56 protein-coding genes, 4 tRNA genes and 1 pseudogene (2 of these 61 running past the window's edge) are annotated in these 55,661 nt (G+C 69.8%); 31 read left to right on the top strand and 30 right to left on the bottom strand.

The window, feature by feature from the left end; all coding sequences use genetic code 11:
• A protein-coding gene (locus AB0M16_RS01635; protein ID WP_365337563.1) for a hypothetical protein crosses the window boundary here: on the bottom strand, positions 1-72 show its beginning. 888 nt of this gene lie to the left of the window's left edge; 72 of the gene's 960 nt are visible here — the first part of the coding sequence; it begins with the start codon at positions 70-72; its stop codon lies off the left edge, out of view.
• A gap of 75 nt (positions 73-147) precedes the next feature.
• Complete coding sequence (locus tag AB0M16_RS01630) at positions 148-1,317, bottom strand: hypothetical protein (RefSeq protein ID WP_365337561.1); 1,170 nt, start codon at positions 1,315-1,317, stop codon at positions 148-150.
• A gap of 122 nt (positions 1,318-1,439) precedes the next feature.
• Here AB0M16_RS01630 and AB0M16_RS01625 point away from each other — a divergent pair.
• A pseudogene (locus AB0M16_RS01625) lies at positions 1,440-2,216 on the top strand (RNA repair domain-containing protein); the annotation flags it as partial.
• A gap of 105 nt (positions 2,217-2,321) precedes the next feature.
• Positions 2,322-4,292 (top strand): PIG-L family deacetylase, encoded by a 1,971-nt coding sequence (locus AB0M16_RS01620; RefSeq protein ID WP_365337944.1) that lies wholly within the window; start codon positions 2,322-2,324, stop codon positions 4,290-4,292.
• Positions 4,293-4,351: 59 nt separating this feature from the next.
• On the opposite strand, the gene AB0M16_RS01615 is transcribed toward AB0M16_RS01620, so the two are convergent.
• The 6 genes from AB0M16_RS01615 to AB0M16_RS01590 all read right to left on the bottom strand — a co-directional run bounded on the left by AB0M16_RS01615 (position 4,352) and on the right by AB0M16_RS01590 (position 12,653).
• Positions 4,352-6,859 (bottom strand): N-acetylmuramoyl-L-alanine amidase, encoded by a 2,508-nt coding sequence (locus AB0M16_RS01615; RefSeq protein ID WP_365337559.1) that lies wholly within the window; start codon positions 6,857-6,859, stop codon positions 4,352-4,354.
• Positions 6,860-7,190: 331 nt separating this feature from the next.
• Positions 7,191-8,384, bottom strand: coding sequence for an elongation factor Tu (tuf, locus tag AB0M16_RS01610; RefSeq protein ID WP_365337558.1), 1,194 nt, complete (start codon positions 8,382-8,384; stop codon positions 7,191-7,193).
• Positions 8,385-8,534: 150 nt separating this feature from the next.
• Positions 8,535-10,661, bottom strand: coding sequence for an elongation factor G (gene fusA / locus AB0M16_RS01605; protein ID WP_365337556.1), 2,127 nt, complete (start codon positions 10,659-10,661; stop codon positions 8,535-8,537).
• Positions 10,662-10,700: 39 nt separating this feature from the next.
• Positions 10,701-11,171, bottom strand: coding sequence for a 30S ribosomal protein S7 (gene rpsG / locus AB0M16_RS01600; protein WP_345486254.1), 471 nt, complete (start codon positions 11,169-11,171; stop codon positions 10,701-10,703).
• 2 nt (positions 11,172-11,173) lie between these two features.
• Positions 11,174-11,545, bottom strand: a complete 372-nt coding sequence (rpsL, locus tag AB0M16_RS01595; protein ID WP_003948652.1) for a 30S ribosomal protein S12 — start codon at positions 11,543-11,545, stop codon at positions 11,174-11,176.
• Between the two features lie 655 nt (positions 11,546-12,200).
• Positions 12,201-12,653 (bottom strand): helix-turn-helix transcriptional regulator, encoded by a 453-nt coding sequence (locus AB0M16_RS01590; RefSeq protein ID WP_365337553.1) that lies wholly within the window; start codon positions 12,651-12,653, stop codon positions 12,201-12,203.
• Between the two features lie 247 nt (positions 12,654-12,900).
• Here AB0M16_RS01590 and AB0M16_RS01585 point away from each other — a divergent pair, with 247 nt between their 5' ends.
• From AB0M16_RS01585 to AB0M16_RS01575, 3 genes are read left to right on the top strand one after another with little or no spacing between them, the layout of a single operon-like run.
• Complete coding sequence (locus tag AB0M16_RS01585) at positions 12,901-13,305, top strand: WhiB family transcriptional regulator (protein ID WP_365337551.1); 405 nt, start codon at positions 12,901-12,903, stop codon at positions 13,303-13,305.
• The gene (locus AB0M16_RS01580) at positions 13,298-14,047 is read left to right on the top strand and encodes a hypothetical protein (RefSeq protein WP_365337549.1); all 750 of its coding nucleotides are present in this window, start codon (positions 13,298-13,300) and stop codon (positions 14,045-14,047) included. Before AB0M16_RS01585 ends, AB0M16_RS01580 begins: the two co-directional genes overlap by 8 nt.
• Positions 14,041-14,250, top strand: a complete 210-nt coding sequence (locus tag AB0M16_RS01575; RefSeq protein WP_365337547.1) for a hypothetical protein — start codon at positions 14,041-14,043, stop codon at positions 14,248-14,250. Before AB0M16_RS01580 ends, AB0M16_RS01575 begins: the two co-directional genes overlap by 7 nt.
• Before the next feature lie 57 nt (positions 14,251-14,307).
• Here the strand turns inward: AB0M16_RS01575 and AB0M16_RS01570 are convergent, their stop codons facing one another.
• Both AB0M16_RS01570 and AB0M16_RS01565 read right to left on the bottom strand, forming a co-directional pair.
• The gene (locus AB0M16_RS01570) at positions 14,308-15,144 is read right to left on the bottom strand and encodes a hypothetical protein (protein WP_365337545.1); all 837 of its coding nucleotides are present in this window, start codon (positions 15,142-15,144) and stop codon (positions 14,308-14,310) included.
• A gap of 103 nt (positions 15,145-15,247) precedes the next feature.
• Positions 15,248-15,592, bottom strand: a complete 345-nt coding sequence (locus AB0M16_RS01565) for a hypothetical protein (protein ID WP_365337543.1) — start codon at positions 15,590-15,592, stop codon at positions 15,248-15,250.
• Between the two features lie 287 nt (positions 15,593-15,879).
• Between AB0M16_RS01565 and AB0M16_RS01560 the strand changes: the two genes are divergently transcribed.
• From AB0M16_RS01560 to AB0M16_RS01545, 4 genes are all read left to right on the top strand, one after another.
• Entirely contained in the window at positions 15,880-16,287 is a 408-nt protein-coding gene (locus AB0M16_RS01560) for a hypothetical protein (protein WP_365337541.1), read from the top strand.
• A gap of 146 nt (positions 16,288-16,433) precedes the next feature.
• Positions 16,434-17,045: a phage tail protein gene (locus AB0M16_RS01555; protein ID WP_365337539.1), complete on the top strand. Its 612-nt coding sequence runs from the start codon at positions 16,434-16,436 to the stop codon at positions 17,043-17,045.
• A gap of 94 nt (positions 17,046-17,139) precedes the next feature.
• Positions 17,140-17,430 (top strand): hypothetical protein, encoded by a 291-nt coding sequence (locus AB0M16_RS01550; RefSeq protein ID WP_365337537.1) that lies wholly within the window; start codon positions 17,140-17,142, stop codon positions 17,428-17,430.
• Between the two features lie 116 nt (positions 17,431-17,546).
• Positions 17,547-17,849 carry a hypothetical protein gene (locus tag AB0M16_RS01545; protein WP_365337535.1) on the top strand — a complete coding sequence of 101 codons (303 nt, stop codon included), beginning with the start codon at positions 17,547-17,549 and terminating at the stop codon, positions 17,847-17,849.
• 52 nt (positions 17,850-17,901) lie between these two features.
• On the opposite strand, the gene AB0M16_RS01540 is transcribed toward AB0M16_RS01545, so the two are convergent.
• Positions 17,902-18,714 (bottom strand): hypothetical protein, encoded by an 813-nt coding sequence (locus tag AB0M16_RS01540; protein WP_365337533.1) that lies wholly within the window; start codon positions 18,712-18,714, stop codon positions 17,902-17,904.
• Positions 18,715-19,014: 300 nt separating this feature from the next.
• Here AB0M16_RS01540 and AB0M16_RS01535 point away from each other — a divergent pair, with 300 nt between their 5' ends.
• The 14 genes from AB0M16_RS01535 (at position 19,015) to AB0M16_RS01470 (ending at position 30,989) form a co-directional block, all read left to right on the top strand.
• Entirely contained in the window at positions 19,015-19,212 is a 198-nt protein-coding gene (locus AB0M16_RS01535; RefSeq protein ID WP_365337531.1) for a hypothetical protein, read from the top strand.
• A gap of 141 nt (positions 19,213-19,353) precedes the next feature.
• Positions 19,354-20,091, top strand: a complete 738-nt coding sequence (locus AB0M16_RS01530; protein ID WP_365337530.1) for a hypothetical protein — start codon at positions 19,354-19,356, stop codon at positions 20,089-20,091.
• Positions 20,092-20,156: 65 nt separating this feature from the next.
• Complete coding sequence (locus AB0M16_RS01525) at positions 20,157-21,359, top strand: phage tail protein (RefSeq protein ID WP_365337528.1); 1,203 nt, start codon at positions 20,157-20,159, stop codon at positions 21,357-21,359.
• Positions 21,356-22,615, top strand: a complete 1,260-nt coding sequence (locus AB0M16_RS01520; RefSeq protein WP_365337526.1) for a tape-measure protein — start codon at positions 21,356-21,358, stop codon at positions 22,613-22,615. The genes AB0M16_RS01525 and AB0M16_RS01520 overlap by 4 nt, the downstream gene beginning before the upstream one ends.
• Positions 22,616-22,660: 45 nt before the next feature.
• A complete protein-coding gene (locus tag AB0M16_RS01515) occupies positions 22,661-23,587 on the top strand; it encodes a phage tail protein (RefSeq protein WP_365337524.1) in 927 nt (308 codons plus the stop codon).
• A gap of 53 nt (positions 23,588-23,640) precedes the next feature.
• Positions 23,641-24,840, top strand: a complete 1,200-nt coding sequence (locus tag AB0M16_RS01510) for a hypothetical protein (protein WP_365337522.1) — start codon at positions 23,641-23,643, stop codon at positions 24,838-24,840.
• Positions 24,841-24,874: 34 nt separating this feature from the next.
• Positions 24,875-26,062: a hypothetical protein gene (locus AB0M16_RS01505; protein WP_365337520.1), complete on the top strand. Its 1,188-nt coding sequence runs from the start codon at positions 24,875-24,877 to the stop codon at positions 26,060-26,062.
• Positions 26,063-26,112: 50 nt separating this feature from the next.
• Positions 26,113-27,261: a hypothetical protein gene (locus AB0M16_RS01500; protein ID WP_365337518.1), complete on the top strand. Its 1,149-nt coding sequence runs from the start codon at positions 26,113-26,115 to the stop codon at positions 27,259-27,261.
• A gap of 10 nt (positions 27,262-27,271) precedes the next feature.
• Positions 27,272-28,402: a hypothetical protein gene (locus AB0M16_RS01495; RefSeq protein WP_365337516.1), complete on the top strand. Its 1,131-nt coding sequence runs from the start codon at positions 27,272-27,274 to the stop codon at positions 28,400-28,402.
• Positions 28,402-28,974: a hypothetical protein gene (locus AB0M16_RS01490; protein ID WP_365337514.1), complete on the top strand. Its 573-nt coding sequence runs from the start codon at positions 28,402-28,404 to the stop codon at positions 28,972-28,974. The genes AB0M16_RS01495 and AB0M16_RS01490 overlap by 1 nt, the downstream gene beginning before the upstream one ends.
• A 45-nt stretch (positions 28,975-29,019) precedes the next feature.
• Positions 29,020-29,406 carry an ATP-binding protein gene (locus AB0M16_RS01485; protein WP_365337512.1) on the top strand — a complete coding sequence of 129 codons (387 nt, stop codon included), beginning with the start codon at positions 29,020-29,022 and terminating at the stop codon, positions 29,404-29,406.
• A gap of 87 nt (positions 29,407-29,493) precedes the next feature.
• Positions 29,494-30,402, top strand: a complete 909-nt coding sequence (locus tag AB0M16_RS01480) for a peptidoglycan-binding protein (RefSeq protein ID WP_365337510.1) — start codon at positions 29,494-29,496, stop codon at positions 30,400-30,402.
• 43 nt (positions 30,403-30,445) lie between these two features.
• On the top strand, positions 30,446-30,739 hold the full coding sequence (locus AB0M16_RS01475) for a hypothetical protein (RefSeq protein ID WP_365337508.1): 294 nt from the start codon (positions 30,446-30,448) through the stop codon (positions 30,737-30,739).
• Positions 30,726-30,989 carry a hypothetical protein gene (locus AB0M16_RS01470; RefSeq protein WP_365337506.1) on the top strand — a complete coding sequence of 88 codons (264 nt, stop codon included), beginning with the start codon at positions 30,726-30,728 and terminating at the stop codon, positions 30,987-30,989. The genes AB0M16_RS01475 and AB0M16_RS01470 overlap by 14 nt, the downstream gene beginning before the upstream one ends.
• 72 nt (positions 30,990-31,061) lie before the next feature.
• Here the strand turns inward: AB0M16_RS01470 and AB0M16_RS01465 are convergent, their stop codons facing one another.
• The 10 genes from AB0M16_RS01465 to AB0M16_RS01420 form a co-directional block, all read right to left on the bottom strand.
• Entirely contained in the window at positions 31,062-34,961 is a 3,900-nt protein-coding gene (locus AB0M16_RS01465; RefSeq protein ID WP_365337504.1) for a DNA-directed RNA polymerase subunit beta', read from the bottom strand.
• 105 nt (positions 34,962-35,066) lie between these two features.
• The gene (gene rpoB / locus AB0M16_RS01460) at positions 35,067-38,549 is read right to left on the bottom strand and encodes a DNA-directed RNA polymerase subunit beta (RefSeq protein ID WP_365337502.1); all 3,483 of its coding nucleotides are present in this window, start codon (positions 38,547-38,549) and stop codon (positions 35,067-35,069) included.
• A 545-nt stretch (positions 38,550-39,094) separates the two neighbouring features.
• Positions 39,095-39,478, bottom strand: a complete 384-nt coding sequence (gene rplL / locus AB0M16_RS01455; RefSeq protein ID WP_365337500.1) for a 50S ribosomal protein L7/L12 — start codon at positions 39,476-39,478, stop codon at positions 39,095-39,097.
• A gap of 120 nt (positions 39,479-39,598) precedes the next feature.
• Positions 39,599-40,129: a 50S ribosomal protein L10 gene (rplJ, locus tag AB0M16_RS01450; protein ID WP_365337498.1), complete on the bottom strand. Its 531-nt coding sequence runs from the start codon at positions 40,127-40,129 to the stop codon at positions 39,599-39,601.
• A gap of 252 nt (positions 40,130-40,381) precedes the next feature.
• Positions 40,382-41,308: a hypothetical protein gene (locus AB0M16_RS01445; protein ID WP_365337497.1), complete on the bottom strand. Its 927-nt coding sequence runs from the start codon at positions 41,306-41,308 to the stop codon at positions 40,382-40,384.
• 164 nt (positions 41,309-41,472) lie between these two features.
• Positions 41,473-42,201, bottom strand: coding sequence for a 50S ribosomal protein L1 (gene rplA / locus AB0M16_RS01440; RefSeq protein ID WP_365337495.1), 729 nt, complete (start codon positions 42,199-42,201; stop codon positions 41,473-41,475).
• Positions 42,202-42,305: 104 nt separating this feature from the next.
• Positions 42,306-42,740 (bottom strand): 50S ribosomal protein L11, encoded by a 435-nt coding sequence (gene rplK, locus AB0M16_RS01435; RefSeq protein WP_030494213.1) that lies wholly within the window; start codon positions 42,738-42,740, stop codon positions 42,306-42,308.
• Positions 42,741-42,900: 160 nt separating this feature from the next.
• The gene (nusG, locus tag AB0M16_RS01430; RefSeq protein ID WP_365337494.1) at positions 42,901-43,815 is read right to left on the bottom strand and encodes a transcription termination/antitermination protein NusG; all 915 of its coding nucleotides are present in this window, start codon (positions 43,813-43,815) and stop codon (positions 42,901-42,903) included.
• A 44-nt stretch (positions 43,816-43,859) separates the two neighbouring features.
• Complete coding sequence (gene secE / locus AB0M16_RS01425; RefSeq protein ID WP_365337492.1) at positions 43,860-44,147, bottom strand: preprotein translocase subunit SecE; 288 nt, start codon at positions 44,145-44,147, stop codon at positions 43,860-43,862.
• 110 nt (positions 44,148-44,257) lie between these two features.
• Positions 44,258-44,330 (bottom strand) — tRNA-Trp (locus AB0M16_RS01420).
• A 225-nt stretch (positions 44,331-44,555) separates the two neighbouring features.
• Between AB0M16_RS01420 and AB0M16_RS01415 the strand changes: the two genes are divergently transcribed.
• Positions 44,556-45,782, top strand: coding sequence for a pyridoxal phosphate-dependent aminotransferase (locus tag AB0M16_RS01415; protein WP_365337490.1), 1,227 nt, complete (start codon positions 44,556-44,558; stop codon positions 45,780-45,782).
• A gap of 131 nt (positions 45,783-45,913) precedes the next feature.
• Positions 45,914-46,945, top strand: a complete 1,032-nt coding sequence (locus AB0M16_RS01410; protein WP_365337488.1) for an adenosine deaminase — start codon at positions 45,914-45,916, stop codon at positions 46,943-46,945.
• A gap of 3 nt (positions 46,946-46,948) precedes the next feature.
• Here AB0M16_RS01410 and AB0M16_RS01405 read toward each other — a convergent pair whose 3' ends face one another.
• Complete coding sequence (locus tag AB0M16_RS01405) at positions 46,949-47,545, bottom strand: helix-turn-helix domain-containing protein (protein ID WP_365337486.1); 597 nt, start codon at positions 47,543-47,545, stop codon at positions 46,949-46,951.
• Positions 47,546-47,659: 114 nt separating this feature from the next.
• Here AB0M16_RS01405 and AB0M16_RS01400 point away from each other — a divergent pair, with 114 nt between their 5' ends.
• On the top strand, positions 47,660-48,292 hold the full coding sequence (locus AB0M16_RS01400) for an NAD(P)H-binding protein (RefSeq protein ID WP_365337484.1): 633 nt from the start codon (positions 47,660-47,662) through the stop codon (positions 48,290-48,292).
• Positions 48,293-48,304: 12 nt separating this feature from the next.
• Here the strand turns inward: AB0M16_RS01400 and AB0M16_RS01395 are convergent, their stop codons facing one another.
• The 6 genes from AB0M16_RS01395 to AB0M16_RS01370 all read right to left on the bottom strand — a co-directional run bounded on the left by AB0M16_RS01395 (position 48,305) and on the right by AB0M16_RS01370 (position 50,918).
• Positions 48,305-49,384, bottom strand: coding sequence for a UDP-N-acetylmuramate dehydrogenase (locus AB0M16_RS01395; protein WP_365337482.1), 1,080 nt, complete (start codon positions 49,382-49,384; stop codon positions 48,305-48,307).
• 124 nt (positions 49,385-49,508) lie between these two features.
• Positions 49,509-49,937, bottom strand: coding sequence for a MaoC family dehydratase (locus AB0M16_RS01390; RefSeq protein ID WP_365337480.1), 429 nt, complete (start codon positions 49,935-49,937; stop codon positions 49,509-49,511).
• A gap of 2 nt (positions 49,938-49,939) precedes the next feature.
• Positions 49,940-50,392 (bottom strand): MaoC family dehydratase N-terminal domain-containing protein, encoded by a 453-nt coding sequence (locus AB0M16_RS01385; protein ID WP_365337478.1) that lies wholly within the window; start codon positions 50,390-50,392, stop codon positions 49,940-49,942.
• 82 nt (positions 50,393-50,474) lie between these two features.
• Entirely contained in the window at positions 50,475-50,639 is a 165-nt protein-coding gene (gene rpmG, locus AB0M16_RS01380; RefSeq protein ID WP_003956487.1) for a 50S ribosomal protein L33, read from the bottom strand.
• 89 nt (positions 50,640-50,728) lie between these two features.
• Positions 50,729-50,801: transfer RNA gene (locus AB0M16_RS01375), tRNA-Met, on the bottom strand.
• Between the two features lie 44 nt (positions 50,802-50,845).
• Positions 50,846-50,918, bottom strand: a tRNA-Thr gene (locus AB0M16_RS01370).
• Positions 50,919-51,114: 196 nt separating this feature from the next.
• Here AB0M16_RS01370 and AB0M16_RS01365 point away from each other — a divergent pair.
• Together AB0M16_RS01365 and AB0M16_RS01360 are read left to right on the top strand one after the other, a co-directional pair.
• Positions 51,115-52,386 carry an amidohydrolase family protein gene (locus AB0M16_RS01365; RefSeq protein ID WP_365337476.1) on the top strand — a complete coding sequence of 424 codons (1,272 nt, stop codon included), beginning with the start codon at positions 51,115-51,117 and terminating at the stop codon, positions 52,384-52,386.
• A 2-nt stretch (positions 52,387-52,388) separates the two neighbouring features.
• Positions 52,389-53,045, top strand: a complete 657-nt coding sequence (locus AB0M16_RS01360) for an SDR family oxidoreductase (RefSeq protein ID WP_365337474.1) — start codon at positions 52,389-52,391, stop codon at positions 53,043-53,045.
• Between the two features lie 8 nt (positions 53,046-53,053).
• Here the strand turns inward: AB0M16_RS01360 and AB0M16_RS01355 are convergent, their stop codons facing one another.
• Together AB0M16_RS01355 and AB0M16_RS01350 are read right to left on the bottom strand one after the other, a co-directional pair.
• Complete coding sequence (locus AB0M16_RS01355) at positions 53,054-53,761, bottom strand: hypothetical protein (RefSeq protein ID WP_365337472.1); 708 nt, start codon at positions 53,759-53,761, stop codon at positions 53,054-53,056.
• A gap of 147 nt (positions 53,762-53,908) precedes the next feature.
• Positions 53,909-53,990: transfer RNA gene (locus AB0M16_RS01350), tRNA-Tyr, on the bottom strand.
• Between the two features lie 170 nt (positions 53,991-54,160).
• Between AB0M16_RS01350 and AB0M16_RS01345 the strand changes: the two genes are divergently transcribed.
• The 3 genes from AB0M16_RS01345 to AB0M16_RS01335 form a co-directional block, all read left to right on the top strand.
• A complete protein-coding gene (locus AB0M16_RS01345; RefSeq protein WP_365337470.1) occupies positions 54,161-54,652 on the top strand; it encodes a YajQ family cyclic di-GMP-binding protein in 492 nt (163 codons plus the stop codon).
• 66 nt (positions 54,653-54,718) lie between these two features.
• On the top strand, positions 54,719-55,231 hold the full coding sequence (locus AB0M16_RS01340; protein WP_365337468.1) for a methylated-DNA--[protein]-cysteine S-methyltransferase: 513 nt from the start codon (positions 54,719-54,721) through the stop codon (positions 55,229-55,231).
• Positions 55,228-55,661, top strand: the 5' portion of a protein-coding gene (locus AB0M16_RS01335) for an alpha-ketoglutarate-dependent dioxygenase AlkB (RefSeq protein ID WP_365337466.1). It continues 196 nt past the right edge of the window; 434 of the gene's 630 nt are visible here — the first part of the coding sequence; the start codon lies at positions 55,228-55,230; its stop codon lies beyond the right edge, outside the window. Before AB0M16_RS01340 ends, AB0M16_RS01335 begins: the two co-directional genes overlap by 4 nt.

The following is a 55,661-nucleotide window of genomic DNA, read 5'->3' as shown; positions in this document are numbered from 1 at the left end:
CACCGCTCCCGAGGCGATCCGGGCCGCGGGGCTCTGCCCCCCGCCGTCGTGGCCGCCGTAGTCCCACCCCATGTGTCCCACCCCTGTGTCGTGTCGTGCCGGGTCGTGTCGTGTCGTGTCGTGTCGTGACGGTCGTGCCGGGTCGCGTCAGCTGCGTGTGACGGTCCCGCACCCCCGCGGGAGGTCGTCGAGGGTCTTGCTGCGGTCGTACGGGTCGACCGGCGGGCCCGTGACAGTAGGCACGGGTGCCGCCTGCAGGTCCTCGCGGAAGGCCGGGTGGTAGAAGCCGTCGGGGGTGCGGTCGCAGAAGCTGTTGCCCGCGTTGGCATTCCAGTCGTGCAGGACGAGCCGGCCCTTGGTGACGGCGTAGCCGCCGGGGTAGAAGGCGAAGACCACCTCGCGCCGCACGATCGTGCGGGCGACCTCGTCGGCTCCCGGACGGCTCCGGACCAGCGGGTAGACGAAGGTGTAGTCGGTGCGGACGAGGACCGCGTCCGCCGCCCGGCCCTTGCCCTTCTCCACCGTCATCCGGCCGCGGGTCTTCACCACGGTGCCGACGAGGTGGACCTCGGACGGCTCGAAGCGGCTGAAAAGGGTGGTGGGGTCGTTCTTCTCCGTCGGCTCGGCCAGACCGCGCTCCAGTTCTTCGCGGACGTCCGGCTGCTTCGGGTCGATCAGCTCCAGGGCCGCGACCGGCTTGCCTCCTCCGAGCACCGCCGGGTCCAGGTTCGCCGCGACGAGGAAGTCCCTGGACCTCTTCAGCGCGGTGGCGACCTGGTCCTTCGACATCCAGCCCGTCGCCTTCGCCTCGGGCAGCGCGATTCCGGCCGCGCCGTCGGCCCAGCGGAGTGCCGGGGAGCCGCGGAAGGGCTCCTCCAGGGTGGGGCGGTTCGGGTCGACCGGGTCCGGCGCGGCGGTCGGACGCGCCGTCTCGGCGGCGAGCGGGGTGGTGTCCTCGGGTCGGTCCGTCCAGCTGGACGGCAGGGCGGAGGTCACGCTCCCAGGGAGCAGGCCGGTGACCAGCTGCGGCCGTACGGCGACCAGCGCGAGCCCGATGGCGAGGGCGACGCCGACGACGGCCTTGGCCCTGCGCCTGCGGGCGGCGGCGCCGTTCATCTCCTGCCAGGCCGGGCCCGTGCGCCAGCCCGCGGGCTCCTCGCGCTTCGGCCGCCCGGTCCGCTTCGGGGCCCTCGGCGGCTTCGCGGGCCTGACCTTGCGCAGGGCCCGGTCCTGCTCCGCGGTACCGAGGCCCTGCTCACGCGCCGCCTCGACGAACGCGGCCCACTCCTCGTCGGAGACCGACGGCTTCTCGCTCATGTTCCCCACCCCTGTGCTGCGTGCTGCGCTCCGGACGTTCTCATGCCGCCACACGGGCGGAAAAGCCAGGTCAGAGGCTCTTCATCAGTTCGTGACCGGGCGCCGCCGGGCAGAGGTGGTACATGCGCACGAGCGACGAGGTCTACCACCGGGTGGTGTGGGACCCGCGCCTCGACGCCGAGCGCTTCGTCATGGGGATCGCCGAGCGCGGCGCCGCGCCGAAGCGGATGGATCTGGTCGACTTCGTCCCCGGCGGGGAGATCCCCTGGCACCGCGTGCTGTTCTTCGAGGCGGACGGGGAGCGCGTCTGGGACCGGGCCACCGGCGTGGACCGGCTCGACGAGTCCCCCGCGGGCCACGCGCACGCCGCCGTGCTGGCCGTCGCGCCCACGTACCGCACGGCCGTCGCCTGGCTCCCGCCCGACGCTCTGCGGGAGCCGATCCAGGAGATCCGGCGCGTCCACGACCGACAGATCCGCCGCTGGCCGCCGCACGTGAACGTCGTCTACGGTTTCGTACCCGAGTCCGACTTCCTCCGGGCGATCCCCCTGGTCGCGGCCGCCCTGCGGACCGTCCCGGCGTTCCAGGCCCGGCTGCAGGGCGTGCGCTGGTTCCGGCACCGTACGGACGCCACGGTCTGGCTCGACCCGGCCGCGGCGGGCGAGGAGCCGTGGCTGCGCCTGCGGGAGGCCCTGGAGGACCGCTTCCCGCTGTGCGTCGACCCCCGCGGCTTCACCCCGCACCTGTCCCTCGGCCGCAGTCACGACCCCGCCGCGCTCGCCGCGAGCTGCGAGGAGCGGCTCGGGACCATGAGCGTCCGGGTCACCGAGCTGGTGCTGCTCTCGCGGCGCGGCGACGGGCCCATGCGGGTGCGGGCCACCGTGCCGCTCGGAACGGGCACCCCCTCCGGTTGAACCCCGGGCCCCGGAAATCCGTCTAGCCAGACGCCCACGCATGACCAGTACAGACGCACGAGGGACGCACAAGCGGTGGACAACAGAAGAGTGGCGCGGCGCAGTGTGCTCGCGGGAGCGTCGGCGCTCGCCGCGGCGGCCGTCGCCGGATGCTCCGTACCCGCGCCGCCCGGCAGCGCGGTCTCCGCCGACCCGGCTCCGGGCCGGCCCGTCGCGACGGGCGGGCGGGCCCTGCTCATGCAGTTCGCCGCGCACCCGGACGACGACCTGTACTTCATGAACCCCGACACGCAGCGGCTGCTCGACGCCGGAGTGCCGGTCGTCTCCGTGTACGTGACCGCCGGCGAGCACACCGGCAAGAACCGCGTCAAGGGCATGCCGGAGACCCCGCCCGACAAGGCCGCGTACTCCGCCGCCCGCCACCAGGGCCTGCGCCAGGCGTACGCGGACGCGCTCGGCGCCGACAGGTTCACGGCCTGGGAGCGGCGGGTGACCGCCCTGGCCGGCGGGCGCAGCGCCGAGGTCGACACGCTCGTGCACGGCGGACGCCGGGTCGAGCTGATCTTCGTCAACCTGCCCATGCACGCGCTCCGCCGCTACATGGCGCTCCCCGCGCTGTGGGAGGACCGCGCCGTCGAACTGCGCACCCACCTGTCCACCGGCTCCCCCGTCACCCGCGCCGACAGCTACGACCACGACCAGCTCATCGCGGTCCTCGCCGGGCTCCTGACGGCGTATCGGCCGACCGTCGTGCACACGCTCGACCCCGACCCCGACATCCAGATCAGCGACGAGGCCACCCGGAAGCGGGACAGCGAGCAGCCCGGCTACTCCGACCACGGCGACCACACCGCCGTCGCCTGCTTCACCTGGGCGGCGCTGCTGCGCTGGGTCGCCGACGCGACCGAGGGCGGCGGACCGGTCCCGGCGTTCACCGTGAACGCCTTCCGCGGCTACTACAACCGGCACTGGCCGAAGAACCTCCCGCCCGGCGTCCTCGCCGAGAAGGCCGCCCACCTCGTGCCGTACGGCGGCGACCCGGCGTGGGACTGCGGAAACCCCTCCGGCTGCGGCGACTACGGCGTCGGCGGCGACCGCCCGCTGACCAACGGGAAGGGCTGGGTGCGCGCCACCCACCACCGGTGGCCCGCCCCCGGGCCGGCCGTCGCCGAAGAGCGGGACGGCCGGCTCGCCGCCTACGGCGTGCTGGGCCTGCGCGCGGTCCGCTGGCGCGAGACGGCCCGGGCGTCCGGCCTGTGGGGCGAGCCGGAGGACCTGGGGGGCGGCCCCCTGGCCCCCGCCCTGACCTCCACCGCCCTCCCCGACGGCCGCCTGCTCCTCTTCGGCGTCCGCTTCGCGGCCCTCGCCGGCCGCGGCGGCGCCAACCGGCGCGAGCTCGTCCTCCTGGAGCAGCGCTCCCCCGGCGGCCCGTTCCTCGCCTGGCGGGGCCTCGGCAACCCGGAGCGCGATGACGACCGCGGCCGCCGCATCGGCGCCCCGGTGGCCGTCACCGCTCCCGACGGGCGGGTCCACCTCTTCGTGCGCGACGCGGACAAGGGCGTCTCGACGCGGGTGCGGGCGACCGACGGCAGCTGGGGCCCGTGGCGGCCGCTGCCGGCCCAGGAGGAGCTGCAGGACGGCCTGACGGCGCTGATCGACGCCACGGGACGGGTGAACCTGCTGGCCGCGGGCCGCACGGCCGTACGGCGCTGGGTCGACGGCGCCCCCGCCGCCCCGCTCCCCCTGGCCGGCGACCCGGTCGCCGCGCTCCCGGCCCCCGGCACGGACGCGGTCCAGGTCTTCTACCGTTCCCCCGCCGACGGCCACCTGCGCGCGACGACCGGCCGGGCCCCCGCCTTCGAGGGCTACGGTCCCCTCGCCGCCGCGCCCGGCCCTGTCCTCCTCGGCCGCGACCCCCGCGGCCGCGTCCAGCTCCACCGCGCCGGCCGCCTGTCCGTCCGCACCCGGGGCGCGGCCCCGGTGGGCGCGCCGGTGCTGCACGGCGCGGGGGCGGTGATCGGCATGGGCGCGGACGCGCGGCCGTGGGTCTGGCGTCCGTAGAAACACCGAGGGCCTGCCTCCCCGGGGGGAGGCAGGCCCGAACTCGCGGTGAGATCAGGTCACTTCACGAAGTAACCGGTGATGTCCGCGAGCAGGTCGACGCTGCCGGCGTGGTTGTAGAAGCTGACCTTGCCGTCGGCGCTGACCGGGACGACCACGAGGTTCGGGATCGACAGGCCGGCGGTGAAGTTCAGGTTCGACACGGGCGGCCGGACCTGGTCGCTCGGGTAGACGGACACCCAGCCCGAGGTGGTCGGGTTGGTCGCCGTCACGTTGATCACGACCGCGGTGACGCCGCTCGCCGGGATCCCGTTGGCGCCGGTCACCTGGAGGGTGACGGCCTCCTTGGCTCCGACCTTGCCCTGCCGCACGCCCTGGCCCGCGATGGTGTTCATCAGGCGCTTCGGGCCGATGTTGATGTGCTTCGCCTGGGTGGTGTCGGTGGTGAAGTAACCGGTGACGTCACCGAGCAGGTCGACCGAGCCGGCGTGGTTGTAGAAGTTCACCTTGCCGTCGGCGCCGACCGGGACGATCACCAGGTTGGGGATCGACTGGCCCGCCTTGAAGTTCAGGTTCGACGTGCTCGGGCGCGTGGTCCCGCTCGGGTAGACGGACACCCAGCCCGAGGTGGTCGGGTTGGTCGCCGTCACGTTCATCACGACCGCGGAGACACCGGTGGACGGGATGCCCGCGACGCCCGTGACCTGGAGGGAGGCCGTCGAGGCCGGGCCGAGCTTGGCCGCGACTCCCTGGCCCGCGATGGTGTTCATGATGCGCGTGGGCCCGGTGGTGGCGAAGGTCGAGCCGGTGTCGTCCTTCGTGTAGTAGCCGGTGATGTCGGCGAGGAGGTCGACGGAACCGGCGTGGTTGTAGAACCGCACCTTGCCGTCGATCACCGGGACGGTGACCAGGTTCGGGATCGAGACCCCGGCCTTGAAGTTCAGGTTCGACGTGCTCGGACGGTCCGTGCCGTTCGGGTACACCGACACGAAGCTGGACGTCGTCGGGTTCGTGGCGGTCACGTTGAGCACGACCGCGCCGACACCGGTGGCCGGGATGCCCTCGACGCCGGCGACCTGGAGAACGACCTCCTGGCCGGGTCCGACCTTCGCCTTCGGGACGCCGACGCCCGCGAGGGTGTTCATCAGGCGCTTCGGGGAGACCGGGTGGAAGGTCTTGGGGCCGGGTACCGTGACGGTGACGGCCGGGGAGGTCGTGACCTTGCCGGAGATGTGCGTGGCGCGGACGGCGACGGTGTGGTTGCCGTACCCGCTGACGGACACGGCGGCGCTGCGGATGTGCCCCCAGGGCGACACGACGACCTGACCGTCGACGAGCACCTCGAACTTGTTGATGAGGCTGTTCGGGGAGGTGGTCGTGGACCAGTTCACGGTCAGCGGACCGGGGGTCTCATAGCCGGTGCCGGCCCTGGTCGCCCCGCCGGTCAGCGAGTCGATCTTGAGACCGGCGACGGAGCCGGTGGCGAAGGAACGAATCTGCGGCAGCTGCGGGTAGAGGCTGTTGCCGGGGCACTGCGTGTTGAAGCCGTTGCGGTGCCCGGAGACGGCGGCGAACGAGTAGACCTTGGTGGCCTCGAAGGAGTCACCGAAGTAGTTCTTCTGCGTGACACCGGCCGTCAGCTGGGCCGTGCCGTTCGGGTCCACCCCGTACTGGCCGAGCTTGTACGCGACGACTCGCGAAGCGGAGATCAGCGCGGCCTGCGGCGCGGTCTGGCTGGTGTAGTCACCGATGAAGGACACGCTGGTCGACTCGGAGTTCCAGCCGTAGGTGTGGGCGCCCATCACCGGCTGGTCGACGCCGCCCTGGCGTCCCTCGAAGATCGTGCCGCACTTGTCGACGAGGAAGTTGTAGCCGAGGTCGCGCCAACCATTGGACTTCACGTGGTAGACGTGGATGGCCCGGACGACCGCCGCGGAGTCGGCGCAGTTGTAGTCGGCGTCCGTGGTGTGGTGCACGAACACGGCCTTGATCTTCCCGCCGGGCAGGTAGGTCGGGCCCTCGTTGTTGAGCGACTCGTCGGCCCCCCACTCGGCACGCGAGACGATCGTCGGCTTGGGGGCGGTCGACGCCGGGCCGGGCGTGGACGGCGGCGACTCGATGGAGAAGGCCGCGGGCTCCGCGTTCAGCTCGCCCGAAGACTTGTCAGCAGTGGTGCTGGCACCGGGGTCGACGAGGTCCAGACGCAGGCCCGCGGGCAGCTTGCCGTCAGCGGCACCGTCGGAGACCCGCACCTCGGCACCGTCGGAGGCGCCGACCCAGACCGGCTCGGTGGAACCGCGGGCGCCGGCCCGCTTGCCGTCGAGCAGTGCCGGGTAGGGCACCAGGTCCATCCACTCGGTCCACTCGCCGGTCTCGATGCTCCTGGTCCGCGCCTGCACCGTCCCCTTGATCTTGGCCTCGGGGTCCGTCCAGGACACGCCCAGGAGGCCGAAGCGGGCGGTGTCGCGCTGCGACAGAACCGCTTCTCCGTGGCCCTTGTCGGCGAGGGCGAGCTTGTGGACCTCGCTCTTGACGGGGCCGTTCTCCTCCCCGTTCGCGCTGTACACGTCGGCCGGAGCCGGCGTCTCCGCGTCGTTCCCGAAGACCGCCCCGTTCGCCGCCGCCTGGAAGGCGAGGACCGTGACACCTGCGAGTGCGGCGCCTATCGCCGTACGACGTATTCGCGTGGCCGTTCTACGTCGCGCTCGACGTCCCGATTTCAAGTTGTCTCCACCCCTGATTGGTCATGACACGCCTGACCGGCCGCATGCTACGGGACGTCAGGTTTGCGTCTGCCACCGGGGGGTAAAGCGGAGGACCCCGCACCGCCGAAGCGGTGCGGGGTCCTCGCGGAGCTCTGTCGAGCTACCAGGTCAAACCACCGAAGTTCGTGAGAACTTACTTGGTGATCTTGACGACCTGGCCGGCGCCGACGGTCCGGCCACCCTCACGGATGGCGAACTTGAGGCCCTCCTCCATGGCGATGGGCTGGATCAGCTCAACGCTCATGGCGGTGTTGTCGCCCGGCATGACCATCTCGGTGCCCTCGGGGAGGGTCACGACGCCGGTCACGTCCGTGGTACGGAAGTAGAACTGCGGGCGGTAGTTGTTGAAGAACGGGGTGTGACGGCCACCCTCGTCCTTCGACAGGATGTAGGCCTGGGCCTCGAAGTTCGTGTGAGGCGTGACCGAACCCGGCTTGATGATGACCTGGCCGCGCTCGACGTCCTCGCGCTTGATGCCACGGAGGAGCAGACCGACGTTCTCACCGGCCTGGCCCTCGTCGAGCAGCTTGCGGAACATCTCGATGCCGGTGACCGTGGTGGTGGTCTTCTCGGTCTTGATGCCGATGATGTCGACGGTCTCGTTGACCTTGAGGACACCACGCTCGATACGACCGGTGACGACGGTGCCACGACCGGTGATCGTGAAGACGTCCTCGATCGGCATCAGGAACGGCTTGTCGACGTCACGCTCGGGCTGCGGGATGGACTCGTCCACGGCGTGCATGAGGCCGAGGAGCTTCTCGCCCCACTCCTTGTCGCCCTCGAGCGCCTTGAGCGCCGAGACGCGGACGACCGGCAGGTCGTCGCCCGGGAACTCGTACTCGGAGAGGAGCTCACGGACCTCGAGCTCGACGAGCTCCAGGATCTCCTCGTCGTCCACCATGTCGGCCTTGTTCAGGGCGACGACGATGTACGGAACGCCGACCTGGCGGGCCAGGAGCACGTGCTCCTTGGTCTGCGGCATCGGGCCGTCGGTGGCGGCGACCACGAGGATGGCGCCGTCCATCTGCGCGGCACCCGTGATCATGTTCTTGATGTAGTCCGCGTGACCGGGGCAGTCGACGTGGGCGTAGTGACGCGACTCGGTCTGGTACTCGACGTGCGCGATCGAGATCGTGATACCGCGCTGGCGCTCCTCGGGAGCCTTGTCGATCTGGTCGAAGGCCGAGGCCTCGTTCAGGTCCGGGTACGCGTCGTGCAGCACCTTGGTAATGGCGGCCGTGAGGGTCGTCTTACCGTGGTCAATGTGACCGATGGTGCCGATGTTGACGTGCGGCTTAGTCCGCTCGAACTTCGCCTTCGCCACTGGGGTCCTCCTGTGGAGTGGTTCTGTACGCCTTACTCATCGGCGCCAGGTGATCTTTGCTGGGATGCCGTCCGCCGGGGGCTCTCGCCTCGGGTTCGAAGATCGAGCCCCGGCGGACGGTGTCAAGCCTAAAGCGTGTACTCGGGAGAGTTACTCGCCCTTGGCCTTCGCGATGATCTCCTCGGCGACGTTCCGCGGAACCTCGGCGTAGGAGTCGAACTGCATCGAGTAGCTTGCGCGACCCGAGGTCTTGCTGCGGAGGTCTCCGACGTAGCCGAACATCTCCGAGAGGGGCACGAGGCCCTTCACGACGCGAGCGCCGCTGCGCTCCTCCATGGCCTGGATCTGACCACGGCGGGAGTTGATGTCACCGATGACCTCGCCCATGTAGTCCTCGGGCGTGACGACCTCGACGGCCATCATCGGCTCAAGGATGACGGGGGAAGCCTTGCGCGCGGCCTCCTTGAAGGCCTGCGAACCGGCGATCTTGAACGCGAGCTCGGAGGAGTCGACCTCGTGGTAGGCACCGTCGAGAAGGATGACGCGGACGCCAGTCATCTCGTAGCCGGCCAGGATGCCGAACTGCATGGCCTCCTGCGCACCGGCGTCGACCGAAGGGATGTACTCCTTCGGGATGCGGCCACCGGTGACCTTGTTCACGAACTCGTACGAGGCGTCGCCGCCCTCGATGGGCTCGATCGCGATCTGCACCTTGGCGAACTGACCGGTACCACCGGTCTGCTTCTTGTGGGTGTAGTCCACGCGCTCGACGGCCTTGCGGATCGTCTCGCGGTACGCGACCTGCGGCTTGCCGACGTTCGCCTCGACCTTGAACTCGCGACGCATACGGTCGACGAGGATGTCGAGGTGGAGCTCGCCCATACCACCGATGATGGTCTGGCCGGTCTCCTCGTCCGAGTGCACCTGGAAGGAGGGGTCCTCCTCCGCGAGACGCTGGATGGCGACACCCAGCTTCTCCTGGTCACCCTTGGACTTGGGCTCGATCGCGACCTGGATGACCGGCGCCGGGAAGTCCATGGACTCCAGGATCACCTGGTTCTTCTCGTCGCACAGCGTCTCACCGGTGGTGGTCTGCTTCAGGCCCATGACGGCGACGATGTCGCCGGCGCCCACCGAGTCGATCTCCTCACGCTTGTTCGCGTGCATGCGGTAGATCTTGCCGATGCGCTCCTTCTTGCCCTTGACGGAGTTCAGCACCGAGGTGCCGGAGTCCAGGCGACCGGAGTAGATCCGGACGAAGGTGAGCTTACCGAGGTGCGGGTCGCTCGCGATCTTGAACGCGAGGGCGGCCAGCGGCTCGTCGTCGGACGGCTTGCGCTTGACGACCTCCTCCGGGTCGTTGACGGCGTGGCCCTCGATGGCCTCGACGTCAAGCGGGGAGGGGAGGTAGCGCACGACCGCGTCGAGCAGGGGCTGAACGCCCTTGTTCTTGAACGCGGTGCCACAGAACACCGGGGTGACCGTGGTCTCGCCGCCCTTGCCGGAGGCGATGGTGATACGACGGATCGCGGCGTACAGCTGCTCCTCGGTGGGCTCCTGGCCCTCGAGGAAGAGCTCCATGATCTCTTCGTCGTTCTCCGCGACGGCCTCGACGAGCTTGCCGCGCCACTCCTCGGCGAGCTCGGTGTGCGAAGCCGGGATGTCGACGACGTCGTACATCTCACCCTTGGTGGCCTCGGCGGACCAGACAAGGGCCTTCATGCGGACGAGGTCGACGACGCCCTGGAAGTCGGCCTCGGCGCCGATGGGGAGCTGCATGACGATCGGGGTCGCGCCGAGGCGGTCCACGATCATGTCGACGCAGCGGAAGAACTCGGCACCGGTGCGGTCGAGCTTGTTGACGAAGCAGATGCGCGGAACGCCGTAGCGGTCCGCCTGACGCCAAACGGTCTCGGACTGCGGCTCGACGCCGGCCACGCCGTCGAACACCGTCACAGCACCGTCGAGCACGCGCAGCGAACGCTCCACCTCGACGGTGAAGTCGACGTGGCCCGGCGTGTCGATGATGTTGATCGTGTGGTCGACGTTCTCGAGCGGCCAGTGGCAGGTGGTGGCAGCAGAGGTGATCGTGATGCCACGCTCCTGCTCCTGCTCCATCCAGTCCATCGTGGCAGCGCCGTCGTGGACCTCACCGATCTTGTACGAGACACCGGTGTAGAACAGGATCCGCTCGGTGGTGGTCGTCTTGCCCGCGTCGATGTGGGCCATGATGCCGATGTTGCGCACCTTGGCCAGGTCAAGCGAAGTGGTAGCCATAAGGCTTCAGTCTTCTCTCGGTCTCGATGTGGGTTGCGACTACCAGCGGTAGTGCGCGAAGGCCTTGTTGGACTCGGCCATCTTGTGCGTGTCCTCGCGCTTCTTGACCGAAGCACCGAGGCCGTTCGAGGCGTCGAGGAGCTCGTTCATGAGGCGCTCGGTCATGGTCTTCTCGCGGCGGGCGCGGGAGTAACCGACCAGCCAGCGCAGCGCGAGGGTGGAGGCACGACCGGGCTTGACCTCGATCGGCACCTGGTAGGTGGCGCCACCGACACGGCGGGACTTGACCTCGAGGGACGGCTTGACGTTCTCGAGAGCGCGCTTCAGCGTGATGACCGGGTCCTGGCCGGTCTTCTCACGAAGACCCTCCATGGCGCCGTACACGATGCGCTCGGCGGTGGAACGCTTGCCGTCCAGCAGGATCTTGTTGATCAGCGAGGTGACAAGAGGAGAGCTGTAGACCGGGTCGATGATGACCGGGCGCTTCGGGGCGGGGCCCTTACGAGGCATTCTTACTTCTCCTTCTTGGCGCCGTAGCGGCTGCGAGCCTGCTTACGGTTCTTGACGCCCTGCGTGTCGAGGGAACCGCGGATGATCTTGTAACGAACACCCGGCAGGTCCTTCACACGGCCACCACGCACGAGCACGATGGAGTGCTCCTGCAGGTTGTGACCCTCACCCGGAATGTAGGCCGTGACCTCGATGCCCGAGGTCAGACGCACACGCGCGACCTTACGGAGGGCCGAGTTCGGCTTCTTCGGGGTGGTCGTGAACACACGCGTGCAGACGCCGCGACGCTGAGGGGAACCCTCGAGTGCGGGCGTCTTGTTCTTCTCGACCTTGTCCTGCCGGCCCTTACGGACCAGCTGCTGGATCGTAGGCACTACTTCTCCGGTTTCTGTGTGCCGTCGGTAAAACTAACCTGGAACGTCGCCGACCCACGCGGTCGGGTGTGTCGAACCCCGCGGACCTCCGCCGAGGGCGGAAAAGGCGCGGATTGCGGTGGCCGGTCTCGGAACTCCACGTGCGGTTGAGGACACGCACACGGCTCCGGGCACACCCCAGGCACAAGGCATGAGCGTACCTATCGCATGGACTCCGGTCAAAACAAATGCCCACGCGCACGGCGCTCGGACGACGTGGGAGAACGCCGTTCCGGCGCGCCGGGCAGTGGTACGCGGAGGATCACGCGGGCCCGTACGAGCTCCCGCCCCGGCCGGCGCGGGACCTGGGGGTGTCTCGCCGGTCGGGGGCCGGGGTGCGGGCCGGTGGCGCCGGGGCGCCGGCGGCGGCCGAGGGGACCGCCGCGACCCTGCGGGTCCGATGGGCGCCGGAGGTCGCCCGAGGGGTCGCCACGGCCTGTCGGTGCCGTGGGCGCCGGAGGCGCGGCCTGGGCGGCCTGGGGGTGCCGCCACGACCCCGCCACCGCCCCGCCACGGCCCCCGCCGCGGGCCGAGGGCGCCGAGGTGCCGGTCGCGGTCGGCACGGACCGCCGGGCCCGGTGCGGGCCCCCGGCCCCGGACGAGGTCCGGGACCGGCTCAGTCCTGGGCGGCGCGCCGGGACTCGCCCGCGGGGCGGACGTCGCCGTCCTCCGCCTCGGGCTCCACCAGGAACTGCGTGACGACCTTGACGAAGACGTCCATCCGCTCGTCCGGGACCCCGAGCCAGCGCGCGAAGTCCTCCATGGTCGGCTGCCAGTCGGTCGGCGGCAGCAGATCCGCGGCGAGCGGCAGCTCCTCCGGGGTCACCCGGCCGGACCGGATGAGCATGTCGCGGACGGAGACCCCGAGGAGCGGGGCGATCCTGCGCATGGTCTCCAGGTCGGGCATGCTCTGCCGCTGCAGCAGGCGCGTGACGGCCGCCCGGTGGACGCCGGCCTCGTCGGCGATCCGGGACTTCCCTCCGCCGCGGGGGCTGTCGATGTCGTAGCCGCGTGCTCGCATCAGGCCCTCGACCCATCCCGCGAACTCGTCGAGCCCTTGAGTGCTCATGTGTGTACCGCTCCCTGTTTAATCCCCCACCCTTCGGGCCCCTCACTTTAGCGTGCTTGCGCGCACGGAATTACGTGCTTTCGGGCACGCAATCGTGTCGAATCGGTGAAGGCGTCTCCATGAAGGTAGTTGCGAGCTCGCACGCAACATGTCTATGTTGCTCGCCGCCGCACTCGTCGGCCTCATGAGTCCCAAGGGCCCCACAAGCCCCCGGGGCCCCATGGGCCCCGGACCGTGGAGATCCACCTTGCACCAGCCCGACACTTCCCCCTGGCAGGCCGCCGCCGCGTGCGCCGACCTCTCCCCGTCCGTCGTCTTCTCCCGGCGCGGCAAGGAGGCGGCCCCCGCCCTGCGCGCCTGCGCCGTCTGCCCCGTCAGCCGCGAGTGCGAGACGGCCGTCGCCCCCGCCGAGAGCTGGTTCGACGGCGTCTGCGCGGGCCGCCTGTGGCGCAACGGACGCCCGGTGAAGCCCCGCCGGCGCCGCGGCGAGGCCGCCGCCGAGCTCGCGGGCGCACTGGACGCCGCCGCTCCGGACGCCGCCGCGCTGGACGCCGCCGCGCTGGACGCCGCCGGAACCGTCCTCGCCCCCACCACGCCCGCCGCACCCGTCGCCGCCCCGGTCGCCGCCCTCGCCGGGGGCAGCCGTGGCTGAGCAGCAGCACGCACCGGGCGCCGTCGCCGACGAGCGGGTCGCACGGGACGTCGTCCTCTGGGCGGCCTCCCTCGTACGGCAGTTCCCCGAGCTCGCCGAGGAGCTCGCGCCCGGTCGGCGCGCTCCCGCCGGGAGCGCGCCGACCAAGCCGCACCCGGGCCGCGACGAGCTGATCCGGGCCGAACGGCACGAGGCCCTGCTGCTCGAACAGCGGCACGGCCTGTCCGTGCCCGGCCACGGCGCCGCGCCGATCCGGCTGCACATCTCGGACGCCATCCGCGACATCACCGACGGCGTGGTGGAGCTGGAGGAGGCGGTCTGCGCGCGGCTCGGGCTGCCGCGGCCGCGCCGGGCGGGGGTCGTCGAGCGGCTCCGCCGGGTCGTCGGGCTGCTCGACGAGATCGCCGCGCACCCCGTGCTCACCCGGCACGTGCGGGACGAGGTCCGCCGCATGGCGCGCCGCTGCGCGCGCACCCTGGGCGACGCGGAGACGGTCGTCCGGGTGTCCGGCCGCTGCCCCTGGTGCGACTCGGTGTCGCTGCGGGCCTTCCCGGACCGGCGCGCGGTGCTGTGCGTGAACCCGGCGTGCGTGTGCACGGACGCGGCGTGCGGCTGCCAGGACGACCCGTCCTACCGGCACCTGTGGCCGGAGGAGGAGTGGTCGGAGCTCGCGGACGCGTCGGGGGCGCGTCCGGAGGAGATCGAAGCGGCGATGGACGACACGAAGGACACCACATGCTGAGCTCGACCGCGCTTTCCCTGCCCGCGCTCATCCCGGGCCCGCTCGCCGCCGAGGAGGCGGGGGTCGCCCCGGCGACGATCCGCAAGTGGGTCCAGCTGGGCCACCTGCGGGCCGCGGGCAAGGCCGGCCGGGCCCAGCTCTTCCGCCTGGAGGACGTCTTCGCGGCGGAACGCGCGACGCGGCGAAGGCCCCGTACGGCCTGAGTCCGCGCACGTGGAAGCAGCAGCGCCCCCGTCTCGTACCGAGACGGGGGCGCTTCGTCATGCCCGCAGGAACCCGTGCAGGGAGGCGGTCATGTCCTCGACGAACCGGTCGCGCACGCCCTCCGGCACACGGTCGAGGGAGAGGTACGGGTTGAGGTCCTCCAGCTCGACCAGGAGGAGCTCGCCCTCGCGGGTGCGGCAGGCGTCGACGCGCTGGATGCCGTGGTCGAGGGTGTTCCAGTCGACGAAACGGCGCGCGAAGGCCAGATCCGCCTCGGTGGGCTCGTACGGCTCCAGGACCCAGCGGCGCTCGGGGTCGGGGGCGTGGAGGGCGTACTGGCAGCGGTCGTCGACGAAGTAGAAGGACACCTCGTACCGGAAGTCGACGCGCGGCTGGACGAGGACGTCTCCGTAGGAGAGCTCCGCGAGGCGCTCGTACGGCACGAACTCCAGGCCTATGGAGTCGGCGCCGGCCTTGGGCTTGACGACGTACTCGACCGCCTCGGGGAGCCGTTCGAGGTCGGCGGCGCGGTCGACGGTGGGGATGACGGGGTACCCGGCGGCGGTGAGGTCGAGCAGGTACTGCTTGCCGGCCATGTCGCCGCGCCCGTGGAGCGGGTTGTAGACGCGGGTTCCGGCGGCCCGGGCGCGGGCGCGGAAGGCGTCGTAGGCCTCCTGGTAGTGCAGGACGGGGCCGCTGTTGCGGACGACGACGGCGTCGAAGGCGTCCATGAGGGCGGCCGCGTCGAGGGGATGGCACAGCGCGAGGTCGAAGTGGGCACGCAGCCGCGCGGTGAGGTCGATGTCCTCGTCGCAGTAGCGCCGTCCGCGAGCGGGGTAGGCGAGATCGGTGACGTAGAGGAGACGGGGGCGGGGTCGGACGGCGGCGGACACGGGGTGACTCCTCCGGGACGGCGGGCGGGGTCGGGCGATCGGGCGGTCCGGCCAAGCTATCGGCCGGGCCTGGCGAGCACGCGGGGGCGTCGGCCCACCGCCGTCATCGCCTGCGCAGCCAGCCCTTCCCGGGCCGCTCGGCGGGCGGCGTCTCCTTGACGTACTCCAGCTCGGCGACGCGGATGTGCAGATGCCGCGTGTTCGTGTGCTCCCGTCCGTCGCCCCAGAACGACCGGCTCTGCTCGACGATCCAGGTCGTCGGGGAGGTACGGAACACGAGCCGGCCGCACTCCTCGGGCTGCGCGCCGCGCACGTAGGTCCGGCTCATCTCCTCGGCCTTGGCGAGTGCCGCCTCCCTGCCGCCCTCGACGCTGACCTTGTCGACCAGTTCCCAGCGGTCGTCGCCGCTCGCCGTCACGGTCATCTCCACCAAGACGTACCAGCTCACGGCCCCGCCTTCCGTTGTCGTGTCTCTGTCGTTCCGCTCAATCTAGACGGCCCCCTGCGCACGCGACCCGGAATCCACCCCCGAACTAGTTGCGTGCGCGCACGCTCGTCTGTCACAGTTGGTGCAGCGGCGGAGCTGTGCCCGCGAGACGGGCCGCAGACTCCGCCGTTCGCCGTCCGGGAGTGCTCCGCGCCCTTCCCCCTTCGCCCGCGTCGAGCACCCCGGGCGGCACCCGAACCACCCCGCACCATCCCGTCCCGCCCTCCCTTCCACCGAGGAGAACCGTCATGACCACTCCCCCGAGTGCGTTCCCGGACGTCGAGAAGCTGGTCGTCGACGTCCTCAAGGCCGACCCGACGATGGCCGGAATCACGGTCGCCGCCCAGGCGCCCGCCGGCTTCGACGGCACGCAGAACGCCGTCCTGGTGAACCGCCGCGGCGGCGCCTGGATCGGCGACCTGCACGTCGACAAGCCGCTGATCGAGTTCGAGGTGTACGGGCCGACGAAGACCGCGGCCCACGTCCTCGCCAACGCCGCCCGCAAGGTGCTGCTCGGCACGATAGGCAAGCAGCTCGGCGCGAACTTCGTCAGCGACGTCGAGGAGCAGGACGGGCCGCGCTGGATGCCCGACTACCTGTACCGGGGCGCCAACCGCTACCTCTGCGTCATCCAGCTCTCGCTGAACGTCTTCTAGACGCTCGCTTCCGGAGCGCCCCCACGCGCTCCCCACAGACCAGGCCTCGCCGACCCATTCGGCGGGGCCTTTGCCGTACCCGGAGCCGGAGCAGTCCGGCCCCGGGGCGGTGCCCTCACCCCTCTCATCAAGGAGAAAAACTCACCATGGCTGGAAACAACTCTGCCGAGATCCGCGTCGCCGGCACCGGCAAGCTCTACGTCGCCGACGCCGGCACCGCCCTCCCGGCCGCCTTCGGCGCGGACTCCGCCGCCGACTGGTCCGGCGCGGGCTGGAAGGACCTCGGCTTCACGACCGGCGACGGCGTCACCTTCTCCAAGAAGGACAAGCTGGAGGCCATCGACTCGTGGCAGTCGGTCTCCCCGGTCCACTACATCTACTCGGCCCGTGACCTGTCGCTGAAGTTCTCGCTGCTGCAGTTCAACGAGGACACGCTGCCCTTCTTCATGGGCGGCGACTCGGTCAAGGCCGAGCCGACCCCGGCGGTCGACACCTACCGCTACGAGATCGCCGAGCGTCCGTTCGCGGACGTCCGCGCCCTCGGCCTGGAGTTCACCGACGTCAAGGCCGGTGGCACCACCGCGGTGAAGTACCGCTTCATCATCCCGCGCGGCCAGGTCACCGCCACGGACGACATCAAGCTGGCCCGCAAGGCCGCCTCCACGCTCGGCATCACCTTCTCGGCGATGTCGAAGGGCGACGGCAAGCCGCTGGCGACCTTCCTCATGAAGGACAGCCAGTACTCCGCCACCGTCTGATCCATCCCCCGGGGCGGGGCGGCCCACCGCCGCCCCGCCCCACCCTTCTTCTCCTCACCCACTCGAATCACCCGAACAAGGAGTACGCATCACCATGTCCCGATTCGATGTCAACGCCGCCCGCGCCCAGCGTCTGGAGGCCCACGGCCGCACCTGGTCCTTCGAGCTGGACGGCGAGTCCTACACGCTTCCCACCGAGCTCTCGCGCCGGATCGCGAAGGCCCTGCGCAAGCTCGACGACAGCGACGTGGACGGTCTGCTCGAGCTCCTCATGGGTGAGGAGCAGTACGCCCGCTTCGAGGAGCACGAGGTCACCATGCAGGACGTGGCCGCGATCCTGGAGGCTTACGGCCAGGAGACCGGGCTCGGCCTGGGGGAAGACTGAGCCTCGTCGAGTTCGTCGACGAACACGCCGAGGCACTTGAGGCGGACCTGCTCCGCTACTACGGAACGGACCTCCTCGACTGGCACCGCGGAGAACTATCCAGCAGGCGCGTCGCGGTGCTGATCAAGCACCTTCCGGCCGACAGCGCCGTCCAGCGAAACCTGCACGGGGAGGCCGCCGAGTGGTCGGTGACCGACCATCTGCTCGCTGCGGCGGTCGATCATCTGGCCACCGCCAACTGGATGTTCATGTGCGTCAACACGGACGAGGACGGCGAGCAGCCAGATCCGCCGCAGCCTGTACCCCGACCCGGAGATTCCCCCGAGGGCGAGGAAGAGGGCAAGGGCGGCGCGGGCACTTCGGGCGCAGAAGGAGCCGAGGTGGTGTCCCCGCATCAGCTGGCTCGCTTCTTCAGCTGACGTCGCGTCCGTCATCGGCTACGTCCCCCATGGCCCCCGGTGCCCGTTCCCGTCAGGGAGCGGGCTCCGGGGGCGCTTCCTGTGCTCGTTCTGCGGCCAGCTCGTCCTCCAGAGCACGGGCCCGCTCCGACAGCCGACGTCCCCGACCGCCCGGACGCGTCTCCTGTTCGGAGTCGGGGCCGCGCCGTTCGGGTGCGGGCCCGTTCTGCGCGGCCACGCTGTTGAGCGGCGGCACGATCGGGCGCCCGCCCTTGCCCCGGACCACCTTGCGTACGGGCTGGCCATTCCTGCGGGTACGGCTCTCCTGAGCCGTCACCAGGAGGTCAGTCTCCGGCTCCGGTTCGGAAGCGCGTACGGGCGCAACCACGGGCCCCTGCTCGGGTACGTACGCGGACTCGGGCCCGGACTCGGGCACAGGCTCCGGCTCTGGTCGCTGTTCGAACAGCTCGCGCTCCCTGCGGACCCGCTCCTCGGCCTGGACGACCACGGCCGGCGGCTCCAGGAGTCGAGCGAAAGGCAGCGGGATGACCCGGGCGCCGTCCGGTGAGACGTCCGCACGCCGCTGGGGGCGCCGGATTCCACGCGTGTCACCCTGTCCATGGGCGTACGCATCAGCAACGCGCTTCTCGTACTCGCGGCGGATACGCGGGAGTTCGTCGGAGACGGCCTCGGCCCAGCCGGCGGTGAACGCGGCGGTCTCGCGGCGGTCCACCTCGGCCCTGGGCAGCACGACGAGGTCTTCGGGGGCGTATCCGGCGACGTGCACGAGCTCAGCCAGCCTCGCGAAGAGATGGGGCAGGTCCGGGTGGGATTCGAGCCAGTCGATGACCCGCTCCCGCCGGTTAGCGCCCGGCTCCGTTTCCATGCGTCCGCACTGCCTTCCAACCCCCCGGGGTCCCCGCGCGCCCCTCGCGCCCCCCGCCCCCGACTGTGTCAGGTCCGGGAACGCGTCATCCAGGGTACCCCGGTCGAACATCAGATCCGATCGGGCCTCAACCCCTACGGGGAGTTGACGAGAAGACACGCCGTCAGGCGTTTCCCGCTCGACAAACCTCGAACAGATGTTCCACACTCTGCTCGTACAGACGTTCGATAGCGTGGTGCCCCCGCCTCTTCCGCGGCGCCGCCACGCACGCAAGGGCAAGCAACCGGAAGGCAGGCGTCCATGACCCAGCAGGCCGAGGCCGAGTCATCGCGACCGCACATCCCGCTCCACGACCGCCTCGCCGAGCTGCTGGACGGGCCCGTCGCCCTCGACAAGAGAGCGTTGCTCGGCACGCTGTACGCCGAGGTCAGCCGGCGCGAAGCGGTCGCCTACGCGGCGGGCTGGAACGACGCCCTCACCGAACTACGCCGCCGCTGACACTCGCTGCGCCACACCACGCCTCGCCGGCGGGACGAACCCCGCCGCCCACGCACACGAGCCGCCCGCGCCCGTCCAGGGCAGGCGGCTTCGGCGTTTCCGGGTGCGCTGCGGCACGACATCTCCGAATGGAGTACAGCCATGTCAGTCGTTCCCGATCCCGTACAGGAGCTCTCCGCAACCCTGGTCAAGCTGCCCCCGTGGGTCGCCCAGGCGAAGCAATACGACGAGACGAAGGTGGTGGTCTCGAACCTGTCGAGCACCGTCTCCGGCATCAAGGGTGACATCACCCTCATGAAGGTGGAGATGGCGGGCCTCTTCGCCGCCTCGATCGGCCTCTTCAAGGTCGACTACACCTGGTTCAAGCTCGACGACAAAGGCATCACGATCAACGGCCGGCAGCGTCTCGGCTGGCCGTGGGCCGACAAGGCCAAGGCCTTCCAGGTACGTGTCGAGAACAAGCAGCGGGACCTCTACGGCAAGCAGAACCGGATGAAGCGGAAGCTCACCCGGCTCACGGACCGCCAGGACGAGCTGGCCCGCGCGCAAGCCCGTCTGCGGCACCACGAAAACGCTCGACAGGCAGCCCAGACCCGCCTCGACGAAGGACGGGGCTCCCAAGGGGCGGTCGACCGGCACACGGCGAGAACGAATGCGGCCAGGGCCGAGGTCGAGAAGCTCCAGAAGAAGCTCGATCGCGCGAAGAAGTCAGCAAACAGGACCTCGAGGAGCGCGGAGCGTCTCGTGAAGAAGATCAACACCCTGAAGGGGAAGGAGACAGAGGCGAAGGACCGGTGGAAGAACAACGCCCAGACGGCGACCGCCGACCTCAACGCCCTGCGCGCCGCCCTCGGGCAGACGACGGTCGCGCTCGACTAGGCCCCTGACCGCGCGTCACCGCGCTCACCAACAGGTCTTCCCCTCCTCCACGAAACCAGGTGCCCATGTCTCTCACCAAAGCACTCGGCAGCGCCTCGTCGGCGCTGAGAAAGCTCAAGACCGACGCCCAGCAGAGCGCCCAGGCCGTCACCCGTGTCGGCAGCGGCAGCAGCTCCGCCTCCAACGGGGTCAAGCAGCTGAAGTCCTCGGCGCAGTCCACCACGTCCCAGCTCAAGAGCCTCAAGACGGCAACGGACCAGGCCGAGCGGTCCATGACCAAGGCCGGCCAGACCGGCCAGTCCGCCGGAACGAAGCTCGGCAAGTACGAGTCCGGCGCCGGCAAGGCCGCCAAGGGCCAGGACAAGCTCAACAAGTCCATGAAGGGCAACTTCCTGGCCCGTCTGATCGAGCTGTTCATGCCGCTCATCGAGAAGGTCGTCGAGATGGCGACGCGCTCGAAGACCATGCAGACGATCATGAAGAAGGCCTTCGCCGCCATCAAGACCGTGATCAGCTCGGTCATGAAGGCCATCGGCCCGATCATGAAGAAGGCCGGTCAGTTGATCAAGACGGTCTGGAACGGCATCAAGCAGGCCATCTCCGTCGTCGTCAAGGCCGTCGCCACCGTCATCAAGACCTACGTGAAGATCTGGAAGACGGTCATCACCACGGTCATGAAGGCGATCAAGACGGTCATCAGCACCGTCTGGAACGGCATCAAGGCCGTCATCACCCCGGTGGTCAACTGGATCAAGACCGCGATCCCGAACGCCTTCACCGCCGTCAAGGACAAGATGTCGTCCATCTGGAACGGCCTCAAGGACATCGCGTCCCGGGCGTTCAACGGCATCAAGAGCGGCGTGTCCGGCCCGATCAACGCCGTCATCGGCATGATCAACCGGATGATCAGCAGCCTCAACCGGGTCAAGGTCAGCGTCCCCGGCTGGGTGCCCCTCGTCGGCGGCAAGACCTTCGGCGTGAACATCCCGAACATCCCGATGCTCGCCACCGGTGGTGTCGTCATGCCGCGTAACGGCGGTGTCCCGGCGATCATCGCCGAGGCCGGCGAGGCCGAGGCCGTCCTCCCGCTCTCCAAGCTGGACCGGCTCCTCGCCCTCACCGCCCGCCGCGCCCGCATGCACCAGCAGATGCAGGCAGGCGGAGGCGCCGGCGGCGGGCTGCACATCGAGCACTACCACGCCGCCCGCAACAGTGACCCGCAGTCCACGGCGGACGCGCTGATGTACCTGTCGAAGGCGCGCGGATGATCGCGGTCGCGCCGTCGGTCGTGTTCAGCAACCGGCTGCTCGCCGGTGCGCCCGAAGCCTTCCGGAACTTCAGCCGGAACATCCGGCCGACCAACACCACATTGCAGGCCCTGACCCGGTCCCTGCGCGATGCCGCAGGCAAGACCGAGCGCTTCGCCAGTGAAGTGCGGGGCGCGACCTCCTCGGTGGCCCGGATCCGCACCGACGCCACCTCCGCCTCCGGTTCCGTCACCAAACTCGGCCGCTCCACCGCCCCCCGCGGAGTCAAGTCCTTCGGAGACAAGGCCGGGAAGGCCAAGGGCGCCCTCGGCAAGCTCGGTCAGGGACTCGGCGGCATCCTCGCCGTCCTGTTGCCGCTGCTCCCCATCACCGACGTCATCACCGGCCTGATGGGCACCTTCGGCGTCGCCATGACCATCGCGGCGGTGGCGATGACCGGCATCAACCTCGCCATGCGCGCCAACCCCATCGGCTTCCTCGTCGGCATCCTCGTGCCCGTCGCCGCCTGGCTCATCGAGTACGCCATGAACAGCGAGGCCGGCCAGCGGATCATGAAGCAGGTCTTCCAGCAGGCCCTCAAAGGCTTCCAGTCCGTCTGGAAGTTCCTCCAGCCGATCATGGAGCTGATCGGACAGGCCGTCATGACCTACTTCAAGGGCTACCTGACGCTGTTCACCGCCGCACTCGGGATCATCGGCTCCGCGATCAACGGCTTCTCCAACGTCCGTTCCTCCGTGACCTCCGCCTCCAACGCGCTGCGCGGCATCGCGTCCGGCACGATCGGCGGGATCCGGAACTCGATCCAGCCGTTCCTCTCGTTCTTCACCGACTCCGTCCCCGGCTTCTTCCGTACGGCCAAGGACGCGGTCGGCGGAGCCCTGCGCGGGATCGGAGACCTGATCAAGGGCGCCCTGAGCACCGTTATCGGCGTCGTCAAAGGCCCCATCAACGGCCTCATCGCCTTCGCCAACTGGATCATCGACGGCCTCAACAAGCTCAGCTTCGACTTCCTCGGCAAGCACTTCGGCGTCGACCTCGACAAGATCCCGATGCTCGCCGAAGGCGGTGTCGTCTTCCCCGGCGCCGACGACGCGCCGCGCATCGACCCGCTCACCACGCTCGAGTCCCGCCGTATCCCGGCCCTGACCGAGGCTGCCCGGCAGCCCCACCGCATCCGGGACTTCCACGAGGAACCCGGTGCCGGCGCCCGGTCGACCGCCGAGGACCTGCTCTTCCTCATGGCCGCCCACGCCTGACCGCCCTGCCAACCCGCCCTCCTCAGAAGTGAGGTGACGGCCCCCATGGCCGAGACCACAACCGCATACGCCGCCGGAAACAGCTTCACCGCCGACCTCGCGCCCGGCTCGCTCATCACCCAGGACGGGCAGATGCAGTGGGCCGGGCTTCTCATCGGTCCCGGTACACCGTTCGCCGTCGACCGCTCCGGCCTCTCCGGCTGGGAGGACCTGCCCGAGTACGACTCCTCCGACGCCGAGCGGCCCACCTCGCACGGCGCCTGGCCCGGATCCCGCTTCGCCAAGCCGCGCAAGATCGGCGGCACGATCGTGCTGATGCCGGAGTACGGCGCGGCCGCCGAGGCCATCCGTGCCCTGCGCCAAGCCCTCGCCCTGCTCGACGAGGAGCGCTGGCTCGCCGTCCGGCTGCACGGCGAGGTGCTCGCCGTCCGCGCCCGGATCGCCCAGCGGGTGGTGCCGGCCGACCAGGGCTTCGCCACCCAGGGCAGCTCCAAGATGTCGATCCAGTGGCTCGCCGCCGACCCGCGTCGCTACGGCGTCGAGGAGCAGACCGCGACCACCACGGCCCCGCAGCCGGAGTCCGGTCTGACCTGGCCGCTGGTCTGGCCGCTGGACTGGGGACAGGCCACGTCCACCGGTGACGCCGTGGCCGAGAACACCGGCTCCGCCGCCACCCACCCGGTGATCACCTTCCGCGGCCCGTGCTCCATGCCGACGGTCACCGAGCGGGTCAGCAGGCGCCGGCTGCGCTACGCGATCGACCTGGCCTCCGGCGACGAGCTCGTCGTCGACACCGCCAACGGCACGGTGACGCTCAACAACTCCGCGTCCCGTCGCCACACCGCCATGGCCGACTCCAGCCCCGAGGAGCTGTTCCTGCTCGAACCGGGCCGTACCGAGCTGGCGTTCCGCCCCGACGAGGCGACCCCCGAGGCGCTGATGACGGTCCGCTGGCGCAGCGCCGAGTGGTGACCGCGGCCGTCCACCCCTGACGGATCCCCTCCCCATACGAAGAGGTGAACCCAATGACCGTACGAGCCGCCTGGCTCCAGTCCAACGGCCAGACCCGCGAGGACACCCGCCTCACCCTCGCCGCCCTGCTCACTCCCAGTGGCCAGAGCCCCGAGGAGACCCCGCTCCGCTCCCGGGCGGGCGTCGTGCCGGGCGGCCTCGTCCTCACCGGGACCGCCCCCATGCAGTGCACGATCGGCACCGGCCGGGCCGTCATCCAGGGCAAGGACACCGCCCAGGGCGCGTATCTCGTGGCCGTCACGGCGCCGGAAGCGATCACGATCACCGACGGCGATCCGCAGTACGACCGGATAGACCTGATCGAGCTCTCCGTCGTCGACGATGCCTACGACCGTACGGGTGTCACCGAGGCCGTCGTCCGGCTCGTCAAGGGCACCGCGGAAGCAAACCCCCAGGTGCCGGCGAGCGGCACGGGCAGCACCATCCCGCTGTACACGGTCCGCGTCCCGAAGGGCACGTCCGCCGGCACCGGAGGCATCGCCTGGACCACCGGCGGGGTCACCCAGCAGCACTGGCCGGTGGTGGCGCTCGGCGGCATCCTGCCCACCAGCGGCTACAAGGGCGCGTACGTCGGCCAGTACCGCGACGCGGCCGGCATGCTGCAGCGCTGGGACGGCTCGACCTGGGTGTCGTACCCGAGGCCGGTCGGCGGCATCGCGCCCGGTTCCCTTGTCTCGACCGGCAGTTACACCGGCCAGTACCGGGACAGCTCCGGGATCCTCCAGCGCTGGGACGGTGCGGCCTGGCAGTACGCCCAGGGCACGGCGTCCGTCGTCCTCAGCGTCTCGCAGACGCTGAGCGCCCAGCAGCAGAGCATCCCGACCAACGCGTGGACCGCGATCAACATGCCGACGGTCGACGCCGACGACGCCGCCGGCTGGAACGGGAGCAACACCTACGTGGTACCGCGCACCGGCTGGTGGCGGATCGGCGCGCACGCCGTCTGGTCGAACGACGCCCAGACCGGCGCCCGCGGCGCCCGGATCCTGGTCAACGGGTCCGGCATCCAGCGCATGACGTGGCTGACCCCCGCGGGCAACAGCGCCATCACCGTCGGCGGCCACGGCCTGATCAAGCTCACCGCCGGCAACACGCTCCAGATGGCCGGCTACCACAACCACACCGCGGCGATCAAGACCCTCGGCGGCTCGGGCTACGCCTGCACCCTCACCGCCGAGTGGATCAAGTCTTGACCCGCCCTTCTCGTAACCCCGAACGGAGAACCCCATGAACCTGCGCAGCAGCTGGGTCGCCGAGACCGGCCAGACCCGCGAGGACACCCGCCTCACCCAGATGGGCGTCACCAACGCGCTCAACCCCGTCCAGGTGCGCTCCGGCATCCTGCCCGGTTCCTACGACGGCAAGTACCGGCTGTCCGGCTTCTGGATGACGAACTCCTCCGCCATGTCGGCGATCGTCTCCGAGGGGCGCGGCGTCATCCAGGGCGACATCTCCCAGGGCGCCTACCCGGTGACCCTGCCGGCCTCCGAGGTCGTCACCTTCTCGCCGGGCAACGCCCAGTACGACCGGATCGACCTCGTCGTCCTGCGGGTCCGCGACAAGCTGTACGGGGACGACCGCAACGAGGCCGTGATCGAGGTCATCCAGGGTGTCCCCGAGGCGACCCCGAAGGCCCAGCCGGTCCCGGCGCGCAGCCTCCCGCTGTACGAGGTGCGGGTGCCGGTCGGCGCCAGCGCGGGCACCGGCGGCATCCCGTGGGCCACGGCTCTGAAGGACCTGCGGAACACCGTCGTCTCCGCCGGCGGCATCCTCCCGGTCGAGGGTCCGGTCCAGCAGGGCGCCTACCCCGGCCAGTACCAGGACACCCCCGACGCCCAGCTGCAGCGGTGGGACGGCGGCAAGTGGGTGGCGTACCCGCAGGCCATCGGCGGTGTCGTGCCGAACACCGTCGGCTCGGCCATCCCGGGCTCGTACACCGGCCAGTACCGGGACGGCCTGGGCGGCCGGCTGGAGCGGTGGAACGGCTCGGCCTGGGCGCCGGCGTTCCCGGGCCCCATCTTCAACGACTCGCTGACGGCCGGCTACACGACCTCGACCTCCTACGTCGACACGCTCACCAACCGGACCGGCGCACTGTCCATCACCTTCGTCGCCCCGGGCTCGCGCCAGGCGATCATCACCTTCGGTTCGCGCATCCAGCTGGTCGGCACAGGTTCCGGCGCCGGTTTCATGAGCGTGAAGATCATGCAGGGCACGACCGTCCACCGCGACAACAACGACACCTACGGCGTGGTCTGCCAGTCCCCCGGCAACATCGCGGTGTCCACCACCCAGCGGCTGCACACCCTGACGGCCGGCGCCACCTACACGGTCACCGCTTACTTCCGGACCACCAACACCGCCCTGCAGGCCTGGTTCAACAACACCTTCATCCACGTCGTCCCGCAGCACTGACCCCGGCCGTCCTCCGGCTCGCCTGACCGTCCTTCCTTCGAGGAGATCCCATGCCCGTACGCTCCGGCTGGCTGCTGCCCAACGGCCAGACCCGCCAGAACACCCGTATCACCAACATCGGCGCCACCACCCCGGTCAATCCGCTCGGCGTGCGGTCCGGCATCCTGCCCGGAACGTTCGACGGCAAGTACCGGGTCGGCGGCCTCTGGATGAGCAGCACCGGCCCGATGACGGCCACCGTCTACGCCGGCAAGGCCGTCGTCCAGGGCGCCAACTCCGACGGCGCCTACCCCGTGGCCCTCGACCAGGACATGACCATCACCTTCGGCGACGGCGACGCGCTGAACCCGCGCATCGACCTCGTCGTCCTGCGGGTGTACGACGCCGACGCCGACCTCCAGAGCACCCGGTACGAGGCGGTCGTGGAGATCGTCAAGGGCGAGCCGAAGGCGGTTCCGGTGGCCCCCGAGGCACCGGCCCGTTCCCTGGTGCTCTTCAGCATCAAGGTGAAGGCCGGGGCCTCGGCCGGCAACGGCGGCATCGAGTGGACGACGACGGGCACCATCACGGACCTGCGCACCACGACCGTCGCGGCGGGCGGCATCCTGCCCGTCTACAACAACGCCGGTGTGGCCGGCTCCTACCCGGGCCAGTACCAGGACAACGACAACTCCCACTACCTCCAGCGCTGGGACGGCACCAACTGGGTCCCCTACCCCAAGGAGATCGGCGGCGTCGCCCCCAGTGGAACCGTGTCCGTCGGCAGCTACACCGGCCAGTTCCGTGAGAACGCCGGGGTCCTCCAGCGGTGGAACGGCACCGCCTGGGTGAACTACCAGCCGCCGATCGAGGTGGAGACCACCACCACCGGCCTGACCGCGCTCCCCAACTGGTCCGTGGTGTCGTTCTACGCCCGCCGCAACAAGGCCGGCCTGTGCACCATGACCGTCACCGTGACGCGCAGCGGCGCCCAGATCGACGCCAACAGCGCCGGCAACATCACCGACGAGCCGCTGTGCGTCCTGCCCACCGGCTGGCGCCCGGCCCTCAGCGTCGAGGCCCCGGCCTGCGACGGCTTCGGCAACGGCGGGGCGAACGTGACCACGTCAGGCCAGATCGACCTGCGCACCTGGTCCCCGAACGGCGCGCTCGCCGCCGGCCGCAACATCCGCATCAGCGCCACCTACATCCTCCCGTGAGGTCCGCCGCATGAGTCTCGACACGCCTTACCGGGCGATCTTCTGCGATCTGCTCACCGACCAGACACTCGACATCCTGCCGCTGCGGGACGTCTCCTTCGACGACTACATCGGCAAGGCCGGCTCCCTCTCCGGCACCATCCCGATCCCCAACCAGGACATCGCCCAGCGCGTCAAGCAGGTCCGGGAAGGCCGCACGTCCGTCTACCTGGAGCGTGGCGGGGACCTGTGGTGGGGCGGCATCGTCTGGACCACCACCCTGCAGTCCAGCGGGCGCGGGGTGCTGACCCTCGGCATCCAGGCCGCCACCTTCGACTCGTACGCGGGCCGCCGGCGCATCCGCAAGGACATCACGTACACCACCGCGACCCCTCAGATCGAGATCGCGCGCCGGCTCTGGAGCGAGCTCGACGTCCAGACCTACCCGGACGCCCCGCCGGACAAGGAGCCCAAGCGGATCGGGATCACGTTCGGCGACGAGGAGCCCAAGGTCAGCCGCATCGTCAGCTGGCGCAAGGGCGACGAGATCGTCTACCTGGACGCGCTCAACCAGATCGCCGAGATGCAGGACGGTTTCGAGCACCAGATCCTGGTCTACCGCGACCCTGTTTCCGGGCAGCGGATCCGCCGGCTCCGGCTCGGCGAGCCCAAGATCATCAACGGCTCCACCGACCTGCTCTTCGACCGGCCCGGCGTCATCCTGTCCTACTCCTTCCCGTACGACGCGACGCGCGGCGGCACCACCGCCATGGCCCGGGGCGCCTCGGTGAACGGGAACGCGGCCACCGACTCCCGGCCGCTGTTCAGCAAGGAGCAGTACGACAGTTCGCTGCTCGCCGACGGCTGGCCGCTGATCGACCTGTCCTCGGACCACAACGAGATCACCGACGAACTCGTCCTGGGTTCGCTGGCCGCGGCCGAACTGTCCCAGGCCCGCGGCGCCGTGGTGATCCCGGCGATCACCATCCACCTCGGCGGAATGGTCCCGCCCGCCCTGATCGGGCGCATCGCCCGCGTCCGGATCCACGACGAGTGGTTCTCCCAGGGCCTCGACGCCCGCTACCGCATCGTCGGCGTCAAGGTCACTCCCCCGGAGCGTGGCCGTCCCGACACCGCCGAGCTCTACCTCGAGGAGGCCTGATGCCCCAGCTGCCCGAGGACATCATCGACCGGCTCAACCAGATGGAGCGCCGGCTGAAGACACTGTCCACCATTGCCCGCGTCCGTCCCGCGGTCAACGAGTTCCGCCCGCCGGAGACGTCCGGAAGCGTCACCATCACGCGGCCGTTGTTCCGCATCTTCGACGGCTACAACCACGAGATCTTCGCCGACGACATCATGACCGGCGGTCTCGCCCGGCCGTGGCTGCAGCTGATGCCGCCGGTGGCCACCGACCACACCAAGTGGCCGTCCACCACCAGCACCACCTTCGCCACCATCGCCGAGTGCTTCAACCCCATCTGGCAGCCGAAGATGCGGCTCGTCATCAACACGAAGGTGTCGAGCGGCGGCTCCGGCAGCGTGCGGGTCTTCGTCGACAACGTGCAGTTCGGCCCCACGGTCACCGCCGGCACCACCTACGAGCACCTCGGCCTGCTGCCCGGCGACATGAAGACCCGGTTCGGCCAGACGATGAAGATCGAGGTCCAGGCGCAGGCCGCCGGCGGCACGGTCTACGCCCAGCCCGTGCTCATCCACGGCGCCCAGACCTGACCTGCCCCGCCCTCCGAGCAGCACCAGCCGTACGAGGAGTACGCCATGAACATCGACCCCACCCAGCCCTGGGGCGTGGCCATCGACTACGCGGGCCGCGCCACCGTCACCGAGAAGGGCCACACCCTCAACATCCGCGTCCACGACAACAACCTGGGCTACACCCTGGAGCGCGACCCGGTCACCGGGCAGTACCCGCCGGTGTTCATCACCGCCGAGTTCTCCGAGAAGGGCACGGGGGACACCACCCTGCGCGGCTCCGGCGTGGTGGTGGTGTACGCCAAGGACGGAGTGCCGGCCGTGCCCGACCCGACCGCCGCCCAGCGGGCCGTCGCCGCCGCCCTCGCCGACTTCGAGGACCGCCGCGCCGCCTACGCCGCGCTCTGCGCCACCTGGGCCCCGGAGGCCCCGGCCCCGGAGCCCGCCCCGTAACACCGTCCCGCCCCACCCCGTACGCCCCGCCCCGTGCCGATCCGGCCGGGGTTTTCTCATGCCCCGAACCCCTGCCGGAGGACACAGATGGCCACTCCCCTCTCCGCGGACCGGTTGGTCGCCGCGCTCCGCGCCGAAGGCGTCACCGTCGTCGAGCACGACGGCTGGCGCACCCACAACCGCAACGGTCACGGTGCCTGGGGGCCCGTGACCGGTGTGATGATCCACCACACCGTCTCCAGCGGCACCGCCAACACCGTCGACCTCTGCTACAACGGCTACGCGGGCCTGCCCGGTCCGCTGTGCCACGGCGTCATCGCCAAGGACGGCACGGTCCATCTGGTCTCCAGCGGCCGTGCCAACCACGCCGGCGGCGGCGACCCGTCCGTCCTCCAGGCCGTGATCAGCGAGACGTACGGGGTGCGGCCGCCCCTCCCGCGCGAGCACCAGGGCAGCACCGGCGCCGTCGACGGCAACTCCCGCTTCTACGGTTTCGAGTGCATCAACCTCGGCAACGGCAGCGACCCGTGGCCGGCCGCCCAGCTCGACGCGATCGAGCGGGTGTCCGCGGCGCTCTGCCGGGCGCACGGCTGGGGCGCCCGGTCCGTCATCGGCCACTCCGAGTGGTCCGACTGGAAGAACGACCCGCGCGGCTTCGGCATGCCGGGCATGCGCGACCGGGTGCAGAAGCGGCTCGGCTCCGCCCCCGCCGCCAAGCCCACCGCCCCCAAGCCGGCCGCCCCGCGCTACCAGCCCTTCCCCGGGACCGCCTTCTTCAGGACCACCCCGAGCTCCGCGGTCGTCACCGCGATGGGCCGCCGGCTGGTCGCCGAGGGCTGCGGCCGCTACCAGGTCGGTCCGGGCCCGCGCTGGTCCGAGGCCGACCGCCAGTCGTACGCCGCCTGGCAGCGCAAGCTCGGCTTCCGCGGCTCCGACGCCGACGGCTGGCCGGGTGCCGCGTCCTGGAACGCCCTGAAGGTTCCGTTCGTGCAGTAACCCCCACCGTCGCAACAGCTCCCCCACGCAAGGAGAACCACCCATGTCCGAAGCCGCCAAGCGCACGGCCCGCACCGTGCTGCAGACCGCCGTCGGCATCGCCGTCATCCTGCCGGCGCTGGTCGACGCCTCGGGCGTCCCCGCGACCCTCCCCTGGGTCGCGGGGGCCCTCGCTGTCGCCGGTGCCCTCGCCCGGGTCATGGCCTTCCCGGCCTTCCAGGCGCTGCTGCCCTCCTGGCTGCGCACCGCCCCGGAAACCCAGGCCGCGGCGCTCGCCCCGGTACCGGCCCTCGTCCCGGAGGACCTCCCGGAGGCGGCGGCCGATGACCGAGCCTGACCCGAACGACCCGGTCGCCGTCGCCCTCGAACTGGAGCGACTGCGCGGCACCCTCGAGGCCGGCTTCGCCCGTGTCGACGGTTCGCTCGCCCTGCTCGTGCAGCGCAGCGACCAGACCGACAAGCAGCTCGCCGACCACGAGGCCCGGCTCGACGAGCTGGAGCGCTCCCGCTGGCCGCTGGCCAGCATCGGCGCCCTGGCCGCGGTGGCGACGGTCGCCGTCGCCGCCTGGGAGCTGACCGCGCGCTGATCCGTCCTGCGGGACGAACGCCGAAGGGCGGCACCCCCACGGGGTGCCGCCCTTCTTTCGCGTTACTACGCCTTACTGGTTGTACGGACCGTAGTCGTAGTCCTCCAGCGGAACGGCCTGGCCGGAACCGGTGCCGAACGGCGAGTAGTCGATGTCGTCGTAGCCGACGGCCGAGTACATCGCGGCCTTGGCCTCCTCGGTCGGCTCGACCCGGATGTTGCGGTAGCGGGACAGACCCGTACCGGCCGGGATGAGCTTACCGATGATGACGTTCTCCTTGAGGCCGATGAGGCTGTCGGACTTGGCGTTGATCGCCGCGTCCGTCAGAACTCGGGTCGTCTCCTGGAAGGAGGCGGCCGACAGCCAGGACTCCGTCGCCAGCGAGGCCTTGGTGATACCCATCAGCTGCGGACGGCCGGAGGCCGGGTGGCCGCCTTCCTGGACCACACGACGGTTCTCGGTCTCGAACTTCGAACGCTCGACGAGCTCGCCGGGCAGCAGCTCCGCGTCGCCCGACTCGATGATCGTCACGCGGCGCAGCATCTGCCGGATGATGATCTCGATGTGCTTGTCGTGGATCGACACGCCCTGCGAGTTGTAGACCTTCTGGACCTCGCCGACCAGGTGGACCTGGACCGCACGCTGGCCGAGGATGCGCAGCACGTCGTGCGGGTTGGTGGCACCCACGGTGAGCTTCTGGCCCACCTCGACGTGGTCGCCCTCGCCCACCAGCAGACGGGCACGCTTCGAGATCGGGAACGCCGTCTCGTCGGTGCCGTCGTCCGGGGTGACGACGATCTTCTTGGTCTTCTCGGTCTCCTCGATGCGGACGCGACCGGCCGCCTCGGAGATCGGGGCGACACCCTTGGGCTGACGGGCCTCGAAGAGCTCGACAACACGCGGCAGACCCTGGGTGATGTCGTCACCGGCCACACCACCGGTGTGGAAGGTACGCATCGTCAGCTGGGTACCGGGCTCACCGATGGACTGGGCGGCGATGATGCCGACCGCCTCACCGATGTCGACCAGCTTGCCGGTGGCCAGCGAGCGGCCGTAGCAGAAGGCACAGGTGCCGACGGCCGACTCACAGGTCAGGACCGAGCGGGTCTTGACCTCCTCGACGCCCGCGTTGACCAGCGCGTCGATGAGCACGTCACCCAGGTCGACGTTGGCCGGCGCGATGACCTTGCCGTCCACCACGACGTCCTCGGCGAGCATCCGCGCGTACACGGAGGTCTCGACGTCGTCCGTCTTGCGCAGGACGCCGTCGGCACCCCGCTCGGCGATCTTCAGCTTCAGACCGCGCTCGGTGCCGCAGTCCTCCTCGCGGATGATCACGTCCTGCGAGACGTCCACCAGACGACGGGTCAGGTAACCCGAGTCGGCGGTACGCAGGGCGGTGTCGGCGAGACCCTTACGGGCACCGTGCGTCGAGATGAAGTACTCGAGGACGGACAGGCCCTCACGGAAGGACGCCTTGATCGGACGCGGGATGGTCTCGTTCTTGGCGTTCGACACCAGACCACGCATACCGGCGATCTGCCGCATCTGCATCATGTTTCCTCGGGCACCCGAGTCAACCATCATGAAGATGGGGTTCGTCTTGGGGAAGTTCGCGTTCATCGCCTCGGCGACCTCGTTGGTCGCCTTGGTCCAGATCGCGATGAGCTCCTGAGTGCGCTCTTCCTTGGTGATCAGACCGCGCTCGTACTGCTTCTGGACCTTCTCGTCCTGCGCCTCGTAGCCCTTGACGATCTCCTTCTTCGCCTCGGGAACGACGACGTCGGAGATGGCCACGGTGACACCGGAACGGGTCGCCCAGTAGAAGCCCGCCGCCTTCAGGTTGTCGAGCGTCGCCGCCACGATGACCTTGGGGTAGCGCTCGGCCAGGTCGTTGACGATCTCGGAGAGCTGCTTCTTGCCCACCGAGTAGTCGACGAACGGGTAGTCCTCGGGCAGCAGCTCGTTGAAGAGCGCGCGGCCCAGGGTCGTCCGGACGCGGAACGAGTCACCCTGCTGCCACTCCGGCTCGCCCTCCTCGGCGACCGGGGGAACCCAGCCGCGCGGCGGGACGGTGCCGATCGGGAAGCGGATGTCGATCGGCGACTGCAGCGCCAGCTCGCCGGCGTCGAACGCCATGATCGCCTCGGCCGTGGAGCCGAACGCGCGGCCCTCGCCCTTGGTGTCACGCAGCTCGCCGTCGGTGGTGAGGAAGAACAGACCGAGGACCATGTCCTGGGTCGGCATCGTCACCGGACGGCCGTCGGCGGGCTTGAGGATGTTGTTCGAGGACAGCATCAGGATGCGGGCCTCGGCCTGCGCCTCCGCGGAGAGCGGCAGGTGCACGGCCATCTGGTCACCGTCGAAGTCCGCGTTAAAGGCGGTGCAGACGAGCGGGTGGATCTGGATGGCCTTGCCCTCGACCAGCTGCGGCTCGAAGGCCTGGATGCCGAGGCGGTGCAGCGTGGGCGCACGGTTCAGCAGGACCGGGTGCTCGGCGATGACCTCTTCGAGGACGTCGTACACGACCGTGCGGCCGCGCTCGACCATCCGCTTCGCCGACTTGATGTTCTGCGCGTGGTTCAGGTCGACCAGGCGCTTCATCACGAACGGCTTGAAGAGCTCCAGCGCCATGGCCTTCGGCAGACCGCACTGGTGCAGCTTGAGCTGCGGGCCGACGACGATGACGGAACGCGCGGAGTAGTCCACACGCTTACCGAGCAGGTTCTGACGGAATCGACCCTGCTTACCCTTCAGCATGTCGCTGAGGGACTTCAGCGGACGGTTGCCGGGGCCCGTGACCGGGCGACCACGACGGCCGTTGTCGAAGAGGGCGTCGACCGCCTCCTGGAGCATCCGCTTCTCGTTGTTCACGATGATCTCGGGGGCACCGAGGTCGAGCAGGCGCTTCAGACGGTTGTTGCGGTTGATCACACGGCGGTACAGGTCGTTCAGGTCGGAGGTCGCGAAGCGGCCACCGTCGAGCTGCACCATCGGACGCAGGTCCGGCGGGATGACCGGCACGCAGTCGAGAACCATGCCCTTGGGGCTGTTCGCGGTCTGCAGGAACGCGGAGACGACCTTGAGGCGCTTGAGCGCACGGGTCTTCTTCTGGCCCTTGCCGGTGCGGATGATCTCGCGGAGCTTCTCGGCCTCCTCCTCGAGGTCGAAGGACTCCAGGCGCTTCTGCAGCGCCGCGGCACCCATCGAGCCGTCGAAGTACGTGCCGAAGCGGTCGCGCAGCTCGCGGTAGAGGAGCTCGTCGCCCTCCAGGTCCTGGACCTTGAGGTTCTTGAAGCGGTTCCAGACCTCGTCGAGACGGTCGATCTCGCGCTGCGCGCGGTCGCGCAGCTGCTTCATCTCGCGCTCGGCACCCTCGCGCACCTTGCGGCGCACGTCGGCCTTGGCGCCCTCGGCCTCGAGCTCGGCCAGGTCGGACTCGAGCTTCTTGGCGCGGTTCTCCAGGTCGGAGTCGCGGCGGTTCTCGATCTGCTGACGCTCGACGGAGACGTGGGCCTCCAGCGAAGGCAGGTCGCGCGTCCGGCGCTCGTCGTCGACGTACGTGATCATGTACGCCGCGAAGTAGATGACCTTCTCCAGGTCCTTCGGAGCGAGGTCGAGCAGGTAGCCAAGACGCGACGGAACGCCCTTGAAGTACCAGATGTGGGTGACGGGGGCGGCCAGCTCGATGTGGCCCATCCGCTCACGGCGCACCTTGGCGCGGGTGACCTCGACGCCACACCGCTCACAGATGATGCCCTTGAAGCGGACACGCTTGTACTTGCCGCAGTAGCACTCCCAGTCCCGGGTCGGACCGAAGATCTTCTCGCAGAAGAGTCCGTCCTTCTCGGGCTTCAGGGTGCGGTAGTTGATGGTCTCCGGCTTCTTGACCTCGCCGTGGCTCCACTGACGGATGTCGTCAGCGGTGGCCAGACCGATCCGGAGCTCGTCGAAGAAGTTGACGTCGAGCACTATGCGTCAATCCCTCTCAGGGTTGTAAGGCTGTGGGTCTGATACGGGGGTCCTGGGGCCGGCGGGGGACTCAGCGGTGATGCCGAGTCCCCTGCCGGACTCCCGTCAGACCTCTTCGACGCTGCTCGGCTCGCGCCGGGACAGGTCGATACCGAGCTCCTCCGCAGCGCGGAAGACGTCCTCATCGGTGTCGCGCATCTCGATGGACATGCCGTCCGAGGACAGCACCTCCACGTTGAGGCACAGGGACTGCATCTCCTTGATGAGCACCTTGAAGGACTCGGGGATGCCGGGCTCAGGGATGTTCTCGCCCTTGACGATGGCCTCGTAGACCTTCACGCGGCCGGTCACGTCGTCGGACTTGATCGTCAGCAGCTCCTGGAGGGCGTAGGCGGCGCCGTAAGCCTCGAGCGCCCACACCTCCATCTCACCGAAGCGCTGGCCACCGAACTGGGCCTTACCACCCAGCGGCTGCTGGGTGATCATCGAGTACGGACCGGTCGAACGGGCGTGCAGCTTGTCGTCGACCAGGTGGTGGAGCTTGAGGATGTACATGTACCCGACCGAGATCGGGTCCGGGAACGGCTCGCCGGAGCGGCCGTCGAACAGGCGCGCCTTACCGGTCGGGAGCACCATGCGCTCGCCGTCGCGGTTCGGGATGGTGTGCTGGAGCAGACCCGCGAGCTCGTCCTCACGCGCACCGTCGAAGACCGGGGTGGCGACGTTGGTGCCGGGGGCGACCTGGTCGGCACCGATGGCCTGGAGGCGCTGCGCCCACTCGTCGGCGAGACCGGAGACGTCCCAGCCGCGGCTGGCGAGCCAGCCGAGGTGGATCTCCAGGACCTGTCCCGGGTTCATTCGGGACGGCACACCGAGCGGGTTGAGGATGATGTCGACCGGCGTTCCGTCCTCGAGGAACGGCATGTCCTCGATCGGAAGGATCTTGGAGATGACACCCTTGTTGCCGTGACGGCCGGCGAGCTTGTCACCGTCGGTGATCTTGCGCTTCTGGGCGACGTAGACGCGGACCAGCTGGTTCACGCCCGGGGGAAGCTCGTCGCCCTCCTCGCGGTCGAAGACGCGGACGCCGATGACCTTGCCGGTCTCGCCGTGCGGGACCTTCAGCGAGGTGTCACGGACCTCACGGGCCTTCTCACCGAAGATCGCGCGGAGCAGGCGCTCCTCCGGGGTCAGCTCGGTCTCACCCTTCGGGGTGACCTTGCCGACCAGGATGTCGCCGGCGACGACCTCGGCACCGATGCGGATGATGCCGCGCTCGTCGAGGTCGGCGAGGACCTCCTCGGAGACGTTCGGGATGTCCCGGGTGATCTCCTCGGGGCCGAGCTTGGTGTCACGGGCGTCGACCTCGTGCTCCTCGATGTGGATCGAGGAGAGGACGTCGTCCTGCACGAGGCGCTGCGACAGGATGATCGCGTCCTCGTAGTTGTGACCCTCCCACGGCATGAACGCCACGAGCAGGTTCTTGCCGAGCGCCATCTCGCCGTCTTCGGTGGCGGGACCGTCGGCGAGGACCTGGCCCTCGATGACCCGGTCGCCCTCGTTGACGACGACCTTCTGGTTGACCGAGGTGCCCTGGTTCGAGCGGGAGAACTTGGCCAGGCGGTACGTGATGTAGGTGCCGTCGTCGTTGGCCACGGTGATGTAGTCCGCGGACAGCTCCTGGACGACGCCGTCCTTCTCGGCCTTGAGCACGTCGCCGGCGTCGGTGGCGCAGCGGTACTCCATGCCGGTACCGACGAGCGGGGCCTCCGACTTAATCAGCGGAACGGCCTGACGCATCATGTTCGCGCCCATGAGGGCACGGTTGGCGTCGTCGTGCTCGAGGAACGGGATCATGGCGGTCGCGACCGACACCATCTGGCGCGGCGAGACGTCCATGTAGTCGACGTCGGTCGGCGGGACGTAGTCGACCTCGCCACCACGGCGGCGGACCAGAACGCGGGGCTCGGTGAACTGGAGCTCGTCGTTCAGGGTCGCGTTCGCCTGGGCGATGACGAAGCGGTCCTCCTCGTCGGCGGTGATGTAGTCGACCTCGTCGGTGACCTGACCGTCGACGACCTTGCGGTACGGCGTCTCGATGAAGCCGAACGCGTTGACGCGGCCGTACGAGGCGAGCGAACCGATCAGACCGATGTTCGGGCCTTCGGGGGTCTCGATCGGGCACATGCGTCCGTAGTGGGACGGGTGCACGTCTCGGACCTCGAAGCCGGCCCGCTCACGGGACAGACCACCGGGACCCAGCGCCGAGAGACGACGCTTGTGCGTCAGACCCGACAGCGGGTTGTTCTGGTCCATGAACTGCGACAGCTGGCTGGTGCCGAAGAACTCCTTGATGGAGGCGACGACCGGCCGGATGTTGATCAGGGTCTGCGGCGTGATCGCCTCGACGTCCTGGGTGGTCATGCGCTCGCGCACGACGCGCTCCATACGCGCCAGACCCGTGCGGACCTGGTTCTGGATGAGCTCGCCGACGTTGCGCAGACGACGGTTGCCGAAGTGGTCGATGTCGTCGGTCTCGACGACGATCTCCCGGCCCGACTCGCCGATCGTCTCGGTCTCGCCGGCGTGCAGCTTCACCAGGTACTTGATGGTCGCGATGATGTCGTCGGTGGTGAGGACACCCGCGTCCAGCGGCTCGTCGGCCCCGAGCTTCTTGTTGACCTTGTAGCGGCCGACCTTCGCCAGGTCGTAGCGCTTCGGGTTGAAGTACAGGTTCTCGAGGAGCGTCTGGGCGGCCTCGCGCGTCGGCGGCTCGCCCGGACGGAGCTTGCGGTAGATGTCGAGCAGCGCGTCGTCCTGGCCCTGGGTGTGGTCCTTCTCCAGGGTGGCGCGCATGGACTCGTACTCGCCGAACTCCTGCAGGATCTGCTCGGTGGTCCAGCCGAGCGCCTTGAGGAGGACGGTCACGGACTGCTTGCGCTTGCGGTCGATGCGCACACCGACCATGTCGCGCTTGTCGATCTCCATCTCCAGCCAGGCACCCCGGGACGGGATGATCTTGGCGGAGAAGATGTCCTTGTCGGACGTCTTGTCGATGGAGGAGTCGAAGTAGACACCAGGGGAACGGACCAGCTGCGACACCACGACACGCTCGGTGCCGTTGATGACGAAGGTGCCCTTGTTCGTCATGAGCGGGAAGTCGCCCATGAAGACCGTCTGGGACTTGATCTCGCCGGTCTCGTTGTTCGTGAACTCGGCGGTCACGAAGAGCGGGGCACCGTAGGTGAAGTCACGGTCCTTGCACTCGTCGATCGAGTTCTTCGGCGGCTCGAAGCGGTGGTCGCGGAAGGTCAGCGACATCGACCCGGAGAAGTCCTCGATCGGGGAGATCTCCTCGAAGATCTCCTCCAGACCCGACTTCGTGGGGACGTCCTGTCCCGACTCAAGGGCGGCCTCGACGCGAGCCTTCCACGCGGCGTTGCCGAGCAGCCAGTCGAAGCTCTCGGTCTGGAGCGCGAGGAGGTTCGGAACCTCGAGGGGCTCCTTGATCTTTGCAAAGGAGATGCGCAGCGGGGCGGTGCTGGCGCCGTTGTTCGTATTGGTCGAGGCGTTGCGCGAGGCGGCCAAGAGGGGGTCCTTCCGAGGGCTCGGACTCACTACGCGCGTACCGGTCCCTTGCGGAGCCCCGTGGAAGACGATTCCCGATATGGCCAAAAGACCAGGTCAGAGTGGGTCGACCAGCGAAGCGGATGCGAGGGGATGCCCCTGGTGACGGGCAGGGGGCAGCTAACAGGCAGCGCAAAGGGTCAGTGTAGCCACTTGGCCCACTGATGTCCAGGGCGAGTTCTTCGCAACCCTCGTTGTTCTCAACTCCGCGGTACCTCGCGCCGTGCGGCGCACCTCGATACTGCCCGTTCGGTCGTCGATCCATGCCTCGGATACGGATCGTTGTGACGACGCGTCCTGAGAATTGCGCGCTGCGTGCGGTTCGTCAAGGCCCCCGCCTCTGCGCGGCGCACGGCGAAGATCACCATACTCCGCTTCCGGAGACCCGGACGACCGCCGCCACGCGGGTCCCGGGAACGCCGAAAGGCGACCACCCAGAAGGATGATCGCCTTTCACGCTGCAAGCGTTACACGCTCAACAGAAGAGTCGCTGACGCGACGAGGTGTTACTTGACCTCGACGGCGGCACCGGCGCCCTCGAGCGCCTCCTTGGCCTTGTCAGCGGCCTCCTTGTTGACCTTCTCGAGGACCGGCTTCGGGGTGCCGTCGACGAGGTCCTTGGCCTCCTTCAGACCCAGGGAGGTCAGCTCACGCACGACCTTGATGACCTGGATCTTCTTGTCGCCGGCGCCGGTGAGGATGACGTCGAACTCGTCCTTCTCCTCGGCAACCTCGGCGGCCGGGCCACCCTGGGCCGGACCGGCAACGGCGACGGCCGCGGCGGCGGTGACGTCGAACTTGTCCTCGAACGCCTTCACGAACTCGGAGAGCTCGATGAGGGTCATCTCCTCGAACTGCGCGAGCAGGTCTTCCTGAGAGAGCTTCGCCATGATGGGCGATCCTTCCACTAATTCGGCAGGTGCCGGATGTACATGTGAGGCGGGCGTACGTTCGGCCCGCTGCGACCCGCGCCGCCCCTGTGGGCGGTCCGGATCATTGCGCGAGCCGAGTTACTCGGCACCGCCCTGCTCGGCGAGCTTGACGCGAAGCGCCTCCGCAGTGCGGACGAACTTCGACGGCAGCGCCTGGAGGAGCGAAGCAGTCTGGGACTGCTTGCCCTTGAAGGCACCGGCCAGCTTGCTGAGCAGAACCTCGCGGGACTCGAGGTCCGCAAGCTTCTTGATGTCGTCGGCGGAGAGAGCCTTACCGTCAAGGACACCAGCCTTGATGATGAGGTTCGGGTTCTCCTTGGCGAAGTCACGCAGAGCCTTCGCCGACTCCACCGGGTCACCGGTGACGAAGGCGACCGCGGTCGGACCAGCGAAGTGCTCGTCCAGCGCGGTGATCCCGGCCTCGTTGGCCGCAATCTTGGTCAGCGTGTTCTTCACCACGGCGTACTGGGCGTTCTCACCGAGCGAACGACGCAGCGTCTTGAGCTGCGCCACGGTGAGACCCCGGTACTCGGTCAGCACAGCGGCGTTCGAGCCGCGGAACTGGTCCGCGAGCTCGGCCACCGAGGCAGCCTTGTCGGGCCTTGCCATAGAGCGTCGGCCTCCTTCCGGGTGATGGGACCGCTCGGAAGGGGCTGAACAAAACAGAACGCCCCGGGCGCAGGCGCACGGGGCTCAGCTCGACCGAATCACGAAGGACCCGGGAACTCATCCACAGTCACCTGCGCGGGTCGTTCGCATATACAGCGAATCCTTCGGCCACTGCACCCTCACGGGCACAGCGACGACCAGCGGTCTTTGGCTTCTGTGGAAGAGTACGCGACGGGGACGGCCGGGGGCAAATCAGCCTCGAGTGCCACCCTGCCCGGCCTCCTGGAGCATCTTGAACAGGTCGACGGTGTCCTTGGCCGGCGGCGCCTGCACCTCGGTCCTGGCGCCGTAGTCGGTGTAGTCGGCCTGCATGTGCACCGTGCCCTGGGCCATGGTCATGCCGACGTCCATGCGCGCCGGGTAGCCGTCCTCGTTGACCCAGATCTCCGTGTCGTAGCCCTTGAGGCCGGCCTTCTTCACGTTGGCGACGAGCTCGTCGTACTGCTCCTTGGAGAGCACCTTCGACGACTTGTTGGCCCGGAGCATCTGCTCGAAGGTGAGCGTGCCCTTGTAGTGCTGGGTCTCCACGCCGTTGATCTTCTCGGCACCGACGTGCTTGAGGTCCGGGGAGTCCAGGAGCAGGGCCAGCTGCTGGGCCGGGTCCTGGTTCATGTTGTCCAGGCCGCCGGTCATCTGCTTCTGGAGCGACTTGTCCCCGGAGGCCTCCGCGGCGGCCTTCAGGTCCAACTTCATCCAGCGCTTGCCGCCCATCTTGGCGGCCTGCTCGGCACCCAGGTCCATGTACATCACGTTGTCGAGCATGATCATGCGGACCTGCTCGGGGGCGCCGGGGTCGGCCGAGCCCAGCAGGGAGCCCTTCATGGTGATGTCCATCGCCGCCGGGTCCCAGCCCTGGACGCCGGTCATCGTGGCGGTGCCGGACTGCGCTCCGACACCCTCCATGCTCATCGTCATGGTGACCTTCGCCGACTTGGCGGCCGAGGTCTTCTGGAAGGCCGCCGTGAGGGCCTTCGTCGCGTCCCCCAGGCCCTGCGTCACCGCCTTGGCCGGAGCCTCCGCGGCCTTCTTGGCGTCGCCCTCCTGGCAGCCCGCCACGCCCGTGACCACGGCCGTCGCCATCAGTGCGACACCTGCGCGCTTCCACGCGGACTTGATCATGAATCCCACCCCATGTGTCTGACGTTCGAAATGCCCCTCGGCACCGTAACCCAGGGTGCCGACAGGGCCGCGACGAATTAAAGCCGCCCCCCGCACCTCCGGAGAGGCGTGGGGGGCGGCTTCATGGACGCTGGAGCCCTACGAGGGCCCCTGAGCCGTCAGGCTCAGACCGCGGCCGGGTCCTCCTCGACGAGGAGGTTGCGGGTGCGGTTCGAGTCGACCGGAATGCCGGGGCCCATCGTGGTGCTGATGGCGGCCTTCTTGATGTAGCGACCCTTGGCGGCGGACGGCTTCAGACGGAGGATCTCCTCCAGGGCCGCGCCGTAGTTCTCCACCAGCTGGGCGTCGTCGAAGGACACCTTGCCGATGATGAAGTGCAGGTTCGAGTGCTTGTCGACGCGGAACTCGATCTTGCCGCCCTTGATGTCGTTGACAGCCTTGGCGACATCGGGGGTGACGGTGCCGGTCTTCGGGTTCGGCATGAGACCACGCGGGCCGAGGACGCGGCCGAGGCGGCCGACCTTGCCCATGAGGTCCGGGGTGGCGACGACGGCGTCGAACTCGTTCAGGCGGTTGCCCTTGGAGATCTCGTCGATGAGCTCGTCGGAGCCGACGATGTCGGCGCCCGCGGCGATCGCGGCCTCGGCACGGTCACCGGTCGCGAAGACCAGGACCCGGGCGGTCTTACCGGTGCCGTGCGGAAGGTTCACGGTGCCACGGACCATCTGGTCGGCCTTGCGCGGGTCGACACCCAGACGGAAGGCCACCTCGACGGTGCCGTCGAACTTGGTGGTGGAGGTCTCCTTGGCGAGACGGACGGCCTCGAGCGGGGCGTAGAGCTTCTCCCGGTCGATCTTGGCGTCCGCAGCGCGGAGGGACTTGCTGCGCTTCACTGCTGCTCCTGGTGTTTCAGGTATGGAGTCGTGGTGCGGGCCGGCGCTGGCCCTACCACTGAAGACGTTCCGATGTCCGGCTCGCGCCGGGCGTCGGGGGTGAATCAGCCCTCGACCGTGATGCCCATGGAACGGGCGGTGCCGGCGATGATCTTGGACGCGGCGTCCAGGTCGTTGGCGTTGAGGTCGGGCATCTTGGTGGTGGCGATCTCGCGGACCTGCGCCTCGGTGATCTTGGCGACCTTGGTCTTGTGCGGCTCGCCGGAGCCCTTCTCCACGCCCGCGGCCTTGAGGATCATCTTGGCGGCCGGCGGAGTCTTGGTGATGAAGGTGAAGGAGCGGTCCTCGTAGACCGTGATCTCCACCGGGATGACCCAACCGCGCTGCGACTCGGTCGCGGCGTTGTAGGCCTTGCAGAACTCCATGATGTTGACGCCGTGCTGACCCAGCGCGGGGCCGACCGGCGGGGCCGGGTTGGCCGCACCAGCGTTGATCTGGAGCTTGATAAGCCCCGTGACCTTCTTCTTCTTGGGAGGCATTGCTCTCTCCGGGTCCTAGTGAGAGTTTTTCAGCCGATCCATCCGGTCATCCGGATGGAGGCATACCGCACAACGATAACGGGTATAGCTGCGCGTCCAAAAACCGAGCAGGTCAGAGGGGCTGTAGCAGCCCCTCTGACCTGTCCGGAAACTTAGTTCGTCAGTTCTTCTGGATCTGGTCGAAGCTGAGCTCGACCGGGGTCTCGCGACCGAAGATCTCGACGAGGCCCTTGACCTTCTTCGAGTCGGCGTTGATCTCGTTGATCGTGGCCTGGAGCGTGGCGAAGGGGCCGTCGGTGACGGTGACCGAGTCGCCGACCTCGAAGTCGAGGACCTCGACGGTGACCTTGCGGGCCGGAGCCGGCTTGCCCTCGGCCTCGGCGGCCTCGCGGGCGGCCTTCTCCTCGGCCTCCGGGGCGAGCATCTTGACGATCTCGTCCAGGGTCAGCGGGTACGGGTCGTAGGCGTTGCCCACGAAGCCGGTGACGCCGGGCGTGTTGCGGACGACACCCCAGGACTCGTTCGTCAGGTCCATGCGGACGAGCACGTAGCCGGGCAGCTTGTTCTGCCGGACGTTCTTGCGCTCGCCGTTCTTGATCTGGACGATCTCTTCCTCGGGGACCTCGGCCTGGTAGATGAAGTCCTCGACGTTCAGCGAGACGGCGCGCTGCTCCAGGTTGGCCTTCACGCGCTTCTCGTAGCCCGCGTAGGTGTGGATCACGTACCACTCGCCGGGCAGACCGCGCAGCTCGTCACGGAGCGCGGCGATGGGGTCGACCGGAGCGGCGGGCTCGGTGTCCTCGGCCTCGCCGGCGGCGTCCTCGGCCTCTTCGGCCTCCTCGGCCTCTTCCTCGGCGGCCTCGACGTCGGCCACCTCGGTGCCGTCGTCCTCGGTGTCCTCGGCCTCGGCCTCGTCGTCGCTCTCTGCCGCGTCGGCCTCGTCGAGCTCGAGCTCGAGCTCGCCGGCCTCGGCGTCCGCAGCCTCGGCCTGGTCCTCGTCGGCCGCCTCGACGATGTCGAGCTCGTCCTCGACGGACTCGGACTCGAAGGCGTCGTTCAGGTTCGCGTCAGACACGGTGGCTGCTTCTTCCTGCGATACAGATGGGGTGGAACAAAAAGTCAGCCGAAGACGTACTTGACTGCTTCCTGGAAGCCATAGTCAATCACGGTCACGAGGCCGATCATGATGACAACGAAGACAATCACCACAGTGGTGTACGTCGTCAGCTGGCCGCGAGTGGGCCAGACGACCTTGCGGAGCTCCGCGATGACCTGGCGGTAGAAAAGGGCGAGACGGCCCAGAGGGCCCTTCTTCCCGCGCTTGCCGCCCTTCCGGTTCTTCTTCTGAGACTCCGGAGCGGCATCCTCGGCATCAGGCATGTCGATGGAGCCTACGGCATCCGTCACGATGTCTCACCTGATTCCGGGTCGTGGCCGTGCCGCGCCCGGGTTGGGTGGAGCCGCACGGCGGTGCAATGAAGTACGTACATGCGCACACAGCCTGGCGGTGTGTGTAGCAGGGCCGGAGGGACTTGAACCCCCAACCGCCGGTTTTGGAGACCGGTGCTCTACCAATTGAGCTACGACCCTTTGTGGCTTCCCCAACCTACCGCATCGTGAGATGTGGTCGGTGCGGGCCAACGAGCAGTGAGTGTACGTGGTCATGGGCCCTCACGTCGAACAGGAAGCGCTCCGACCTGCCGATCGCCCCTCCCGCACCCTCGCGGATCACCGCGTACGACCGGGATTGACCGTTCCTGTCCGCTCCGTGAAACCCGTGTGCCGGGCCCTGACGGGGTCTGGGACCATGGCCGCATGAGCGCTGCTACCCCTCCCACCGAGCGTCGGGTCTCCGCCCGGATCGGTGCGATCTCCGAGTCCGCCACCCTCGCCGTCGACGCCAAGGCCAAGGCCCTCAAGGCCGCCGGCCGTCCGGTGATCGGCTTCGGCGCGGGTGAGCCCGACTTCCCGACGCCGGACTACATCGTCGAGGCGGCCGTCGAGGCCTGCAAGAACCCGAAGTACCACCGCTACACGCCGGCCGGCGGCCTGCCCGAGCTCAAGGCCGCCATCGCGGAGAAGACGCTCCGCGACTCGGGCTACGAGGTCGACGCCTCCCAGATCCTGGTGACCAACGGCGGCAAGCAGGCCATCTACGAGGCGTTCGCCGCGATCCTCGACCCGGGCGACGAGGTCATCGTCCCGGCCCCGTACTGGACCACGTACCCCGAGTCGATCCGCCTCGCCGGCGGCGTCCCGGTGGAGGTCGTTGCCGACGAGACCACCGGCTACCGGGTGTCGGTGGAGCAGCTGGAGGCGGCGCGCACGGAGCGGACCAAGGTCGTCCTCTTCGTCTCCCCCTCGAACCCGACCGGCGCCGTGTACAGCGAGGCGGACGCCGAGGCCATCGGCCGCTGGGCCGTCGAGCACGGCCTGTGGGTCCTCACCGACGAGATCTACGAGCACCTGGTGTACGGCGACGCGACGTTCACCTCGCTGCCGACGCTCGTGCCCGAGCTGCGCGACAAGTGCATCGTCGTCAACGGCGTCGCCAAGACGTACGCCATGACCGGTTGGCGCGTGGGCTGGATCGTCGGCCCGAAGGACGTGGTGAAGGCCGCGACCAACCTGCAGTCGCACGCCACCTCCAACGTCAGCAACGTGGCGCAGGTCGCCGCGCTCGCCGCCGTCTCCGGCAACCTGGACGCGGTCGCCGAGATGCGCACCGCCTTCGACCGGCGCCGCCAGACGATCGTGCGGATGCTCAACGAGATCGAGGGCGTGTACTGCCCGACCCCGGAGGGCGCGTTCTACGCGTACCCGTCGGTGAAGGGGCTGCTGGGCAAGGAGATCCGCGGCAAGCGCCCGCAGGACTCGGTCGAGCTGGCCGCGCTGATCCTGGACGAGGCCGAGGTCGCGGTCGTCCCGGGCGAGGCCTTCGGCACGCCGGGCTACCTGCGCCTGTCGTACGCGCTGGGCGACGAGGACCTGGTGGAGGGCGTGTCCCGGATCCAGAAGCTCCTCGCCGAGGCGCGCGACTGAGGCACACCTCGACGTCGAGGTGTGCCGGGCCCCTGCCTCTCCGGAGGCAGGGGCCCGTTTTTGCGTTCTAGCAAGGTCCCGATCGGGGAAACGGACTGTATTCGTCCATTCGGGTGCGGCAGGATCAGCCAATGGAGCACGTTTACCGCGATCTCAGCACCCTGCCGAAGGCCCACCTGCACCTGCACTTCACCGGGTCGATGCGGCCCTCGACCCTGATCGAGCTCGCCGACAAGTACGGGGTGCACCTCCCCGAGGCACTCAAGAGCGGTACCCCGCCGAAGCTGCGGGCCACGGACGAACGCGGCTGGTTCCGCTTCCAGCGGCTCTACGACATCGCCCGCTCCTGCCTGCGCGAGCCCGAGGACATCCGGCGCCTGGTGCGCGAGGCCGCCCAGGAGGACGTCCGGGACGGCTCCGGCTGGCTGGAGATCCAGGTCGACCCCACCTCGTACGCGCCGCTGCTCGGCGGGCTGATCCCGGCCCTGGAGATCATCCTGGACGCCGTGGACGCGGCCTCCCGCGACACCGGGCTCGGGATGCGGGTCGTGGTCGCCGCGAACCGGATGAAGCACCCCCTGGACGCGCGCACGCTCGCCCGGCTCGCGGTCCGGTACGCGGACCGGGGCGTGGTGGGCTTCGGGCTGTCCAACGACGAGCGCCGGGGCATGGCCCGCGACTTCGACCGGGCCTTCGCCATCGCCCGCGAGGGCGGTCTGCTCGCGGCCCCGCACGGCGGCGAGCTGACCGGCCCCTCGTCCGTACGGGACTGCCTGGACGACCTGCGGGCGGCCCGCGTCGGGCACGGCGTACGGGCGGCGGAGGACCCGCGGCTGCTGCGCAAGCTCGCCGAGCGCGGGGTGACCTGCGAGGTGTGCCCGGCGTCCAACGTGGCGCTCGGGGTCTACGAGAAGCACGAGGACGTGCCGCTGCGGACCCTCTTCGACGCGGGCGTCCCGATGGCGCTCGGCGCGGACGACCCGCTGCTGTTCGGCTCCCGGCTGGCGGCGCAGTACGAGATCGCCCGGACGCACCACGGCTTCACGGACGCGGAGCTGGCCGAGCTGGCCCGGCAGTCCGTCCGCGGCTCGGCGGCCCCGGAGGACGTCAAGGAGAAGCTGCTGGCCGGCGTCGACGACTGGCTGGCGGCCCCGGTCGGCTGAGCGTCAGCCGATCCCGCGCATGACGGTGCGGGCGATCGAGCGCGCGAAGTCGTCGAGGGACTGCGGCGGCCGGCGGTCCGGGGTCATCTCGTAGGCGAACGCCCGCTGCACGCAGGCCCCCAGCAGCAGGGCGGCGGCGGCCTGCGGGTCGGCGTCGGCGTCGATGCGGCCGTGCGCCTGCTCGGCGCGGAGGTAGCCGGCGAGGCCCTCGATGGGCTTGTGGGGGCCGACGCCGAGCTCTCGCATGACCTCTTCGTGGCGGGCCTTGAGCTGGGGTTCCGCGTAGAGGGACGCGGCCATCGGGAAGGTCTGCTCGTAGAAGAGCGCGGCCCGGCGGGCGATCTCGGCGAGGTTCTCCTCGACGCCGCGGCCCTGCGGGTCGACGGCGAGGGTGCCGAGGAGGTCCCCCAGCTTGGGCAGCCGTTCGTTGAGGACGGTGACGAACAGCTCCTCCTTGCTCGGGAAGTACTTGTAGAGCGCCGCCTCCGAGCAGCCGGCGGCCTTCGCGATCTCCTTCGTGGTGGTGCGGGCCAGGCCGGCCGTGCGCATGAGGTCGCGCGCGGCGTCGATGATCCGGGTGCGGGTCGGCTTCTGGTCCACGGGATCTCCGGAGAAGTGCTTGACGGGTGAGTGAGTGCACACCCACTCTAGGGGTGAGTGATTACTCACTCACCCCTACCAAAGCTGACAAGCAGAAACCTGGAGAGATGCGACATGAAGCTCACTGTCTTCGGCGCGACCGGCGGCATCGGCCAGGAGATCGTCCGCCAGGCCCTGGACGCGGGCCATGAGGTGACGGCGGTCGTGCGGGACCCCGCGCGGTTCACCCTCACCGGGGAGCGTCTGGGGGTCTTCCGCTCCGATCTCACCGACCCCGGGGCCCTCCGCGGCGCGGTGGCCGGCCGGGACGCGGTCCTGTCGGGCCTGGGCGCCCGCAGCCGGGCCGACGCCGGCGTCGCGACCCGGCTGACCCGCTCGGTACTGGGCGCCATGGAGGCGGCCGGCACCCGCCGGCTCCTCGTCGTCAGCGCCGCGCCCCTCGGCCCGGTCCCGGCCGGTCAGGGCGTGACCGACAAGGCGGTGCTCGCGATCATCAACTCCGTCCTGAAGGACGTCTACGCCGACCTGCGGGAGATGGAGGCGGAGCTCGCCGCGAGCGCGACCGACTGGACCTCCGTCCGCCCGCCCAAGCTCACCGACAAGCCGGTCACCGGCCGCTACCGGAGCGTCGTGGGCGGCAACCCGCCGCGCGGCCGCTCGCTCGCCCGCGCGGACGTGGCGCACGCGATGCTGGCGATGATCGACGACACGGCGACGGTGCGGCAGGGCGTGGGCGTCGCCTACTGAGGCGCGCGGGCCTCAGATCTCGACGCCGACGGTCACCGGCTCGTTGACGAGGGTGATCCCGAACGCGTCCCGGACCCCGGCGACGACCTCGCGCGCGAGCGCGAGCAGGTCCTCGGTGGTCGCCTCGCCCCGGTTGGTGAGGGCGAGGGTGTGCTTGGTGGAGATCCGGGCGGGCCCGGAGCCGTAGCCCTTCACGAAGCCGGCCTTGTCGATCAGCCAGGCCGCGGAGGTCTTCATCGAACCGTCCTCGCCCGCCGGGTAGGCGGGCGCGGCGGTGTCCGGACCGAGCCGCTCGGCCACGCGCCCGAGGAAGTCCGCGTACTCCCCCGCCGTCAGGATCGGGTTGGTGAAGAAGGACCCCGCCGACCACGTGTCGTGGTCCTCCGGGTCCAGGACCATGCCCTTGCCGGCCCGCAGCCTCAGGACCGTCTCCCGCGCCCGCGCGAGCGGCACCCGGTCGCCCGCCTCGACCCCGAGGGCCCGGGCCGTCTCCGGGTACGCGATCGGCGCCGACATCCCGTCGGCGTCCGCGAGCTCGAAGCGGACGCGGAGCACGACGTAGCGGTCGGGCTGGTCCTTGAACAGGCTGTGCCGGTACGTGAAGGCGCACTCGGCGTTCGTGAGCGTGACCGTCTCCTCGGCCCGGCGGTCGTACGCGACGACCTCGGTGATCGTGGCGGACACGTCCTGGCCGTAGGCGCCGACGTTCTGGATCGGGGTGGCGCCCGCCGAGCCGGGGATGCCGGCCAGGCACTCGATCCCCGCGAGCCCGGCCTCGACGGTCCGCGCGACGGCGTCCGTCCACACCTCGCCCGCGGCGAGCTCCAGGCGGGTCCCGTCGAGGGAGAAGCCGCGGGTGGCGATGTGCAGGGCGGTGCCGTCGAAGCCCTTGTCGCCGATGACCAGGTTGGAACCGCCACCGATGACGAGCAGCGGGATCCCGGCCGCGTCGGCCTCGCGGACCGCGGCGACCACCTCGTCGTCGGTGGTCGCCGTGACGAGCCGGGCGGCGGGCCCGCCGAGCCGGAAGGTGGTCAGGGGGGCGAGGGGGGCGTCGTGGAGTACGTGCACGGGCTCAAGAGTACGTTCCACGGGCGAGTCGTCCTCTCCCGCAGGGACGACGAAGCCCCGGCGCCGTCGGGCTCCGGGGCTCGGGTCGTCACGCGTATGCGCGTCAGGCGTCAGGCGTCAGGCGTCAGGCGTCAGGCGTCAGGCGTCAGGCGAGCTTGACCACGGCGCGGGACATGCCGAGCACCTTCTGCCCGGCGCTCGTCGCGGTGAGGTCCACCCGCACCTGACCGTCGTCCAGCTTCGCGGCCACCTTCGCGGAGACCTCGATGACGGCGCCCTCGTCGTCGTTGGGGACGACGACCGGCTTGGTGAAGCGGACGCCGTACTCGACGACGGCGGCCGGGTCGCCGGCCCAGTCGGTCACGACCCGGATCGCCTCGGCCATGGTGAACATGCCGTGGGCGATGACGTCGGGGAGACCGACCTCCTTGGCGAACTTCTCGTTCCAGTGGATGGGGTTGAAGTCACCCGAGGCACCGGCGTAGCGGACCAGCGTGGCGCGGGTCACGGGGAAGGTCTGCGCCGGCAGCTCGGTGCCGACCTCGACCTCGTCGTAGGCGATCTTCGCGGTCACGGTCAGGCCTCCTCGGGGGCGCGGGACACGAGCTTGGTCCAGGCGGTCACGACGTGCTCGCCGCTCTCGTCGTGGACCTCGCCGCGGATGTCCAGGATGTCGTTGCCGGCGAGCGACTTGATGGCCTCGATGGTGCTGGTGACCGAGAGGCGGTCGCCGGCGCGCACCGGCCGGGTGTAGGCGAACTTCTGGTCGCCGTGCACCACCCGGCTGTAGTCCAGGCCGAGCTGCGGGTCCTCGACGACCTGGCCCGCGGCCTTGAAGGTGATCGCGAAGACGAAGGTCGGCGGCGCGACGACGTCGGGGTGGCCGAGGGCCTTGGCGGCCTCCTGGTCGGTGTACGCGGGATTGGCGTCGCCGATCGCCTCGGCGAATTCGCGGATCTTCTCGCGGCCGACCTCGTACGGAGCGGTGGGCGGGTAGGTCCGGCCCACGAAGGACTGGTCGAGCGCCATGGCCTCGATACCTCCTGGATCTCTTGCGTACAAACGACGCGAGGCCGTCCCCTGCTGGGGACGGCCTCGTGTTCGAGCCTGTTTAGCGCGTCTCGCGGTGCGCGGTGTGCGAGTTGCAGCGAGGGCAGTGCTTCTTCATCTCAAGACGGTCCGGGTTGTTGCGCCGGTTCTTCTTGGTGATGTAGTTCCGCTCCTTGCACTCCACGCAGGCCAGCGTGATCTTCGGGCGGACGTCGGTGGCAGCCACGTGAGTGCTCCTTGACGGACGGATGGGATGGATTAACGCATGAAAGAGTAGCCGATCGCAGGACCGACCCCACAATCGGCTACCGTGTGTAGCGGTGACCGGACTTGAACCGGTGACACAGCGATTATGAGCCGCTTGCTCTACCGACTGAGCTACACCGCTTTGATGTTAGGGTTCCCGCCCGAAGGCGGGTTCCCTCTCACCAGAGCCCCAATACGGAATCGAACCGTAGACCTTCTCCTTACCATGGAGACGCTCTGCCGACTGAGCTATTGGGGCGAGCGAGGAAGACATTACACGGTCCTCCGCCCATCACCCAAATCCGTTTCCCGGGCACTCGCCCCAGGCCCCTCCTAGGCCACTCGTGCACTCATCAGTACGACTATTGCGCTCCTCCTCGAAGGCTGCTGCGGGCGCCCCTAGGCTCGGGGCCCACGCTGCGTGATCTTGGTCCTGGCGAGCCGTGAGGAGCCCGATGTCCGCCGACAGCAAGCAGCCCCAGCCACCGCCCGACGACCGGGCCGCGGCCCCCGCCGACACCACGTCGCTGCTGCTCTCGAACGCGCGGCTCACCGACGGGCGCACGGTCGACGTGCGGCTCGGCGGCGGCCGGATCGAGGCCGTCGGCACCGCCGGCAGCCTCGCCGCCGTGGGCGCCCGCGTCGACCTCGCCGGCTACCTGCTGCTGCCCGCCCCCGCCGAGCCCCACGCGCACGCCGACACCGCACTCACCGCCGACTCGCCCGGCCCCGTCCCGTACACGACCGAGGAGGTCCAGCGCCGGGCCACCGAGGCCGCGCTGCTCCAGCTCGGGCACGGCGCGACCGCGCTGCGCGCCCAGGTGCGGATCGGGGACGTGCACGGCCTCGGCCCGCTCGAAGCCGTTCTGCAGGCCCGGCGCTCCCTGCGCGGCCTGGCCGACCTCACGGCGGTGGCGGCGCCCCGGCTGCTCACCGGCGTGGCCGGCGCCGACGGGATCGCGATGGTGCGGGACGCGGTGAAGATGGGCGCCGGGGTGGTCGGCGGCTGCCCCGATCTGGACCCGGACCCCACGGGGTACGTGGAGACGGTCCTGGAGGTCGCCGCGGAGCACGGCTGCCCCGTGGACCTGCACACCGACGGCGACGACCCGGCCCGGCTCGCCCGCCTCGCGGCGATGGCCGGGGGCCTGCGGCCCGGCGTGACGATCGGGCCCTGCGCGGGGCTCGGGCGGCTGCCGGCCGACCAGGCCCGCCGGGCCGCCGACCAGCTGGCGGCGGCCGGGGTGACCGTGGTCTGCCTGCCGCAGGGCGGCTGCGCGGCCACCGAACTGCGCGGCACCGCCCCGGTCCGGCTGCTGCGAACCGCCGGGGTGCGGGTCGCGGCCGGCGGCGGGGCACTGCGCGACGTGTCCAACCCGGTGGGGCGCGGCGACCCGCTGGAGGCCGCCTACCTGCTGGCCTCGCTCTCCGGCCTGCCGCCCGAGGAGGCGTACGGGTCGGTGAGCGCGGACGCGCGGGCGGCGATGGGCCTTCCGGAGGTGCGGGTGGAGGCCGGCTTCCCGGCGGAACTGCTCGCGGTGCGGGGCGAACGCCTCGCGGGCGTGCTCTCCCTCGCGTACAGCCGGATCGTGGTGCACCGGGGGCGCGTGGTGGCCCGGACGAGCGCGGTGCGGGAGTACTGCGACTCGGCGGCGTCCCTGGACCTGCCCCGGCAGGCGCGCCCGGACTCGGGAGGCCCGGCGGGGCCCGGAGCCGTACGGTCGTGAGTATGCGCGTAGTCATCGCTGGAGGACACGGAAAGATCGCCCTGCGACTGGAGCGGCTGCTCGCCGCGGGCGGACACGAACCGGTGGGCATCGTCCGCCGCCCCGAACAGGAGGCGGACCTGCGGGCGGCCGGCGCCGAAGCGGTCGTCCTGGACCTGGAGTCGGCCTCCGTCGGCGAGGTCGCGGCGGCCCTGGAGGGCGCCGACGCGGCCGTCTTCGCGGCCGGCGCCGGCCCCGGCAGCGGAACGGCCCGCAAGGACACGGTGGACCGCGCGGCGGCGGTCCTCTTCGCGGACGCGGCCGAGGCGGCAGGCGTACGGCGCTTCCTGATCGTCTCCTCGATGGGAGCGGACGCGCGGCACGAGGGCGACGACGTCTTCGACGCCTACCTGCGTGCCAAGGGCGCCGCGGACGACGCCGTCCGCTCCCGCCCGGGCCTCGACTGGACGATCCTGCGCCCCGGCATGCTCACCGACGACGCGGGCACGGGCCTGGTCCGCCTGGAGGTCGCCACCGGCCGCGGCCCCGTGCCCCGCGACGACGTGGCGGCGGTCCTCGCCGAACTCCTGGACACCCCGGCGACGGCCGGCCTGACCCTGGAACTGGTCACGGGCCCGACCCCGGTGTCGGTCGCGGTGAAGGACATCGCGGGCAACTGACCTCCCCGTCAGGGGAGCCGGATCTCCACGCAGGCGGGCCCGTGCGTCGACCGGACGTCGCACTCCTCGGACCCGCCGGTGGTGACGGCGATGATCTGGAAGCCCCAGGCGTCCTGCGGGACCGAGAAGGGCACGCTGACGTGCTGCTCGATCTCGCCCCTGTCGTCGGGCCGGAGGCTGCTGTAGTAGAAGCCCACCTCTCCGATGGGTTCCCGGTCGTCGTCCACGGCCTCCGCGGTGACGGTGACGCTCGCCCACGTGTCCACGCCGTCCGCCCGGACGTCGAAGCTGACGCGCGACGCGGATCTCGGCCCCGCGACCGTCACGTTGGTGACGGTCGGCCGCCCGTTCCCGCCCGCCGCCTTGGAGGCGCCCACGACCGCCACGCTCAGCGCGACCATGTAGAAGATCACTCCGATCACCAGCGTGACCGTCTCCCACACGTTGCCCCGCCGCGTCGGGTGCATGAGCAGGGCCACGATGCTGCACACGATGGCGAGGATGGCGCAGAGCGCGGCGACGAAGATCGGCCACGACTCGTTGTTGAGCGCGACGAACACGACATCACTGGTCAGCCCCAGCGCGGTCATGATCCCGGCGACCGTGACCAGGGCACCGGCGAGGATCTTGGCGACGTCGTCCAGGCGCCGCTTCCCCACCCTGGCCTGGAACTCGCCCAGCGGAGCCTCGCGGTCGTCGCTACCCAGCTCGTTCACCCCGCTCATGGTGGAGCAGTCGGGCCGTACCGGCGTGCACCCGCGCCCGCGGTTGGGCCGAACGAGGACCGCGCCCCCTCCCGCGAGGGAACGAACGAAAACGGCCCCTGATCGCGTTTCCGCAGATCAGGGGCCGTCTCTATCGCGTGGCGGCGCCAGGATTCGAACCTGGGTAGGCTAAGCCGACGGATTTACAGTCCGCTCCCATTGGCCACTCGGGCACACCGCCATGGGATCGCTGCCTCGGAGCCGCTTTTCGGCGGTGCTCCCTGGCAACGACGTAAACAATACCTGATCCCCAGGGGTGCTTCGCCACCGGATTGATCACGGGTCGGCGGCGGTGCGGGTGGCTACGCTTTGTGCTGCACCCATACGGATCCGAGCAAGGAGCCTCACCTCATGGCCGACTCCAGTTTCGACATCGTCTCCAAGGTCGAGCGGCAGGAGGTCGACAACGCCCTCAACCAGGCCGCGAAGGAGATCCAGCAGCGCTACGACTTCAAGGGCACCAACGCCTCGATCTCCTGGTCGGGCGAGAAGATCCTGATGCAGGCGAGCGGCGAGGAGCGGGTCAAGGCGATCCTCGACATCTTCCAGTCCAAGCTGATCAAGCGGGGCATCTCGCTGAAGTCGCTGGACGTGGAGGGCGAGCCGCAGCTGTCCGGCAAGGAGTACAAGCTCTCCGCCTCCATCCAGGAGGGCATCTCCCAGGAGAACGCGAAGAAGGTCGCCAAGGTCATCCGCGACGAGGGCCCCAAGGGCGTCAAGGCGCAGGTGCAGGGCGACGAGCTGCGGGTCAGCTCGAAGAGCCGGGACGACCTGCAGGAGGTCATCGCGCTGCTCAAGGGCAAGGACTTCGACTTCGCGCTGCAGTTCGTGAACTACCGCTAGGCCCGTCGAGCCCCGCGTCCGAAAACCGCCAGCCCCGACCCCCTCCGGGCTCGCACACTGGAACGCATGACGAGCACTCTCTACACCCACGTGAACAGCCCCCTCGGCACGATGCTCCTGGTGGGGCAGGCTGCCGACGGGGGTCACGTCGTGCTGCGGTCGCTGTCCCTGGAGGGCCAGAAGGGCGGCGCCGTCGTCGAGGTCGGCTGGGTCCGCGCGGACGCGGCCTTCGCCGCGATCGCCGGTCAGCTCGACGCGTACTTCGCCGGGCGGCGCGAGGCCTTCGACATCCCGTACGAGGAGACCGGCACCGACTTCCAGCGGAAGGTCTGGCGGGCGCTGGAGGAGATCCCGTACGGGACGACCGTGTCGTACGGGGACATCGCCCGACGGGTCGGCTCCCCGGGCGCCGGGGTACGGGCCGTGGGCACCGCCATCGGGCGCAATCCGCTGCTCGTGGTGCGGCCCTGTCACCGGGTGATCGGGGCCGACGGAAGCCTGCGCGGCTACGCGGCCGGCCTCGACCGCAAGGAGCGGCTGCTCGGGCTCGAGGGGGCCCTGGAGGGAGTCCTCGGGTGACCGAGGGGCTCTTCCCGCGCGAGCGGGGCGAACCGGCGCCGGGCGCGGTGCACGTGCCCGGCTGGCTGTCGTTCGAGCGGCAGCGGGAACTGGTCGCCGCCTGCCGGGAGTTCGGGCGGGGTCCGGCCTCGTACGAGCACACCGTCCTGCCGGGCGGCGGGGTGATGTCGGTGCGCTCGCTCTGTCTGGGGCGGCGCTGGGAGCCGTACCGCTATCTCGGCGAGGAGGACGTCCGCGTCCCCCTGCCGTCCTGGCTGGCCGAGCTCGGGCGGGCGGCGCTCGTCGAGGCCTACGGGGCGCACGGCGGTTTCACGCCGGACACGGCGCTCGTGAACTTCTACGCGGACGGCGCGCGGATGGGCATGCACCAGGACCGGGAGGAGCGGTCGCCCGCTCCGGTCGTGTCGCTGAGCCTCGGCGACACCTGCGT

It is taken from the genome of Streptomyces sp. NPDC051921 (genome assembly GCF_040680975.1).
Taxonomy (GTDB): Bacteria; Actinomycetota; Actinomycetes; order Streptomycetales; family Streptomycetaceae; genus Streptomyces.
Note: the sequence above shows the minus strand (reverse complement) of the source record. Positions and strands in the feature narration are given on the sequence as shown.

What these genes read in the sequence shown, in the direction of transcription:
- AB0M16_RS01630 (WP_365337561.1), bottom strand. Translation starts at nt 1,317, where the DNA reads ATGAGCGAGAAGCCGTCGGTCTCCGACGAGGAGTGGGCCGCGTTCGTC.
- fusA (WP_365337556.1), bottom strand. Translation starts at nt 10,661, where the DNA reads ATGGCTACCACTTCGCTTGACCTGGCCAAGGTGCGCAACATCGGCATC.
- rpsG (WP_345486254.1), bottom strand. Translation starts at nt 11,171, where the DNA reads ATGCCTCGTAAGGGCCCCGCCCCGAAGCGCCCGGTCATCATCGACCCG.
- AB0M16_RS01590 (WP_365337553.1), bottom strand. Translation starts at nt 12,653, where the DNA reads ATGAGCACTCAAGGGCTCGACGAGTTCGCGGGATGGGTCGAGGGCCTG.
- AB0M16_RS01575 (WP_365337547.1), top strand. Translation starts at nt 14,041, where the DNA reads ATGCTGAGCTCGACCGCGCTTTCCCTGCCCGCGCTCATCCCGGGCCCG.
- AB0M16_RS01560 (WP_365337541.1), top strand. Translation starts at nt 15,880, where the DNA reads ATGACCACTCCCCCGAGTGCGTTCCCGGACGTCGAGAAGCTGGTCGTC.
- AB0M16_RS01555 (WP_365337539.1), top strand. Translation starts at nt 16,434, where the DNA reads ATGGCTGGAAACAACTCTGCCGAGATCCGCGTCGCCGGCACCGGCAAG.
- AB0M16_RS01550 (WP_365337537.1), top strand. Translation starts at nt 17,140, where the DNA reads ATGTCCCGATTCGATGTCAACGCCGCCCGCGCCCAGCGTCTGGAGGCC.
- AB0M16_RS01540 (WP_365337533.1), bottom strand. Translation starts at nt 18,714, where the DNA reads ATGGAAACGGAGCCGGGCGCTAACCGGCGGGAGCGGGTCATCGACTGG.
- AB0M16_RS01535 (WP_365337531.1), top strand. Translation starts at nt 19,015, where the DNA reads ATGACCCAGCAGGCCGAGGCCGAGTCATCGCGACCGCACATCCCGCTC.
- AB0M16_RS01530 (WP_365337530.1), top strand. Translation starts at nt 19,354, where the DNA reads ATGTCAGTCGTTCCCGATCCCGTACAGGAGCTCTCCGCAACCCTGGTC.
- AB0M16_RS01525 (WP_365337528.1), top strand. Translation starts at nt 20,157, where the DNA reads ATGTCTCTCACCAAAGCACTCGGCAGCGCCTCGTCGGCGCTGAGAAAG.
- AB0M16_RS01520 (WP_365337526.1), top strand. Translation starts at nt 21,356, where the DNA reads ATGATCGCGGTCGCGCCGTCGGTCGTGTTCAGCAACCGGCTGCTCGCC.
- AB0M16_RS01515 (WP_365337524.1), top strand. Translation starts at nt 22,661, where the DNA reads ATGGCCGAGACCACAACCGCATACGCCGCCGGAAACAGCTTCACCGCC.
- AB0M16_RS01510 (WP_365337522.1), top strand. Translation starts at nt 23,641, where the DNA reads ATGACCGTACGAGCCGCCTGGCTCCAGTCCAACGGCCAGACCCGCGAG.
- AB0M16_RS01505 (WP_365337520.1), top strand. Translation starts at nt 24,875, where the DNA reads ATGAACCTGCGCAGCAGCTGGGTCGCCGAGACCGGCCAGACCCGCGAG.
- AB0M16_RS01500 (WP_365337518.1), top strand. Translation starts at nt 26,113, where the DNA reads ATGCCCGTACGCTCCGGCTGGCTGCTGCCCAACGGCCAGACCCGCCAG.
- AB0M16_RS01495 (WP_365337516.1), top strand. Translation starts at nt 27,272, where the DNA reads ATGAGTCTCGACACGCCTTACCGGGCGATCTTCTGCGATCTGCTCACC.
- AB0M16_RS01490 (WP_365337514.1), top strand. Translation starts at nt 28,402, where the DNA reads ATGCCCCAGCTGCCCGAGGACATCATCGACCGGCTCAACCAGATGGAG.
- AB0M16_RS01485 (WP_365337512.1), top strand. Translation starts at nt 29,020, where the DNA reads ATGAACATCGACCCCACCCAGCCCTGGGGCGTGGCCATCGACTACGCG.
- AB0M16_RS01480 (WP_365337510.1), top strand. Translation starts at nt 29,494, where the DNA reads ATGGCCACTCCCCTCTCCGCGGACCGGTTGGTCGCCGCGCTCCGCGCC.
- AB0M16_RS01475 (WP_365337508.1), top strand. Translation starts at nt 30,446, where the DNA reads ATGTCCGAAGCCGCCAAGCGCACGGCCCGCACCGTGCTGCAGACCGCC.
- AB0M16_RS01470 (WP_365337506.1), top strand. Translation starts at nt 30,726, where the DNA reads ATGACCGAGCCTGACCCGAACGACCCGGTCGCCGTCGCCCTCGAACTG.
- rplL (WP_365337500.1), bottom strand. Translation starts at nt 39,478, where the DNA reads ATGGCGAAGCTCTCTCAGGAAGACCTGCTCGCGCAGTTCGAGGAGATG.
- rplJ (WP_365337498.1), bottom strand. Translation starts at nt 40,129, where the DNA reads ATGGCAAGGCCCGACAAGGCTGCCTCGGTGGCCGAGCTCGCGGACCAG.
- AB0M16_RS01445 (WP_365337497.1), bottom strand. Translation starts at nt 41,308, where the DNA reads ATGATCAAGTCCGCGTGGAAGCGCGCAGGTGTCGCACTGATGGCGACG.
- rplK (WP_030494213.1), bottom strand. Translation starts at nt 42,740, where the DNA reads ATGCCTCCCAAGAAGAAGAAGGTCACGGGGCTTATCAAGCTCCAGATC.
- AB0M16_RS01415 (WP_365337490.1), top strand. Translation starts at nt 44,556, where the DNA reads ATGAGCGCTGCTACCCCTCCCACCGAGCGTCGGGTCTCCGCCCGGATC.
- AB0M16_RS01410 (WP_365337488.1), top strand. Translation starts at nt 45,914, where the DNA reads ATGGAGCACGTTTACCGCGATCTCAGCACCCTGCCGAAGGCCCACCTG.
- AB0M16_RS01400 (WP_365337484.1), top strand. Translation starts at nt 47,660, where the DNA reads ATGAAGCTCACTGTCTTCGGCGCGACCGGCGGCATCGGCCAGGAGATC.
- AB0M16_RS01385 (WP_365337478.1), bottom strand. Translation starts at nt 50,392, where the DNA reads ATGGCGCTCGACCAGTCCTTCGTGGGCCGGACCTACCCGCCCACCGCT.
- AB0M16_RS01365 (WP_365337476.1), top strand. Translation starts at nt 51,115, where the DNA reads ATGTCCGCCGACAGCAAGCAGCCCCAGCCACCGCCCGACGACCGGGCC.
- AB0M16_RS01360 (WP_365337474.1), top strand. Translation starts at nt 52,389, where the DNA reads ATGCGCGTAGTCATCGCTGGAGGACACGGAAAGATCGCCCTGCGACTG.
- AB0M16_RS01345 (WP_365337470.1), top strand. Translation starts at nt 54,161, where the DNA reads ATGGCCGACTCCAGTTTCGACATCGTCTCCAAGGTCGAGCGGCAGGAG.
- AB0M16_RS01340 (WP_365337468.1), top strand. Translation starts at nt 54,719, where the DNA reads ATGACGAGCACTCTCTACACCCACGTGAACAGCCCCCTCGGCACGATG.